This is a genomic window from Pseudomonas sp. Pseusp49 (assembly GCF_059491875.1).
This window is the reverse complement of record NZ_CP168514.1, coordinates 5,170,687-5,226,959: the sequence shown is the minus strand read 5'-3', so window position 1 is coordinate 5,226,959 and position 56,273 is coordinate 5,170,687. Positions and strand designations below refer to the sequence as shown.

Genomic DNA, 56,273 nt, shown 5'->3' with positions numbered 1-56,273 from the left:
GTGTCGGGTTTGTCCTGGTGCTGTTGTTGACTGCGCTGGTGGCGGGCATTGGCGTGTGGTCCCTGCAAACCATCAGCCAACGCTTCGATGGGCTCAAGCAGATGTCATCGCTCAACAGCGGTTTGCTCAAGGTACGGCTGCTGGAGCAGGAATATGCCTTGCACGGCAATCCCAAAACTGTCGATGCCCTGCACGAGGGCGTCGATGGCTTGATCGCTCTGGCCGGCCAGCTCAAGGCCGCGTCTGCGGCCAATGTGCCGGTGATGAATGATGTCGAACAGTCTTTGGGTGCCTATCGCAAGGCCTTCGACGAGTTTGTCTCGATCACCCAGGCCAAGGACCTGGCGCTGGAAATGGCCAGTTGGTCGGTGTCCAGCGTGGCCAATAATCTTGATGTATTGCAATCCGGCCTCGCCGATGACGGCGCTTATACGCTGAAAGATTCCGAAGGCAAGGACGGTGCGCAATTCATCGAGCAGGCCGGTCAGGTCAGCCAGGTTTCACGCTTGATGCTGCAAGCCATGAATGAAGCGCGCGTGCGCCTGGATCAAAGCCGCAAAGGCGACGACAGCGCCGGGCAGGGCAAGATCGAACAGGCCAGCCAGGCATTGACCCAGGCCGAGCAGCTCAAGACCACGGTCAAGGACGAGGGTTACCAGACCGTGCTCAATGAGGTGACGGGTCATATCGCCGGTTTCAGTGACAAGCTCGCCGAGTACACCGGCCTGCTGGAACAGGAAAAAACCGTTTATCAACAGTTGCACCAACGCGCAGCCCAAGTGGTTGAGCGGGTGGATCAGGCTTATGTCGCTGAAGATCAGGCGATGCAGGCCGAACTGAAAAAGAACTCGATGCTGATCCTTGGCTCCTCCGCTCTGGCGTTGCTGGTCGGGCTGGTTGCTGCGTGGTTCATCACCCGGTTGATCGTGGCGCCGCTGCGCAGTGTGATCCAGGTGGCGCAGCAGATTGCTTCAGGGGATTTGAGTGCGACCATCGACGTGACCCGCCGTGACGAAATTGGCCAGTTGATGCAGGCCATGCAACAAATGGCCGCGGGACTCAGCCATATCGTCAGCGGTCTACAGTCGGGTATCGAGCAGTTGGCCACTTCAGCCCAATCGCTGTCGGCAGTGACGGAACAGACCAATCTCGAAGTCAGTACGCAGAAAGAGGAAACCGAACAGGTCGCCACTGCGATGAATCAGATGACGGCCACGGTGCATGATGTCGCGCGCAACGCAGAGGAAGCAGCCCTGGCGGCGCAAACGGCTGACGGCAAGGTTGAAAGTGGTCAGCAGGTGGTGCGCCAGAGCATGGCGCGGATCGAGCAGTTGGCGGATTCGGCCAACTCGGCCAGTTCGAGCATTGAAAGCCTGAGTGCGGAAATCCAGAACATCGGCACGGTCTTGAGTGTGATCAAAAGCGTGGCCGAGCAGACCAACCTGCTGGCGCTGAACGCGGCGATCGAGGCGGCCCGGGCGGGTGAGCAGGGCAGGGGATTTGCGGTGGTGGCCGATGAAGTGCGTGCGCTGGCCAGGCGAACCCAGCAATCGACCGAGGAAATCGAACGCCTGGTCAGCGCTTTGCGCTCGGCGGCGCAGTCGTCGGTGCAGCAGATCCAGAGCAGTGGCGAGTTGGTGAAGCTGGCGGTCAGCGATGCCTTGCAGACCGAGAGCGCACTGGGAAGTATTGCGGCAGCGGTATCGCTGATTCAGCAGATGAACCAGCAGATCGCAGCGGCGGCCGAGGAACAGAGCTCGGTGGCTGAAGAGATCAACCGCAGTGTCACCAGTATTCGCGCCAGTGCCGACCAATCATCGCTGGCGATGCAGGGCAATGCCGCCTCCAGCATCGAGTTGGCGCAACTGGGGGTTGAGCTGAAGGGGATGGTGGGGCATTTCAGGCTTTGAAATGATCATGGGCAATCCCTGGAAATACGGATAGCGCAATACTTGCCGGCGATGGACTCGAGTGCACCGCGTTTATCCGGTTCACGCGCGTTATCGTTTACTACTATCGCCGGCAAGCCGGCTCCTACAGTTTCCCGGGGGCGCGTGAAGAGCCAAAAAAAAGCCACCTTGCGGTGGCTTTTCTGTTTTCGCTGATCAGTCGTAGATCACTTTCTTTTTCCAGTCCGCGTCAGCTTCGACGTCCTTGAGGCCTTCGGTCAACTGGTTGACCTCGCCTTCGACCGGCGCAATGCGATCCATGACCTGGTCATTGGCGCGGGCCAGGAGTTTTTCCAGGTATTCCAGTTGCTCGGCGTAGACCTGTGGTTCCTGTTGCTTGCGCAGGTATTGCACACCGCGCTCGAATGCCAGGCGAGCCTGCCCCGGCTGGTTCTGTTGCAGGGAGTGCTGGCCGAGGTTGTTGAAGAACTCGATGTGCAGCAGCACCAGGATGTGGCGCACTTCACGAATCCAGCGCTTGGCTTCGTTAGGTGGCAGGAAGCCGTCCTGTGTCGCGCGGGTGATTTGCCCGTGCAGGGCTTCGAGCAGGAAACGCACATCCTTGGCCTTGGCTTCGGTCTGGATCGGTGCCGGCGGATTGTTGACCGGGATCGATTCACCCTGGCCGACAAGGACCTCCAGTTCGGCGATCCGTGCCTTGAGGTTGGCACTGGATTTTTCCAGGTTGAGCAGGCGCTGGCAGACGTTCAGTTCCAGGCGGGCCAACAACAGTTTGAGTGCCGGGGTCATCAACTGGCCGGGGAAAGTCTCGGTGATTTCTCCGCAGCGACGCAGGCGATCATTGAGTTCAATCTTGGTACGGGCCTTTTCCAGCTTGTTGTTTTCCACCACATGGTTCATGTAGCCAATGGCGATCAACAGGGCGATCCCGGCTACAACTAGCAGGGTGATCATGAGTGGCGTCACCGGTAAGACCTCTTTTTAGGGTACGCATGCGAGTCTAGTGGCTTGGCATTTGAGCGCCTAGGCCCGTATGACGGGTTGGATCGGACATGCCTGCGCCTATATCGGCCGCAGCCTCGCTTCTATAAATGGTGGCACGCGATATACAGATTGCCATCACTGGAGGACTATAACGTCTTGGCGGGTGCCAGAATATAGGCGTCAAACACCGGGCAGCGGAAAAACCGCAATGGCGTCCAAAAGCTGGGCGAAGTCATTGATTTAAATAAATTTATATCAGGGGGTTGACGACCTCTCAATCCATCCATAGAATGCGCGCCACTTGCAGCGTAAAGCACACAGCGAAACGAAGCAGGGAGTGAATGTTGTAGTGTGTCCCCTTCGTCTAGTGGCCTAGGACACCGCCCTTTCACGGCGGTAACAGGGGTTCGAGTCCCCTAGGGGACGCCAATGCGGGAATAGCTCAGTTGGTAGAGCACGACCTTGCCAAGGTCGGGGTCGCGAGTTCGAGTCTCGTTTCCCGCTCCAATTTTAAACAGCGTTGCTTTCGGGCAGGGCTGAGTGAAACCAGAACCAAGTCTTCGGATGCGGATCTGGGCACCGAAACACACACCATGTGTTCCGGGCAGCGTGTCCCCTTCGTCTAGTGGCCTAGGACACCGCCCTTTCACGGCGGTAACAGGGGTTCGAGTCCCCTAGGGGACGCCATTTGCGGGAATAGCTCAGTTGGTAGAGCACGACCTTGCCAAGGTCGGGGTCGCGAGTTCGAGTCTCGTTTCCCGCTCCATATTTAACGAAAACGCCGCTCATTGAGCGGCGTTTTTGTTTGCGCGTAAAAAACCGGATCAACTGCTGAGGCGCTGTACCAGGCTTTCGAGCGCGTCAGGGGTTTCTTCATCCTGCTCTCGTTGCGGCCGAGGAGATGTCGGTCAGTCAGGTTGCCATCGGCCTATCCCTGATCAGGGTGTTGAGAGCATTCGGGTGAGGTCAAACGGCTTGAGGCTGTCGGGTGCGACGGCCTTGCCACTCGAGCTTGATCTGTATTTTCCAGCCATAGGTTTACACATCCCCTGTAGGAGCTGCCGAAGGCTGCGATCTTTTGATCTTCCTGCGATATCACTATTGTCAAAAGATCGCAGCCTTCGGCAGCTCCTACGGGGTAATCCGTCCAGGGATGGATCATGCGTAGATATCACGGCTTTACTGCACACGATATCAAGCCCGCCCTTGTAGCCAGGCCACTCTGGATTACGCCATAGACTTATCATCCATCGACATCCCTCAGTTGCCGCTAGTGATTTGTCCCCCGGTGTCCTGGTCATAAAACTCCGGAATCGGGTAGTTGAAGCTGTTCAGCCAGCGCTGCATGGCCAGTTCACGTTCGGTGGCCGAGGCGGTTTGTGGGTGAGGGGAGGCCACCACGCCGCGAATCTGCAACTGCAACCACTGCTCGGTGCTTTGTTGATACGGCGAGGAGGGCCCCGGCTCAATGGCCCAGGCAGTGGTTGACAGGCAAGCCATACACACGATCAACAACCTATTGGTATTCATCTCGACTCCTCGTACGTTCTATTTGTTCGCACTGGAAGAGGCATCGGCTACCTCAGTACCGCGATTCCCCTCGGAAGGCACTACTTTTTTGGCGGAGGCCTTGAGTTTTTCCGCGCGGGTTTGAGCCTCAGTAACTTGTTTGGGGTTCAAGTCGGCGCGGGTTACCAGTTCGGCGGCCGCCGTCCAGTTATCCTGGTAGATCAGTAACGTAACCATATTGAGTGCCGCCAGTGAGTTCGCCTGCTTGAGCTCCATGGCGGTCATTAACTCAATGCGTGCTTCGGGGATCCGTCGTTGATTGAGGTAGACGACCCCAAGGTCATTGCGCATTTTTTCGTCGGTGGGGGCCATCCTTACCGCCCGCTCAAGGTGAGTGACAGCAGTGGCGTTATCATTTTTTGCGGCAGCCAACTGGCCCAGGCCTTGTTCCCCTTCAGCCGCCAGACAGGTGCCGAGCAAGCTTTTATACAACGGCTCCGCTTCCGAGTTACGCCCCATCAGGCGCAGCACCCGAGCCTTGCGCAGGCGAACCTGGACAAGGTCATCGGGCAAACCTTCCAGATTCGCCAGGCTGGCATACAAACGGCCTTCGTTGGCCATAGTGTCGGCCAGGTTCAGGGTCAGCTCTTGATCCGAACCGGGCTTGGCACAGTTACCCGATCGCGAAGGCATGCCATTGCTGGCACAACCTGCGAGCATTAATGTCGCCGCGATTGCAATGACTGCTTTCATTGAATGTCCTCTGGCTACAACAGTTTGAACGCCTGGCCAATGGCAATTAGGCTGGCCTGGCAAGCGTCCGGAGTCACCGTTACGAGTGAGGGCGAGGTCAGTCCGGTTCAGGCTTCGGTTCATTGCGAGAGCCCGCTGAGACTGTCGAAGTCGCCGTTTTCAAGGAAGAACATGCGGTAGAAGTTCGGGTCGTAATTGCGCAGCTGTTCGCCAGGCAGTGACGGTAGTTGCGCATTGGCAGCCAGTGGCTGGACCAGATGCGGGGTGACGATCATCAGCAGTTCGCGTTCTTCACGGTTGATGGTGCTGTCGCGGAAAAACGCGCCCAGAATCGGGATATCGCCCAACCCCGGAAACTTGTTCACCTGGGAGTCGTTGTGGGTACTGATCAGGCCGCTGATGACAAAGCTTTCGCCGTCGGCCAGGGAAATGCTGGTATCGGTACGGCGCACGGTCAGGGCCGGGACTATCGTGCCGGCGATGCTCACGGCGTTGGTGAAGTCCAGTTCACTGACTTCCGGCGCTACCTTCAGCGCGATACGGTTTTTTCCGACGATGGTTGGTGTCAGGGTCAGGCGAATACCGAACTCCTTGTACTCGATGGACACGTTATCGCTGCCAGAACTGGGCACCGGAATAGGTACTTCACCACCGGCCAGGAAGCTCGCACTCTGCCCGCTGAGTGCTACCAGGCTTGGTCGCGCCAGGGTGTAGGCGAAACCGCTGCCCTCCAGCGCGTTGATCGCCACCAGGGTACTGCCGGTAGCAAACGTGAGGTTGAACATGTCGTTGTTCACCGGTATCGACGGCGTGACAATGCCGCCGATGGTGGGCAAGGTTCTCGGCGAGCCGAACAGCCAGTTGCCCCGGACGCCGAAGATCGAGGCGGAGGCTTCCTTGAGCTTGGTCCGGCTGACTTCAACGAAGCGGACATCGGTCTGCACCTGGCTCGGCAGCAACGGGTCGTCGGAAGGCACCGATGGCACGCTGGTGAGCGCCGACGTGGCCCTGCCCTTGACGAACACCATGCTTTGGCGCGGTGTTTTCGAACAGGCGGTCCAGACCATCAGGCTGGTGGTCCCCGGTGCAATGCCCGTGAGTATGAACGCGTTGCTGCCGCTGGGTTGCACGTCGGCAATTTTCGGGTCACCCACCGCCAGTTGCGTTACCGGAACGGGGCTGCGCAGTTCATTCTGCAGTCCCTGACCGACCTCGTACGTTGTCGGCCAATTGTCCAGTTGCGGACAGTTGGCCGGCGCGGCCTGAGCGGCATCCACGCTGAGGCCCATCCAGAACAGGCCATGGATAATTCGCTTGAAAGCGGGCACGGGACGAAGGCTCATCAAGTACATCCTCACTGAATAGGCCAATCTTGGACAGACTGAGCTGTCTCGGATCACTTCACGGGGATCGGGCTATTCCCCCCCAATGCGCCGAACCACTCATCCGTGGCCCAGGCGTTATTCTTTGCGTGCTACACACGAGCAGGCGCAACTCGCTGATCTGGCTGGATAGCGAGCGACCTTTGCTGAAAAGGCTTTCAATGATCCGGTGATCCGGACTGACGGCAGGAGCGATATTGTCGGTCATGGACGGCGCTGTCCGCTGTCCTGGTTTCCCCTGAAAGTAATCGGCAATACAGCAACAGAGCCGGAAAACGTCTGCCAGGATCAAAGTGAGGTAACTCCTTTTGCCAATCCACTATCTGATCACTGAAGTTAAGGTGGAGATTCGAGCCGTTATGACTTCTTATGGTTTGACGTTAGTTCAATCAAACCAAAGTGCCATGAGTGAAAGGAAAACTATTGGTGCAAAGCCTGGAGGCAGGCGGGAAGGGGGCTAACGCATTGCGGTTGCTCCGGATATTGACGAGGTGTACTGAAGCAAAAAAAGGCCCGCCAGTATGACTGGGCGGGCCTTTTTGCGTTCAGGGCAATGCTTGCATCGATAAAATCAGGTGCCCCACACGAACGTCCAGTGCTCAGTCCACGTGATAGTGGACGGACAGCGTGCCTTTTTTCTGCGAAACGGAGGCGATGGTGACCGCGCCCAAATCCTTCAAGCTGCGTACATGGGTACCGCCACAACCGTAGGCGGGCAGTTCACCGAAGCCGATTTCCCGGGCGCCTTCGCGCAGTGAGGTCAGGCGCGGCAGGTCGTGGTCGATCCACTGCCCGATGCCATGCTCGATGACCTGGGCCTCGACGTCTTGCGCTGATTTGCCCGGCTGGAATTGCACACGGCCTTCACCTGGCCAGTGATGCGCCTTGATCGGCATCCAACCCATGGCCTGGACGAAGTGGCCGATCAAATGGCCAGCCGAATGCATGCGTGTGTTGAACCGCCTGCGTTGTTCGTCGACGCGGATTGGCGTCATCCCGGTTTTTACCGGCTGATCGACAAAATGGATGATCCGCTCGGGGTCCTGGACCACACGCAGCACCTGGCTTTCGCCAATCCAGCCAGTGTCGCAAGGCTGTCCACCGCCCTGGGGGTGGAACAGGGTCGCGCGCAAGACCACGGCAAACTCGTTTTCGTGGGGGGTGCATTCCAGGACTTCCACGTTGGCCTTGAGCTCATCACTATGGAAAAAAAGGCGCAGCGTCATATTGCGGGCTCGTATTGGTAATCGGTTTCTATTATAGAAAGCCGGTAAATACGTGATAATCCGGGCAAACATCAAAGGACTGTTGCGTTGTGAGCATAAATCTTCCACTGCCGCTGCTGGGTGAAATGGCGATTTTCGTCAAGGTTGTCGAGACGGGCAGTTTCTCCGAGGCCGCTCGTCAGTTGGGTTCTTCGCCCTCGGCGGTCAGTCGCAGCATCTCGCGCCTGGAGAAGGCGCTCGCCACCCGGTTGCTGCAACGAACCACGCGCAAGTTGCGTCTGAGCGACGGTGGCGAGGAGGTGTTCAAGCGGTGCCAGGAAATGGTCAATGCCGCGCGGTCAGTGATGGAAGTCAGTGGTCAGTTCACCGATGAACCCGAGGGGCTGGTGCGTATCAGCGTGCCGAAAGCGGTGGGCCGGATCGTGATTCACCCGCACATGCCGGAGTTCTTGCGGCGTTATCCCAAGGTGGATGTGGAGCTGTTGCTTGAGGACCGCCAGGTCGATTTGATCGACGATCATGTCGACCTGGCGATTCGCATCACCGATCGGCCGCCTGCGGGGCTGGTGGGGCGGCAGTTGCTGACCATCGATCATATGCTCTGCGCCACTCCGCAGTATCTGGCCGAGCACGGGACGCCGACTCATCCCCATGACTTGCTCAATCACAGTTGCATTTACCTGGGCGAAACACCCAGCGACGCACGCTGGAAATTCAAGAAAGGCAGCAAGACGGTAACCGTGGGTGTGCGCGGGCGATATGCCGCCAATCACACCGGCGTACGTTATGGCGCGGTGTTGCAGCACATCGGCATTGGCAGCCTGCCGTATTTCACGGCGCGCCATGCCCTGGAGAAGGGGTTGATGGTGCAAGTGCTGCCGGACTGGACCTTTCTGGCGTCCTATCACGGCGGTGCCTGGTTGCTGCATTCGCCAACCCGATACCTGCCGCCCAAGCTACGGGTGTTGATCGATTACCTGGTGGAATGTCTGGCGAAGGAGCCGACGCTGGGCAAGCCGGGTCGGTCGAATGGTCCGGGCTGGTCGCCATCGGAGTATGAACTGCCGGAGAGTGACGGCTTGTTTTGAAGGTCGAAACAAAGGATCGCAGTCTTCGGCAGTTCCTTGTAGGAACTGGCGCAGCCTGCGATCTTTTGGCGATTTCGGAATCGATCAGGAAACAAGATCAAAAGATCGCAGCCTTCGGCAGCTCCTACAGGTACATCCGACACCTTGTAGGAGCGCTGCGATCTTTTGCAGATCAGTGCTTGCTGTCCTGGTTCGACAAGGCCAGCAGTTGCTTTTCCTGGTTCCAGTCGAAAGGTTCGTCGTTCTGTTCGGCTTCGAAGCGACGCTCTTCCAGGGCCTGGTACAGGTCGATTTCATCATCAGGCATGTAATGCAGGCAGTCACCGGCGAAATACCACAGCAGGTCGCGCGGCACCAGGTGCGCGATTTGCGGATAGCGAGTGATGACCTGGCACAGAATGTCCTGGCCCAGGTACTGGCTTTCGATCGGATCGACAGGCAGTAACGCCAGCAGCTCGTCGAAGCGCTCAAGGAACAAGGCATGGCTTTCGTCGGGAACCTGCTCGGCCTCACCTACGGCGACCAGGATGCTGCGCAGGTGGTCGAGTAAAACGAGATGATCGGCAACGATGTTGGACACGAGATAAGTCCTCAAGAGCAAAACGGGCGCGGGAGTATAAAGCGCCCGCGCCCGTTTTTACATGTTTGAAGGGATCAGCGGACTTTTCCCTCGGCCAGTGCCAACGCCTCTTGGTCAAAGTCATCGACATCGATCACCTTGCGCCGGGCCGCTTCGGCTTCACGCAGGGTTTGCGCTTCCACCGGCTGCAACACACCAGCCTCGAGCGCGGCATCGATCAGTGACTCGCCGGCCAGCGGTTTGACCTGGCCGCTCTTGAGTGCCACATGCAGCTTTTTCTGCAGCGGCTGAGCGGCGCTCAACAGGTTGCAGGCGTATTGCAAGGCGCCGACCGGATCGTCGCTCGCCTGTGGGCGATAGCAACCCAGGAGCAATTCCTCCAGGGCTGGGTCGCCCTTGGCGCGACCAATCAAGGCAGCGACTTCGGCAGCGAGGTTGTCCGAGGGGCCTTTGTGCCGGCGACCGAACGGGAACACGATCACCCGCAACAGGCAGCCCACGACTTTGTTCGGAAAGTTGTTCAGCAGCTCATCCATGGCCCGTTCCGCCTGCCCCAGGCTTTCTTCCATGGCCCAGCTCACCAGTGCCGTCATGTACTCCGGTGTGTCGAGATCGTGATAGCGCTTGAGTGCCGCAGAGGCCAGGTAAAGGTTGCTCAGTACGTCACCCAGCCGTGCGGACAGGCGTTCCCGGCGTTTCAGTGCGCCGCCCAGCAACATCATGCTGAGGTCGGCGAGCAGGGCGAAAGCAGCGGCCTGACGATTGAGGGCGCGGAAGTAACCCTGGCTGAGTTTGTCGCCCGGGGTGTGTTCGAGGTGCCCGAAACCGAGATTCAGCACCAGCGTACTGGCGGCGTTGCCCACGGCAAAACCGATGTGCTTGAGCAGCAGGCCATCGAACTCTCTGAGCGCCTGATCCTTGTCTTCACGGCCGGCGAGGGCCATTTCCTTGAGCACGAAGGGATGGCAGCGGATCGCGCCCTGGCCAAAGATCATCAGGTTGCGCGAGAGAATGTTCGCGCCTTCCACCGTGATAAAAATCGGCGCACCGTTCCATTTACGGCCCAGGTAATTGTTCGGCCCCATGATGATCGCCTTGCCGCCGTGCACATCCATGGCATCGCTGATGCAGTCGCGGCCGCGCTCGGTCAGGTGGTACTTGAGAATCGCCGACAGCACCGACGGTTTCTCGCCCAGGTCGACCGCATTGGCAGTCAGCATGCGGGCGGCGTCCATCATCCAGGCGTTGCCGCCAATGCGGGCCATGGCTTCCTGGATGCCCTCGAAAGCGGCAATCGGTACATTGAACTGCTCACGAATCTGCGCGTATTGGCCCGTCACCAGGCCGGTGAACTTGGCCATGCCGGTGCCCACCGCCGGCAGGGAAATCGAACGCCCCACCGACAGGCAATTCATCAGCATCATCCAGCCCTTGCCGAGCATTTCCTGGCCGCCGATGAGGAACTCAAGCGGGACGAACACGTCCTTGCCCGAGTTCGGGCCATTCATGAACGCGGCGCCCAACGGCAGATGCCGGCGGCCGATCTCGACACCTTCGGTATCGGTCGGAATCAGCGCCAGGCTGATGCCCAGGTCTTCCTTGTCGCCCAGCAGGTGATCCGGGTCATAGGCCTTGAAGGCCAGGCCGAGGAGGGTAGCCACCGGGCCGAGGGTGATGTAACGCTTTTCCCAGTTCAGGCGCAGGCCGAGAACCTCCTGGCCTTCCCATTCACCTTTGCAGATCACCCCGGAGTCCGGCATGCCGCCCGCGTCGGAGCCGGCCAGCGGACCGGTCAGGGCAAAGCACGGAATGTCGTCGCCGCGTGCCAGGCGTGGCAGGTAATGATTGCGTTGTTCGTCGGTGCCGTAGTGCAGCAACAATTCGGCCGGGCCGAGGGAATTGGGGACCATCACGGTGGAGGCGAGGTCGCCGCTGTGGCTTGCCAGCTTCATCGCCACTTGCGAGTGGGCATAGGCAGAGAAGCCTTTGCCGCCAAACTCTTTGGGGATGATCAGGGCGAAAAAACCGTTGTCCTTGATGAACGCCCAGGCTTCGGGCGGCAGGTCCATGGTTTGACCGAGCTGCCATTCATTGACCATGGTGCAGAGTGTTTCGGTCGGCCCGTCGATGAAAGCCTGTTCTTCTTCGTTCAATTGCGCTTTGGGATAGGACAGCAGTTTGTTCCAGTCCGGACGGCCACTGAACAGCTCTCCGTCCCACCACACCGTACCGGCGTCGATGGCATCGCGTTCGGTTTGCGACATCGGCGGCAGGGTTTTCTGGAACCAGTTGAACATCGGTGCGCTGAACAATTTGCGACGCAGGTCGGGCAGCAGCAAAGGCGCGGCGACGGCAGCGATCAATACCCAGAAAACCAGCAGCAACCAGCCCGGTGCGCGGCTGAAAGCGCCCATGGCCACGACATAGACGGCCACGATGACCAGGGCGGGCAGCGGGGCGATGCGGCGGTGGGCCAGATAAGCAATACCGACCAGCAGAACCAGTATCCACAACAGCAGCATATTTATTCCTCCGTGAAACCAGGGCGAACCAGCCCTCAGAGCTTAGACGGCATCCACAAAACAGGCGGGTGGTGACCCAGGATGATTTTCGTGGGCCAGATGGGCCGCACACGTGGGAAAAACCTTCATTGAACGAGCGGCAAAGCGCCCATATTTGGCCGAAACGTCGTTATCTCTGTGCTGAAGCTCTCGCTAGACTCGGGGCTTCCCCTGGAGATTATTCTCATGCACGAGTACTTGAGTCCCGGCCGCTTCATCGATAGTGACCATCCGTCTGTGGTGGAGTTCGCCGAAAAACACCGCGGTGCCAGTCGCGATCCGCTTGAACAGGCGATCAGTCTTTATTACGCCGTGCGCGAAGCGGTGCGCTACAACCCGTACACCTTCAGTCGCGATCCGCAGACCCTGCGCGGCAGTCATGCATTGGCGACCGGGGAGAGTTACTGCGTGCCCAAGGCCACGTTGCTGGCAGGTGCAGCGCGGCATTGCGGGATTCCCGCGCGGATCGGCCTGGCGGATGTGCGCAATCATTTGTCGACGCCTCGCCTGCTTGAATTGCTCAAGAGCGACATGTTCGCCATGCACGGCTACACCGAGTTTTATTTGCAGGGTCGCTGGATCAAGGCGACGCCGGCGTTCAACCGCAAACTTTGCGAGCTGTTCAATGTGGCGCCGCTGGAATTCGACGGGATCAACGACAGCGTTTTTCATCCCTTCAACCGCGATGGAGCGAAGTTGATGGAGTACCTCGTCGATCACGGCCAGTTCGCCGACGTCCCTGAAGCGTTCTTTTTCGAACACCTGGAAAAATGCTATCCGCACCTGTTCGGTGAGCAACTGCAACCGCTGTTGGGGGACATGCAGAGCGATTTGAGTCGCACCTGATCCGGCGTATGCTGCCTGCCCACTTATCGAAAAAGAGGCGGTCATGCTGAAAATCTGGGGTCGGAAAAACTCATCGAATGTGAGAAAGCCATTGTGGGCCGCCGAAGAACTGGGCCTGGCCTACGAGGCGATCGATGCCGGTGGCGCCTTTGGTGTCGTCGATACACCCGAGTACCGCGCGATGAACCCCAACGGTCGGGTGCCGGTGATCGAGGACGATGGTTTCGTGTTGTGGGAATCCAACGCCATCGTGCGTTACCTGATGGCCCGCCACGCCGTCGACACGGCCTGGTACCCCGCGGATCTGCAAGCCCGTGCCAGCGCCGACAAATGGATGGACTGGACCACCTCAAGCTTTGCCGGCCCGTTCCGTACCGTATTCTGGGGTGTGCTGCGTACCCCGGCAGACCAGCAGGACTGGCCCGCCATCAAGGCGGCGATCAAGGAATGCGACACGCTGCTGGCGATGGCCGACCAGGCGTTGGCGAACACGCCCTACCTGTCCGGAGACGAGATCGGCATGGGTGATATTCCCCTGGGCAGTTTCATTTATGCCTGGTTCGAGATGCCGATCGAGCGTGCGCGACTACCGCATCTGCAGGCCTGGTACGCGCGGTTGAAACAGCGTCCGGCGTATCAAAAGGCGGTCATGACCGCGTTGACTTAATACTCACTATCGACACGCTTGACTGTACTTGTGTGGCGGCGACAAGCACCATTGTGCCAAGTTGTTGCGGTTGTATTGTTCGCCGCCGCCCATACTTATCCCTTTCTTCCCTTCTTGGTGCGTAAATCAGATATGAGTTCCGCTCTGTCCATCCGGCAGCTAACCAAAACCTACGGCAACGGTTTCCAGGCCCTGAGTGGTATCGATCTGGAAGTCGCCGAAGGTGACTTTTTCGCCTTGCTCGGCCCCAACGGCGCCGGCAAATCCACGACCATCGGCATTCTCTCGACCCTGGTGAACAAGACCAGCGGCACGGTGAATATCTTCGGTCACGACCTGGACCGCAATCCTGCGCAGCTCAAGCGCTCCATCGGCGTGGTGCCTCAGGAATTCAACTTCAACCAGTTCGAAAAGACCTTCGACATCGTCGTGACCCAGGCCGGCTACTACGGCATCCCGGCGAAAGTCGCCAAGGAACGCGCCGAACAGTACCTGACCCAACTGGGGCTGTGGGACAAGAAGGACGTGCCGTCGCGTTCACTGTCCGGCGGCATGAAGCGTCGCCTGATGATCGCCCGCGCGCTGGTGCATGAACCGCGCCTGCTGATCCTCGACGAACCGACTGCCGGGGTGGACATCGAGCTGCGTCGCTCGATGTGGAGCTTCCTCACCGAGCTGAACCAGAAAGGCATCACCATCATCCTCACCACCCATTACCTGGAAGAGGCTGAGCAGTTGTGCCGCAACATCGGCATCATCGACCACGGCACCATTGTCGAGAACACCAGCATGCGTCAGTTGCTCAGCCAACTGCATGTCGAAACCTTTCTGCTGGACCTCAAGGGCGACCTGCCCGCCGCGCCTCAGTTGCTCGGCTACCCGTCCCGGCTGATCGACAGCCACACCCTGGAAGTCCAGGTGGAAAAGTCCATGGGCATCACCGCGCTGTTCACCCAGCTGGCGCAGCAGAACATCGAAGTGCTGAGCCTGCGTAACAAAACCAATCGCCTCGAGGAGTTGTTCGTGTCCCTGGTGGAGAAAAATCTGTCGAAGGTGGCGGTATGAGTTCCGAGTTGCGCCCCAACCTCATTGCTCTCAACACCATCGTTTACCGTGAAGTCCGGCGTTTCACCCGGATCTGGCCGCAGACCCTGCTGCCGCCGGCCATCACCATGGTCCTGTACTTCGTGATCTTCGGTAACCTGATCGGTCGGCAAATCGGTGACATGGGTGGCTTCACCTATATGGAGTACATCGTGCCGGGGCTGATCATGATGTCGGTGATCACCAACTCCTACGGCAACGTGGTGTCGAGTTTCTTCGGCAGCAAATTCCAGCGCTCCATCGAAGAGCTGATGGTCTCGCCGCTATCGCCGCACACCATCCTGATCGGCTACACCCTGGGCGGCGTGCTGCGCGGGTTGATGGTGGGGATCATCGTGACCCTGCTGTCGCTGTTCTTCACCCACTTGCAGGTGCATCACCTGGGCGTGACCATTCTGGTGGTGGTGCTGACGGCGACCATCTTCTCGCTGCTGGGCTTCATCAACGCCGTGTTTGCGCGCAACTTCGATGATATTTCGATCATTCCGACTTTCGTGCTGACGCCACTGACCTACCTGGGCGGGGTTTTCTACTCGATCACCTTGCTGCCGCCGTTCTGGCAGACCGTCTCGCTGGCCAACCCGGTGCTGCACATGGTCAACGCATTCCGTTACGGCATCCTCGGCGTATCGGATATCCGCATCAGTGTGGCCATCGCTTTCATGCTGGTGGCGACCGTAGTGCTGTATATCGGTTGTGCACGGTTGCTGGTCAGCGGACGCGGGATGCGCACCTGACCTTCCTTGTAGGAGCTGCCGAAGGCTGCGATCTTTTGGCTTTTTAACGGGCTCAAATCAAGATCAAAAGATCGCAGCCTGCGGCAGCTCCTACAGGGGGTGTATGGCAGATGTAAAAAAAACGGCGCCCTGGAGCGCCGTTTTGCATTTTCACATCCGGCTCTTCTTGCGCCGCTTCCATTGCCTGGCCACCCACCAGCGCCAATACGTCATCACCATGAAGTAGGACAGCGCGCCGAGTGCCAGCCCCGTCACCACCGAACCCAACAGGAACGGTTGCCACAAGGTCGAGATTTCGCCCCTGATCCATTCCCAGGTCAGTGAGTCCGGCAACTGCCGGGCGGGGACGTCCATCAGCCAGGCGCCGGTCTGGTAGGTGCAAAAGAACACGGCAGGCATGGTGATCGGGTTGGTCAGCCAGACCAGGCTCACGGCGATCGGCATGTTGCCGCGCACGATGATGGCGAGGGTTGCCGCCAGCAGCATCTGCAACGGGATTGGCAGGAACGCCGCGAACAGACCCACCGCCATGGCGCGGGCCACGGAGTGGCGGTTGAGGTGCCACAGGTTCGGGTCATGCAGCAGCGTGCCGAGAAAGCGTAAGGACTTGTGTTCCCTGATGCTCATCGGGTCTGGCATGTAACGTTTGAATAAGCGCCGGGGCATAAGGCTTCTCGGTCGGTCAGGGTGGCAAGTATGTCTGGATTCTATGAACTGCCCATTCAGACTTTGTGACAATTGATAACGGCGCTCGCGCGACGGACGGGCTAAGCCTTGGAGGGGACTCTCAAGGACGGGCTTATGCGCACAGGGATGATGGCGTTGGCGCTGGGTCTGCTGACTTTGCGTTTTTTACCGGCGTTGCCGCCGGTCTGGTTGTGGCTGGCGATGCCGGTGGCGGGTTTGATGTTGTTGCCATTCAGGACGTATCCGGTGGCGTTTTACCTGTTCGGTTTGAGTTGGGCCTGCGCGAATGCGCAGTGGGCGCTGGATGACCGGTTGCCGCCGGCGCTGGACGGAGAAACCCGCTGGGTCGAAGGACGGGTCACCGGCTTGCCCCGGCATGACGACGGTGTCGTGCGTTTCGAATTGACCGACATCGAGTCCCGGCGTACCCGACTGCCGCGGCAAATGCGCCTGTCCTGGTACGGCGGGCCGCCGGTGAACAGTGGTGAGCGCTGGCGTCTGGCCGTCAAATTGAAGCGTCCGGTCGGGCTCCTCAATCCGCAGGCGTTCGATTACCAGGCCTGGTTGCTGGCACAACACATCGGGGCGACCGGGACGGTCAAGCAGGGCGAACGCCTTGCGCCAGCCCAGTGGGCCTGGCGCGATGGCATCCGCCAGCGTTTGCAAGCGGTGGATGCCCAGGGGCGAGGCGGCGCGTTGACGGCGTTGGTGCTCGGCGACGGTGCCGGGCTGAGTCGCGAAGACTGGCAGGTATTGCAGGACACCGGCACGGTTCATCTGTTGGTGATTTCCGGGCAGCACATCGGCTTGCTGGCGGGCGTCGTGTATCTGCTGATTGCCGGCCTGGCCCGCCTGGGGTTATGGCCGAACCGTCTGCCATGGCTGCCTTGGGCGTGTGGCCTGGCATTCGCCGCGGCGCTCGGTTACGGGATGCTGGCCGGATTCGGGGTGCCGGTGCGACGAGCCTGCCTGATGCTGGGCCTGGTGTTGCTGTGGCGTCTGCGGTTTCGTCATCTCGGTGCGTGGTGGCCGCTTTTGCTGGCCCTCTGCGGCATTTTGCTGCTGGAGCCGCTGGCGAGTCTCCAGCCTGGTTTCTGGCTGTCTTTCGCGGCCGTGGCCGTCTTGATATTGACCTTCGGCGGCCGATTGGGCCCCTGGCGATGGTGGCAAACCTGGACCCGTGCCCAGTGGCTGATTGCAATCGGATTGTGCCCGTTACTGTTGATATTGGGATTGCCGATCAGCCTGAGCGGTCCGGCAGCCAATTTGCTGGCGGTGCCGTGGATCAGTCTGCTGGTGTTGCCGCCGGCCTTGCTCGGGACATTGCTGTTGCCGGTGCCCTACGTGGGCGAGGGCCTGTTGTGGCTGGCGGGCGGATTGATCGGTGGGTTGTTCAGGGGCCTGGCGTTGTTGGCCGAGGTGCTACCCGCGTGGGAGCCGGAGGCGATTCCTCTGGGGGTATGGAGCCTCGGCGCGCTGGGCGCTTTTCTACTGCTGTTGCCGCGTGGCGTTCCGCTGCGCCCGCTGGGTTGGCCTCTGCTGCTGTTGCTGGTGTTTCCGCCCCGGTCAATGCTGCCGGAAGGCATCGCTGAAGTCTGGCAACTGGACGTGGGGCAGGGGCTGGCTATTTTGGTGCGCACCCGGCATCACACCTTGCTGTATGACGCCGGACCGCGATTCGGTGAGCTCGACCAGGGGGAGCGGGTGGTGCTGCCGGCGTTGCGCAAACTGGGGGTGAAGGACCTCGACCTGATGTTGATCAGCCACGCCCACGCCGACCATGCCGGCGGTGCCCGGGCGATTGCCAAAGGCTTGCCTGTAAAACAGGTGGTCAGTGGTGAACCGTCAGACTTGCCTGTGGAGTTGCAGGCCGGGCGTTGTGAGAGCGGCCGGCAATGGACCTGGGATCAAGTCGATTTCCAGCTTTGGCACTGGCCATCGGCCGGCGACAGCAACCAGAACTCTTGTGTCTTGCTGATCGAGGCCAATGGCGAACGGTTGCTGTTGAGTGGAGACATCGATGCCGCCGCCGAGAGAGCCCTGCTGGACAGTCCGTTGGCCGTGCCCACCGATTGGCTGCAGGCGCCACACCACGGCAGTCGCAGTTCGTCGTCAAACGCCCTGCTGGATGCCCTGCAACCCAAAGGGGCGCTGATCTCACGCGGCCAGGGCAATTCGTTTGGTCATCCGCATCCCACGGTCATCGCGCGTTATCAAAAACGTGGAATGGCGATCTACGACAGCGTCGAGCAGGGTGCCATTCGTCTGCAACTGGGGCGCTTCGAACCACCGTGGACAATGCGCCAGGAACGGCGTTTCTGGCGCGATCCGCCGCCTTTGAACCCATGACCGAGCGTTATCAAAGCCCGACCGGTTGCGACATCACGGTCTTCGGTGCGTCCACCCCCTATGTTAGAGTGGCGCACTTTTTCGAGGGGGCTGTCACTGTGTGGGAATTGGTCAAATCCGGCGGCTGGATGATGCTGCCGATCATTTTGAGCTCCATCGCGGCCATGGCGATCGTTGCCGAGCGCCTGTGGACCCTGCGGGCCAGCCGCGTGACCCCGGAGCACTTGCTCGGGCAGGTCTGGGTCTGGATCAAGGACAAACAGCTCAACAAGGAAAAACTCAAGGAACTGCGCGCCAACTCTCCGCTGGGCGAAATCCTGGCGGCCGGCCTGGCCAACTCCAAGCATGGTCGCGAGATCATGAAGGAGTGTATCGAAGAGGCCGCACAACGGGTCATCCATGAGCTCGAGCGCTACGTCGCCGCCCTCGGCACCATCGCCGCCATGGCGCCGTTGCTGGGCCTGCTGGGTACGGTGCTGGGCATGATCGATATTTTCAGTGCGTTCACAGGCTCAGGCATGACCACCAACGCTTCGGTACTGGCCGGTGGTATTTCCAAGGCCCTGATCACCACGGCCGCGGGCCTGATGGTGGGTATCCCCGCAGTGTTTTTCCACCGTTTCCTGCAACGCCGGATCGATGAGCTGGTGGTGGGCATGGAGCAGGAAGCGATCAAGCTGGTCGAAGTGGTGCAGGGCGATCGCGACGTGGACCTGACCGGGAGCAAAGCGTGAAATTCCGCCGCAAACCACGGGAAACGGTGGACATCAACCTCGCATCGCTGATCGACGTGGTGTTCATCCTGTTGCTGTTTTTTGTCGTGACCACCACCTTCACCCGTGAAACCCAGTTGCGCGTCGATCTGCCGGAAGCCGTCAGCGGCACGCCGGCCGACGATCAGAGCAAGCCGCTGGACATAGCCATCAGCGCCGACGGCGTGTTCTCGGTGAACAACCAGATCCTGCCGAAAAGCGACCTGGCCTCGCTGATGGACGCGCTGCAAAAAGAGGCCAACGGCGACACCAACCGGCCGCTGTCCATCAGTGCTGACGGCAAGACTGCGCATCAGTCCGTGGTGACGGCCATGGATGCCGCCGGCAAACTCGGCTTCAGTCACTTGCGCATGACCACCATCGAGGCGGCGCCTCCCGCGCCCTGATGGCCATGTCCGATCGATTGCTCGCCGCGTGGTACGCAGGTCATCCGGCCCTGAAGCTGTTACAGCCACTGGAATGGCTGTACCGACGCGTGGTCATGAACAAGCGCAAGCGCTTTCTGGCGGGGGAGGGCGAGATCTACCAGCCGCCGGTGCCGCTGATCGTGGTCGGCAACATCACTGTAGGAGGCACCGGCAAGACGCCGCTGATTCTATGGATGATCGAGCACTGCCAGCGCAGCGGCCTGCGGGTCGGCGTGGTCAGCCGCGGCTATGGCGCCAAACCGCCGCAGTTGCCGTGGCGGGTCGAGGCCGAGCAGAGCGCCGACGTCGCCGGTGACGAGCCGCTGCTGATTGTCCAGCGCACGGGCGTGCCGCTGATGATCGACCCCAATCGCAGCAACGCCGTCAAAGCCTTGCTGGCCAGCGAGCCACTGGACCTGATCCTGTCCGACGATGGCATGCAGCATTACCGCATGGCTCGCGACCTGGAGCTGGTGCTGATCGACGCCGCCCGCGGCCTGGGCAACCGCCGCTGCCTGCCCGCCGGACCGTTGCGCGAACCGGTCGAGCGCCTGCAAAGCGTCGACGCGGTCCTCTACAACGGTGCCGCATCCGACCGCGACGATGGCTTTGCCTTTCAATTGCAACCTACCGCGCTGGTCAATCTGCGCAGTGGTGAGCGCCGTCCCCTCGACTGTTTCCCTGTCGGCCAGGCCCTGCACGCGGTCGCCGGTATCGGCAATCCGCAACGTTTCTTCAAGACCCTCGAAACGCTACACTGGCAGCCTGTTCCACATGCGTTTGCCGACCACGCCGAATACAGCGTGCAGGCGTTGAATTTCACGCCGTCATTGCCGTTGGTGATGACGGAAAAAGACGCGGTGAAATGCCGTGCCTTTGCCGCCGCCGACTGGTGGTACCTAGCGGTCGATGCCGTGCCGTCACCGGCCTTCGTGGCCTGGTTCGACACACAGTTGATGCGCCTGCTGCCGGATCGTTTGTTGCCTTAACTCCGTTTTTTCCAGGGAATGCTCATGGACACCAAATTGCTCGACATCCTCGCTTGCCCGGTCTGCAAAGGCCCGCTCAAGCTCAGCGCCGACAAGACCGAGCTGATCAGCAAGGGCGCCGGCCTGGCCTACCCGATTCGCGACGGCATCCCGGTGATGCTCGAGTCGGAAGCACGCACCCTGACCACCGATGAGCGTCTGGATAAATGACCACAGCCTTTACCGTCGTCATTCCATCGCGTTATGCCTCCACCCGCCTGCCAGGCAAGCCGCTGCTGCTGATCGCCGGCAAGCCGATGATCCAGCACGTCTGGGAACAGGCGAGCAAAAGCAGCGCCGGGCGGGTGGTGGTTGCCACTGACGACGCGCGTATCGTCGAGGCCTGCAAGGGCTTCGGTGCGGAAGTGGTGCTGACCCGTGAGGATCACAATTCCGGCACCGATCGCCTGGCCGAAGTCGCAATGAAGCTGGGCCTGGCGCCCGATGCCATCGTCGTCAACGTGCAGGGCGACGAGCCGCTGATCCCGCCGAGCGTGATCGATCAGGTCGCCGCCAATCTGGCGGCCCACGCTGAAGCGCGCATGGCCACCTTGGCCGAGCCGATCGAAGACGCGGACACCCTGTTCAATCCCAACGTGGTCAAGGTCGTCAGCGACCTCAATGGCCTGGCGCTGACGTTCAGTCGCTCCACCTTGCCCTGGGCGCGGGATGCATTTGCCGTGAACCCTGAGCAGTTGCCGGAAGGTGTGCCGTATCGCCGCCATATCGGCATCTATGCCTACCGCGCCGGTTTCCTGCAGGATTTCGTCAACTGGGGTCCATGCTGGCTGGAAAACACCGAGTGCCTGGAACAGCTGCGTGCCCTGTGGCACGGCGTGCGGATCCACGTGGCCGACGCATTGATCGCGCCGCCAGCCGGCGTCGATACCGTTGAAGACCTCGAGCGCGTTCGTCGCCTTCTGGAGGCGTGATGCGCGTTTTGTTCGTGTGCCTGGGCAACATCTGCCGTTCTCCCACGGCCGAAGGCGTGCTGCGGCACAAACTGCGCGAAGCGGGGCTGGCCGATCAGGTTGAGGTTGCCTCCGCCGGCACCGGTGACTGGCATGTCGGCAAGGCGCCGGATAAACGCAGCCAGGCCGCGGCGAAGCTGCGTGGTTACGACTTGTCGGCCCAGCGCGCCCGGCAAGTCAGCCGCGCCGATTTTGCCACCTACGACCTGATCCTCGCGATGGACAACAGCAACCTGCGCAACCTCAAGGCCTTGCAGCCCGCCAAGGGCAAGGCCGAGCTGGACCTGTTCCTGCGCCGTTACCAGTCGCCGATCGATGAAGTGCCGGACCCGTACTACGACGGCGAGCAAGGCTTCGAGCAGGTGTTGGACCTGATCGAGCGCGCCAGTGATTTGCTGGTGATTGAATTGAAGGGACGGTTATGAGTTTGCAAGTTCGATCGCAGGTATCGCTCAAGCCTTTCAACAGCTTTGGCGTGGATGTCCAGGCCCGGCTGTTTGCCGAGGCCCATAGCGACGCCGATGTACGCGAAGCCCTGGCCTACGGGCTGGAGCACAAGGTCCCGGTACTGGTGATCGGCGGTGGCAGCAACCTGCTGCTGACGGCCGATATCGATTCGCTGGTGCTGCGCATGGCCACTCGCGGGATTCGCGTACTGAGCGATGACGACGGCAAAGTGGTGATCGAGGCCGAGGCGGGCGAATCCTGGCATCCCTTTGTGCAACACACCCTGGCGCTTGGGTTGTCCGGCCTGGAAAACCTCAGCCTGATTCCCGGCACCGTGGGTGCGGCACCGATGCAGAACATCGGCGCCTATGGGGTCGAGATCAAGGATGTGTTCGCTGGCCTGACCGCCCTCGATCGCCAGACCGGCGAACTGCGCGACTTCAGTCTGGGAGAGTGCAACTTTGCCTACCGCGACAGCCTGTTCAAGCAGGAACCGGGGCGCTGGTTGATCCTGCGTGTGCGCTTCGCCCTCGACCGTGCCGCGCATTTGCACCTGGAGTACGGCCCGGTGCGTCAGCGCTTGACCGAACAAGGTATCGACCATCCGACCGCCAGCGATGTCAGCCGGGCCATTTGCAGCATCCGCAACGAGAAACTCCCGGACCCGGCCGTACTCGGCAATGCCGGCAGTTTCTTCAAGAACCCTTTGGTGTCGGCGGCGCTGGCTGCGCGGCTCAAGGGCGAATACCCGGACCTGGTGGCCTATGCGCAACCCGACGGGCAGATGAAGCTGGCCGCTGGCTGGTTGATCGAGCGGGCAGGCTGGAAAGGCTTTCGCGATGCCGACGCAGGTGTTCACAAGCTGCAGGCGCTGGTGCTGGTCAACTATGGCGGCGCAACGGGCCTGCAATTGCTGAACCTGGCGCAGCGCATCCAGAAAGATATTGCAAAACGCTTCCATGTCGACCTGGAAATGGAACCGAACCGGTATTGATGAGGCAGCCGCGAGCTGCAAGCCTCAAGCGGCAAGCTACAATCCTTAAATTCAGGCTCTTCGCTGTTTTGCTTTTACTTAAAGCTTGCAGCTTAAAGCTTGCAGCTAAAAAGCCCTGTCTCAGCAGGGCTTTTTTTTGTTAATGCTCGGTTAACTTAGTCAGCTAACGATGCACACTCTTGCTCCACCAAAGGCCCGGTGCAGACCGTTTGCGTCCGCACAAGAGAGCCGATTAGCCTGAGTCGATCTGCGTGCGACCCACCGAGATCCAGCGGCAGATTGCTCGACCCCATCACTCAAGATCCATGCGGGCATGCACATGATTACCCTGAAGCTCAATGGTCAAGACCATCAACTCGACGTCACCGAGGACATGCCGCTGCTCTGGGCGATCCGCGACGTGGCCGGTTACAACGGCACCAAATTTGGCTGCGGCATGGGCCTGTGCGGGGCCTGCACCATTCATATCGAAGGGGCTCCGGCACGCAGTTGCATCACGCCCATCGGTTCCGTCGTCGGTCAGAATGTCAGCACCATCGACAACCTGCACGCCGACCCGATCGGCAAAGTCGTCCAGCAAGCCTGGCTCGACACGGCGGTCGCCCAGTGCGGTTTCTGCCAGGGTGGGCAAATCATGTCGGCGACAGCGCTGCTCAAGACCCACCCGAACCCCAGCGACGAGCAGATTGAAGAAGCGATGGTCGGCAACATCTGCCGCTGCGGCACCTACAACCGCATCAAGACCGCCATCCGCCAGGCCTCCAATCACCTGAAGGAGGCCAAGGCATGAGCCGGTTACCGCATGATTTCACCCTGAGCAATCTGAGCCAGCTCAGTCGCCGTGGTTTTCTGAAAGGCGTGGGCGCCACCAGTGCGCTGGTATTGGCGGCGAGCTGGGGCTGGCAAGACGCTTTTGCCGAAGAAAAGGACAAGAAGTTCGGCGCCGACGGCATGCCCCACGGCTGGGTCGACGATCCGAAAGTCTATGTGAGCATCGCCGCCGATGGCACGGTGACTGTGATCTGCAACCGCTCGGAAATGGGGCAGGGCGTGCGCACCAGCCTGACCATGGTGGTGGCTGATGAGCTGGAAGCCGATTGGGCGCGGGTCAAGGTACAGCAGGCCCCGGGCGATGAAGCACGTTTCGGCAACCAGGACACCGACGGCTCACGCAGCATGCGCCACTGGTACGAACCGATGCGTCGTTGCGGGGCTGCTGCACGCGCCATGCTGGAACAGGCCGCGGCTGACCAGTGGAAAGTCTCGGTGGGCGAGTGCCATGCGCAACTGCATAAAGTCATCCATAAACCCTCGGGCCGCGAACTGGATTATGGTGTGCTCGCCGCCGCTGCCAGCGCTTTGGCCGTACCGGCGCGTGACAGCCTGAGGCTCAAGCAGCCTTCGGAATTCCGCTACATCGGCAAGGAAGGCACCAAGGCCATCGACGGTGAAGACATCGTCAACGGCCGTGCGGTGTACGGTGCCGACGTGCATTTCGACGGCATGCTCTACGCGACGATTGCCCGCCCGACGGTGTATGGCGGCAAAGTCAAAAGTTTCGATGCCAGCGCGGCGATGAAAGTCCCCGGCGTGGTCAAGGTGCTGCAGATCGAAAGCCGTCCGTTGCCTTCGGAGTTCCAGCCCCTGGGTGGTATCGCCGTGGTGGCGAGCAACACCTGGGCGGCGATCAAGGGCCGCGAGGCGCTGAAAATCGAGTGGGATGACGGCCCCAATGCCAGCTACGACTCGATCGCCTATCGCAAGGAGCTCGAAGCGGCCTCGCTCAAGCCTGGCAAGGTGGTGCGCAATACCGGCAACATAGACGAAGCCATGAGCAGCGCCGACAGTACGCTGGAAGCCTCCTACTACTTGCCGCATTTGTCACAATCACCGATGGAGCCGATGGTCGCCATTGCGCGGTTCAAGGACGGTGCGTGCGAGGCCTGGGGGCCAAGCCAGGCACCGCAGGTCACCCGGGAACGGATTGGTGAAAGGCTGGGCCTGCCGTTCGACAGCGTCACGTTCAACGTGACCTTGCTGGGCGGCGGGTTCGGGCGCAAGTCCAAGCCTGACTTCATCCTCGAAGCCGCGATCCTCGCCAAGGAATTCCCCGGCAAAGCGGTGCGGGTGCAATGGACCCGCGAAGACGACATTCATTGTTCCTACTTCCACACCGTATCGGCCGAATACCTCAAGGCCAGTCTGAACAAGGACGGTCTGCCGTCCGGCTGGCTGCACCGTACGGTCGCGCCAAGCATCACGGCGTTGTTTGCGCCGGGCATGAACCATGAGGCGGCGTTCGAACTGGGCATGGGTTTTACCAACATGGCCTATGCGATCCCCAACATTCGCCTGGAAAACCCCGAGGCCACGGTGCATACCCGCGTCGGCTGGTATCGCTCGGTGTCGAACATTCCCCATGGCTTCGCGATCCAGAGTTTTATCGATGAGCTGGCGCACAAGGCCGGGGAAGATCCGCTGAAGTACCAGATCAGGTTGCTCGGCCCGGACCGTCAGATCGATCCGCGCACCTTGAGCGAAGAGTGGAACTACGGCGAATCCCCCGAGCGTTATCCGATCGACACCGCGCGCCTGCGCACGGTACTGGAGACCGCCGCCAAAGCCGCCGGATGGGGGCGTGAGCTGCCCAAGGGGCGCGGCCTGGGCCTGGCGGTGCATTACAGTTTCGTGACCTACGTGGCGGCGGTGATCGAGGTGGAGGTGAAAGACGACGGCACGCTGGTGGTGCACAAGGCGGATATCGCCGTCGATTGCGGACCGCAGATCAATCCCGAGCGGATTCGCGCACAGTTCGAGGGCGCCTGCGTCATGGGCCTGGGTAATGCGGTGCTCGGGGAAATCAGCTTCAAGGACGGCAAGGTCCAGCAGGACAACTTCCACATGTACGAAGTGGCGCGCATGTCCCTGGCGCCGAAAGAAGTGGCTGTGCATCTGGTGACGCCGTCGGGCGACGTGCCATTGGGCGGGGTTGGTGAGCCGGGCGTGCCACCGATTGCGCCGGCCCTGTGCAACGCGATCTTTGCTGCCACCGGCAAGCGCATCCGCAACCTGCCGGTTCGTTATCAGTTGTCGGGCTGGCAGCAGGCCGGAACCTGATGGACAGCGCCGACCTGAACGTCCTGCGCAGCGTGTTGCAATGGCAGCGCGCCGGTCAGCGGGTAGTGTTGTACAGCGTGGTCGAAACCTGGGGCACTGCGCCCCGGGCACCCGGCGCCATGCTGGCCCTGCGCGAGGACGGTGTGGTGATTGGTTCGGTTTCCGGCGGGTGTGTCGAGGATGACTTGATCGCCCGGCTGCACGACGGCCGTCTCGCACTGGACGGGCCTCCGGTGCAACTGATCACGTACGGCGTGACCCGCGAGGAAGCTGCACGTTTCGGTTTGCCCTGCGGTGGCACCTTGCGCTTGACCGAGGAGCGCATCGACGATGGGGATTGGGTCGAGCAACTGCTGGCCCGATGCGAGGCCCATGAAATCGTTGCCCGTGAACTGAACCTGGCCTCCGGCGAAGTGCTTTTGCGTCCGGCCACTAAAGCCGACGTCTTGACGTTCGACGGTCAGACCTTGCGGGCGATCTATGGCCCGCGCTGGCGCTTGCTGCTGATCGGCGCGGGGCAACTGTCGCGCTATGTCGCGGAAATGGCTCGTTTGCTGGATTTCGAAGTGCTGATTTGCGATCCACGCAGCGAGTTCGTCTATGGCTGGGAAGAGCAGCACGGACGATTCGTCTCGGGCATGCCGGATGAGGCAGTATTGAATATCCAGACCGATGAACGCACGGCCATCGTGGCCTTGACCCATGATCCGCGCCTGGACGACATGGCGCTGCTCACGGCCCTGGATTCCAAAGCCTTTTACGTTGGAGCGCTGGGGTCGCGGGTCAACAGCCAGAAGCGCCGGGAAAACCTGGCTCAACTGGGTTTGTCGCAATCGGCGATTGACCGTTTGCACGGTCCGATTGGCTTGCATATCGGCAGTCATAATCCAGCGGAAATTGCCTTGTCGCTCATGGCGGAAATCGTGGCGGTCAAAAATGGCATCGAACTGAAACAGAAGAAGGTCTTGCGGGAGAACGTATGAGCGAGTCCATTGGCGTCGTCGTACTGGCGGCGGGGCAGGGCAGTCGGTTTCGTCAGGAAGCGGGCGCCGAAAGGGATAAGTTGGTGGCCGATTGCACCGGGCGTGACGGCGTGGTGCGGTCCGTCATCGAGCACACATTGGTCAACCTGCCGGCGACGCTGGGCAAACGCGTATTGGTCACCACTGCTGACCGCCCGCAAGTGATTCGCATGGCTCAGGCCTATGGCTGCGAGATTGTGCTGATCGAATCGACCGGTATGGGCGACAGCATTGCCGCCGGGGTCGCTGCCTGCAAGCAACTCGATGGCTGGCTGATGGTGCTGGGGGATATGCCGTTCATCCTGCCGTCCAGTATCGAGCAAGTGGTGGCGGGTATTGGCGATGACAGTATCAGTGTGCCCGTACAGGGCGGTAGGTATGGGCATCCGGTCGGATTTGGACGGGACTTCGCAGCGGGATTGATGACGCTCTCGGGGGATCGTGGCGCGAAACCACTGTTTGCCCAAGGGCGGGTGGTCGAAGTGACCGTGGATGATCCCGGTGTGCTGTGGGATGTGGATGTGCCGCCGGCATTGAACTACAAACCAGCCTAGATCCTCTGTAGGAGCTGCCGCAGGCTGCGATCTTTTGATCTTGTTTCCCGACCGATTCCGAAATCGCCAAAAGATCGCAGGCTGCGCCAGCTCCTACAAGGTGTCGGATGTACCTGTAGGAGCTGCCGCAGGCTGCGATCTTTTGATCTTGTTTCCCGACCGATTTCGAAACAGCCAAAAGATCGCAGGCTGCGCCAGCTCCTACAAGGTGTCGGATGTACCTGTAGGAGCTGCCGAAGGCTGCGATCTTTTGATCTTGTTTCCTGATCGATTCCGAAATCGCCAAAAGATCGCAGGCTGCGCCAGCTCCTACAAAGTGTCGGATGTACCTGTAGGAGCTGCCGCAGGCTGCGATCTTTTGATCTTGTTTCCTGATCGATTCCGAAACCGCCAAAAGATCGCAGGCTGCGCCAGCTCCTACAAGGATTGCGGTGAAGTCCGGATATAAAAAAAGCCCCGCCTGGGTTCACCAGGCAGGGCTTTTCAGTGGCCGATGGAATCAGGCGAGAGGTTTGGTCTCGTGCTCTTTTTCCAGGGCTTGCTCGTGTTGCTCTACCGCTTCCTGAACAGAACGCGGCGCTTCGTGGATCACCGACTCGGCCGGCTCGGCAACCACTTCGGCGGCCGGGGCAGGCGCGGCCTCAACCACTTCAGCAACAACTGCTTCAACCGGAGCCGCAGCGGCAGCCAGTTCGGCTTCCTTCTGCAGGCGCTCGGCTTCACGCTTGCGACGACGCACTTCACGCGGGTCGTTAGGCGCACGGCCACTTGGCGTCAGGGCGCTGACAGGAGCGGCTTCGACGACCGGCGCAGGCGCTTGGGCGACGACCGCAGCTTCAGCAGCAGGAGCTTCAACGACAGGAGCTTCAACCTGCGGCGCTGGAGCCGGTTCCGCGGCGGCAACCACCGGCTCGGAAACCATGGCTTCGGCCACTTGGGTCTCGGCAGCAGGCGCTGGTGTTTCAGCGACGGCTGGCTCGGCCACCCAGTTGAACGCCGTTTGCTCTTCACGCACTTCGCGAACGGTTTCAGTCACGGTCTCGACGACAGCTTCTGCAGGAGCGGCAGGTGCTTCAACCACTGGAGCCGGCTCGGCAGCTGCTTCTACGGCTGGCTGAGCTTCTGGCGCCACTTCGATTTCCGGCGAGGCGGTGACTTCGACCGGCGTGGTCGCTTCAACGACTGGCGCTTCAACCGGAGCTGCTTCCAGGGTCGCGGCAGTGGCGCGTTCGGCTTGCACATTGGCTTCAGCTTCGGCTGGAGCGCTGATCACGCTGCTGGCAACGGCTGCGGTCACAGCCAAGCCGGCGGCCAGATCGGCAGTGCTTGGCGCTTCAGCGTTTTCGCCGGACTCGGACTCTTCCGAACCTTCGATCACGTTGCCGTTGGCGTCACGCTGACGCTCGCGACGGTTGCTGCGACGACGCTGGCCACGGGAACGGCGGCGTGGACGATCGCCTTCGGCGTTTTCCTGACCTTCTTCCTGCAGTTGCTCTTCGTTGGTGGTCAGTTCTTCTTCGGCAGCGGCGGCAGCAGCTTGTTCGGCACGAGGCTGACGCTCTTCACGCGGTGGGCGTGGAGCACGCTCTTCACGTGGCTGGCGAGCTGGACGCTCTTCTGCGGTAGCAGCGGCGGCCGGAGCAGCCGGAGCGGCATCCAGAGGCTCGCGCAGTTCACGCACGCGCTCTTCACGCTCGCCACGTGGCTTGCGATCTTCACGCGGAGCGCGCGGCGCACGTTCTTCACGAGGCGCGCGTGGTGCGCGTTCTTCGCGAGCTACTGCCGGCGTTTCTTCACGGGACTCGCGAGGTTCGCGCACTTCGCGTGGCTGACGTTCTTCACGCGGCTCACGTGGCGCGCGCTCTTCACGCGGTGCACGTTCTTCGCGAGGCTTGCGCTCTTCATCGCGGCGACCGTTACGGTTGCGGCTCTGCTGGCGACCGTTGCGACGCTCTTCGTTGCGGGCCGGACGCTCGGCGGCTGGCTTTTCAACCACAACCGGCGCGACAGGCTCTTCCTTGGTGGCGAACAGGCTCACCAGCGACTTCACCAGGCCTTTGAACAGGCTTGGCTCAGGCACGACGGCCGGAGCAGGGGCCGGAGCGGCAACTTCGGTCGGAACCGGAGCGTTGGCGCGGGCCGGAGCGGTCTTGACCGCGGCTTCCTGGCGAACCAGGGTGCGGGTCGCAGCGGCTGGCTGGACTTCTTCGACTTCGGCAGCGGCAGCGGCGATTTCGTAGCTGGACTGGTTGGTCGCTGCTTCCGGGCTGTCATCACGCAGGCGTTGCACTTCGAAGTGCGGCGTCTCGAGGTGATCGTTCGGCAGAATGACGATGCGGGCGCGGGTGCGCAGTTCGATCTTGGTGATCGAGTTGCGTTTTTCGTTGAGCAGGAACGCAGCCACCGGGATCGGCACTTGTGCACGAACTTCGGCGGTGCGGTCTTTCAGGGCTTCTTCTTCGATCAGGCGCAGGATCGCCAGGGACAGCGATTCAACGTCACGGATGATGCCGGTGCCGTTGCAACGCGGGCAGACGATGCCGCTGCTTTCGCCCAGGGACGGACGCAGGCGCTGACGGGACATTTCCAGCAGGCCGAAGCGCGAGATGCGACCGACTTGCACGCGAGCGCGGTCGGCTTCCAGGCATTCGCGGACTTTCTCTTCCACGGCGCGCTGGTTCTTGGCAGGGGTCATGTCGATGAAGTCGATGACGATCAGGCCGCCGATGTCGCGCAGGCGCAACTGACGGGCGATTTCTTCGGCCGCTTCAAGGTTGGTCTGCAGCGCGGTTTCTTCGATGTCGCTGCCTTTGGTGGCGCGCGCCGAGTTGATGTCGATGGACACCAGGGCCTCGGTCGGATCGATCACGATGGAACCGCCGGAAGGCAGTTCGACGACGCGCTGGAAAGCGGTTTCGATCTGGCTTTCGATCTGGAAACGGTTGAACAGCGGAACGCTGTCTTCGTAGAGCTTGATCTTGCTGGCGTACTGCGGCATCACCTGGCGGATGAAGGTCAGGGCTTCGTCCTGGGCTTCAACGCTGTCGATCAGCACTTCGCCGATGTCCTGGCGCAGGTAGTCGCGGATCGCGCGGATGATCACGTTGCTTTCCTGGTAGATCAGGAACGGCGCGGCGCGGTCCAGCGAGGCTTCCTTGATGGCGGTCCACAGTTGCAGCAGGTAGTCGAGGTCCCACTGCATTTCTTCGCTGCTGCGGCCAAGGCCGGCAGTGCGCACGATCAGGCCCATGTCGGCCGGGGCAACCAGACCATTCAGGGCTTCACGCAGTTCGTTGCGCTCTTCGCCTTCGATGCGACGGGAGATACCGCCGGCACGCGGGTTGTTCGGCATCAGCACCAGGTAACGACCGGCCAGGCTGATGAAGGTGGTCAGGGCGGCGCCCTTGTTGCCACGTTCTTCTTTTTCGACCTGAACGATGACTTCCTGGCCTTCGCTCAGGACGTCCTTGATGTTGACGCGACCTTCCGGGGCTTTCTTGAAGTATTCGCGGGAGATTTCTTTGAGGGGCAGGAAGCCGTGGCGCTCAGAGCCGAAATCGACAAAGGCAGCCTCGAGGCTTGGTTCGATGCGAGTAATCCGGCCTTTATAGATGTTGGCCTTCTTCTGCTCGCGTGCACCGGATTCGATGTCCAGGTCGTAGAGGCGCTGGCCATCTACCAGTGCAACACGCAACTCTTCGGGTTGAGTTGCGTTAATCAGCATTCTTTTCATGTAGTACCGTCGGTTTCCGGGCTGCCGGAAACGGCGTTCGGCACACACGACTTCTCACGGTCGGTGTCAGGTGCGTCGGGAGTGGTTGGCCATTTCCCGTGTCCAGCGAAGTCCGGCCAATGTGGGCCTTCATCGCGACGTACGCGTCCTGCTTGCTGTGGCTACTTAAGCACTCAGTCAGGAGGAGGAATCAACCAGCGGCTGTGGACGAGATGAAGCGTCTGGAGAAAGCCTGTTGCTACACAGTCCGGCGGTTGTGCATCTCCACCCTACACGTATCCCTGATAATTCGGGTGCTGCCGCGCGCAGAATCCGCAGCGGGTTGGCATTTACCGTGAGCTCCGAAAGGGGAGGTCACGCATCATGGCTAATTTAGGCGTTGTTTCCGATGCCTTCGCTCGAGGTCATTCGCAGCTGACTGCACTTTGTGAACTGGCCGTGAATATGGCTCGCAAAACGAGTGGAAAACTCTGCTTTGTGGCGTGATTCAGGCCTCATGTCACCTGCGCTCGTTACACCTGCAAACTCCACCGTTACGTAGCGAAAGCCCCGTAGGACGGCCTCGCGTCCTGGTGAATTGCGTTGGTCAGGGCCGGTTTTTGACCGTTGGTCCGCTGTCCAGGCCGCTTTTGGCGGCGTTCGCGACTATAGCAGCAATGATTAAGTGCTTCAATTCCATAAAAAATTGTTATCATCCGCGGCATGACGACGACTACCCCCCCGACTCCAGGCGTACAACTGCTTGAGGTCTCGCCGGAATATGCCGGCCAACGTATTGATAATTTCCTTCTCGCCCGGCTCAAAGGCGTGCCCAAGACCTTGATTTACCGCATTTTGCGCAAGGGCGAAGTGCGCGTGAACAAAGGTCGGATCAAGCCCGAGTACAAGCTGCAGGCGGGCGATATCGTGCGCGTGCCGCCGGTTCGCGTGCCTGAGCGCGACGAGCCGGTGCCACTGGCACAAGGCCTGCTGCAGCGGCTCGAAGCCTCGATTGTCTTCGAAGACAAGGCCCTGATCGTGATCAACAAGCCCGCCGGCATTGCAGTTCACGGCGGTAGCGGCCTGACGTTCGGGGTGATCGAAGCCTTTCGTCAGTTGCGCCCCGATTGCAAGGAGCTCGAGCTGGTTCACCGTCTCGACCGTGACACGTCCGGCCTGTTGATGATCGCCAAGAAGCGCAGCATGTTGCGCCACTTGCACACTGCGTTGCGCGGTGATGGCGTCGACAAGCGCTACATGGCGCTGGTTCGCGGTAACTGGGCGAGCTCGATCAAGCAGGTTCGCGCGTCGCTGGGCAAGAGCAATCTGCGCTCCGGCGAGCGTATGGTCGAGGTCGACGAGGAGGAGGGCAAGGAGTCGGTGACCGTGTTCAAGGTCCTGCGCCGCTTCGGCGACTTTGCCACCCTGATCGAAGCCAAGCCGATTACCGGCCGGACTCATCAGATCCGCGTCCATACCTTGCACGCCGGGCATTGCATCGCTGGCGACACCAAGTACGGCGACGAAGGTTTCAGCAAGGAAATCCGCGATCTGGGCGGCAAGCGCCTGTTCCTGCATGCCTACATGTTGACCGTGCCGTTGCCTGATGGCGGCGAGCTGAAGTTGCAGGCGCCGGTCGACGAGATGTGGGCCAAGACTGTGGAGCGACTGAGTGCGCCCATCTGATTACAAGCTGCTGATCTTCGATTGGGACGGCACGCTGGCCGATTCCATTGGCCGGATTGTCGAGGCGATGCATGTTGCCTCCCGGCGCTCCGGTTTTGAACAGCGCGACGATCTTGCCGTCAAGGGCATCATCGGCCTGGGCTTGCCGGAAGCGATCCGCACCCTGTACCCCGAAATCGATGACGCCGAGTTGATAGCGTTTCGCGAGCACTACGCCGAACATTACATTGCGTCGGAGGCCGTGCCTTCGCCGTTGTTCGAAGGAGTCGTCGAGTCGCTCGAGGCATTTCGTGCCGAGGGCTATCATCTGGCTGTGGCGACCGGCAAGGCCCGTCGCGGGCTGGATCGGGTGCTGAAGTCTCATGGCTGGGAGGATTACTTCGATATCACCCGTGCCGCCGACGAGACCGCCAGCAAGCCCCATCCGCTGATGCTCGAGCAAATTCTCGCGCATTGCGAGGTTCGCCCGGATCAGGCATTGATGGTTGGTGATTCGTCCTTTGATTTGCAGATGGCACGCAACGCAGGCATGGGGTCGGTGGCCGTAAGCTATGGCGCTCAATCGATCGATGCGTTGAAGCTTTATGAGCCGCGACTGGCCATCGACCGTTTTTCAGAATTGCATGCCTGGCTGAGTCAGCAGGCTTAACCGGTTGTTTTTGGGGTGGACGGCATGACCGACGAATGGAAGGCGCCCGCCAAGGCGAGCGCAGAGAGCGGTGACGACAAGAGCTGGAAGCTGCTGGAGAAGACGCTGCTGGCCAGCGTGCAGGAGCAACGCCGGTCCCGTCGCTGGGGAATTTTCTTCAAGTTGCTGACGTTTGTGTATCTTTTCGGCGCGATTGCTCTGTTTTCGCCGCTGATGGATATGGAAAAGGCCGCTACCCTCAGCGCCAATTACACGGCGTTGATCGATGTAACAGGCATGATTGCCGACAAGGAGCCGGCCAGCGCAGACAATATCGTTGGCAGCCTACGCGCGGCTTTCGAGGACAAGAAGGTCAAGGGCGTCATCCTGCGCATCAACAGTCCGGGCGGCAGTCCGGTGCAGTCGGGTTATGTCTATGACGAGATCCGTCGTCTGCGCGCCCTGCATCCGGACACCAAACTGTATGCGGTCATTTCCGACCTGGGGGCTTCCGGTGCTTACTACATCGCCAGCGCGGCGGATCAGATCTACGCCGACAAGGCGAGCCTGGTCGGCTCCATCGGTGTGACGGCGGCCGGTTACGGCTTTGTCGGCACCATGGAGAAGCTGGGCGTCGAGCGTCGCACTTACACCTCGGGCGAACACAAGTCGTTCCTCGATCCGTTCCAGCCGCAGAAGCCGGAAGAAACCGCTTTCTGGCAGGGTGTGCTCGATACGACCCACAAGCAGTTCATCAACAGCGTCAAGCAAGGGCGGGGTGATCGCCTGAAGGACAAGGAGCATCCGGAGTTGTTCTCCGGCCTGGTCTGGTCCGGCGAGCAGGCGCTGCCGCTGGGGTTGATCGATGGACTGGGCAATGCCAGTTCGGTCGCGCGGGATGTGATCGGTGAGAAGGAGCTGGTGGACTTTACCGTTCAGGAGTCGCCATTCGATCGCTTCTCGAAGAAGCTCGGCGCCAGCGTGGCTGAGCATTTGGCGATGTGGATGGGGTTTAACGGTCCGTCGTTGCGCTAGACCGCTTCAAAGATCAAAAGATCGCAGCCTGCGGCAGCTCCTACACAGATCACCTGTAGGAGCTGCCGCAGGCTGCGATCTTTTGCTTTCAGGGTATTTGCACGCCTTCGACCAGCAACATGTCGATCAAGCGAATCAGCGGCAGACCAATCAGGCTGGTCGCATCAGGCCCCTCGGTACTGCGAAACAGGCTGACACCCAGGCCTTCGGCCTTGAAGCTGCCTGCGCAGTCGTAGGGCTGCTCGGCGTGCAGGTAGCGCTCGATGCGGGTCGCGTCGAGTGTGCGCATGTGTACGGTGAACGGCACGCAATCGACCTGGCAGTGCCCTGTCCGGCTGTTGAGCAAGGCCAGACCGGTCAGGAATGTCACGCTGGTGCCGCTGGCGGCCAGCAGTTGTTCGCGGGCTTTTTCGAAGGTGTGGGGCTTGCCGATTATCCGCTCTCCCAGCACGGCGACCTGGTCGGAGCCGATTATCAGATGAGCGGTATGGCTGGCGGCCAGGGCGCGCGCTTTCTCTTCGGCAAGGCGCTTGACCAGTGCGATGGCGGATTCACCGGGGCGATGGCTTTCGTCGATATCCGGCGAACTGCAGGTGAATGGCAGTTGCAGGCGGGCCAGCAATTCCCGGCGATAGACCGAGCCGGAAGCGAGTAATAAAGGCAGCATGCGCATCTCCATAAGGCAGGTGCGAATTCTAGCGAGGCTTCCAAGTGACGGACAGGGCTGAATTTCCTTTGACATGGGCGGGTGCATCCCTATAATGCTGCGCCTATGTTGAATGACCCGATTCCACCTCACGTTGACCCGCGCAAATTGGCTGATCGTGGCACCACCCTTCAAGGTGAAATGCTGCTGGCCGATTTGGAGAGACTCTGCGACCCGCTTTCCGACAATGTCGGTACGGTGCAGGCTAAATTCGTTTTTGAACGAGATGAACGTAAATCTGTGGTCATCCACAGCTTTATCGACACTGAAGTCAAAATGGTTTGCCAGCGTTGTCTTGAGCTGGTCACCCTGCCGATCCATAGCGAATGTAGTTACGCTGTGGTGAAGGAGGGTGCGAATACCCAGTCGTTGCCGAAAGGTTATGACGTGCTGGAACTGGGCGAAGATCCATTGGATCTGCAGTCACTGATCGAGGAGGAGCTTCTGCTCGCCTTGCCCATTGTGCCTGCTCATCATCCGGAAGAATGCCAGCAGCCGGCGGGAGCAGATGAGCCCGAACCGAGCGAGGACGAGGTAACGCGGTCCAACCCGTTCAGTGTATTGGCGCAGTTAAAGCGTGACCCAAACGTTTAGGAGTTAATCAATTATGGCTGTTCAGCAGAACAAAAAATCCCGCTCTGCCCGTGACATGCGCCGTTCGCACGACGCTCTCGAGGCTAGCACCCTGTCTGTAGAAAAAACCACCGGTGAAGTTCACCTGCGTCACCACGTATCGCCAGAAGGCGTATACCGTGGCCGTAAAGTGATCGACAAGGGCGCTGACGAGTAATCACTTGTCCGCTCAAGTCATCGCGATTGACGCAATGGGCGGGGACTTCGGTCCCCGCAGCATTGTCCAGGCCAGTCTTGCTTGCCTGTCCGCTACACCCTCGCTGCACCTGACCCTCGTCGGTCAACCCTCCCTTCTTGAAGAATTGATCGCTGGCCATTCGGCTGTGGATCGCGCGCGCCTGTCGATTGCTCCGGCGAGCGAAGTCATCGGCATGGACGAAAAACCCGCACAGGCCTTGCGAGGCAAGCCCGACTCATCGATGCGCGTGGCCCTTGAGTTGCTGCGCGACGGTAAAGTCCAGGCCTGTGTCAGTGCCGGCAATACCGGGGCGCTGATGGCGTTGTCGCGCTTCGTGCTCAAGACCCTGCCGGGCATTGACCGTCCGGCCATGGTGGCGGCGATCCCGACACAAAAGGGTTACTGCCAATTGCTCGACCTGGGTGCCAACGTCGATTGCAGTGCCGAGCATCTGTTGCAGTTTGCGGTGATGGGCTCGGTGGCGGCGGAGACGCTGGGCATCAGCCGCCCACGGGTGGCGTTGCTGAACATCGGCACCGAAGACATCAAGGGCAATCAGCAGGTCAAGCTGGCGGCGACTTTGTTGCAAGGCGCCCGGGGCATCAATTACATCGGCTTTATCGAGGGCGACGGTTTGTACCGTGGTGAAGCGGATGTGGTGGTGTGTGACGGTTTTGTCGGCAACATCCTGCTCAAATCCAGCGAAGGCCTGGCGACCATGATTGCCGGGCGCATCGAGGCGTTGTTCAAGAAGAGCCTGGCCTCACGTGCGGTCGGTGCACTGGCGCTGCCGTTGATGAAGCGTCTGCAGGCCGACCTGGCGCCTGCCCGGCATAACGGTGCGAGCTTTCTCGGCTTGCAGGGGATTGTGGTGAAGAGCCACGGTTCTGCCGGGGTCCAGGGTTTCCAGAGCGCTATTTCGCGCGCCATGATCGAGATTCAGGAGAATCTTCCCGAGCGCCTGCACGGTCGTCTGGAGGATTTGTTGCTTTAGGCGTTTTCGTCGGACAATGCTTAAATGTGACCGCTTGGTTCGATGGGCCATCCAACTGTCAGTTTCTTGCGTCCCCAAAGCGGGGCGCCATTTCTCCGACGACAAGATCATTAGGGGCTTGTTACATGTCTGCTTCCCTCGCATTCGTCTTCCCGGGACAGGGTTCGCAGTCCCTCGGCATGCTGGCCGAGCTGGGCGCACAACACCTGGTTGTCCTTGAAACATTCAAAGAAGCTTCCGATGCACTGGGTTACGACCTGTGGGCACTGACCCAGCAAGGGCCGGAAGAGCAACTCAATCAAACCGATAAAACCCAACCGGCCATTCTGACCGCCTCGATCGCCCTGTGGCGTCTGTGGCTGGCCGAAGGTGGTGCGCGTCCGGCCTACGTCGCCGGGCACAGCCTGGGTGAATACAGCGCGCTGGTGGCAGCGGGCAGCCTGAGCCTGGGCGACGCGGTGAAACTCGTCGAACGTCGTGGCCAGCTGATGCAGGAAGCCGTTCCGGCCGGGCAGGGCGGCATGGCCGCCATCCTCGGCCTGGACGATGCCGACGTACTGGCCGCCTGTGCCGAAGCGGCGCAAGGCGAAGTGGTCAGCGCGGTGAACTTCAACTCCCCGGGCCAGGTGGTCATCGCCGGTGCCAAGGCTGCGGTCGAGCGCGCCATCGAAGGCTGCAAGGCGCGTGGTGCCAAGCGCGCCATGCCGCTGCCGGTCAGCGTGCCGTCCCACTGCGAGCTGATGCGTCCGGCTGCCGAGCGTTTCGCCGAATCGATCGCCGCGATCAACTGGCAGGCGCCACAGATTCCGGTGGTCCAGAACGTCAGCGCCGAAGTGCCGGCCGATCTGGAAACCCTCAAGCGTGATCTGCTCGAACAGCTGTACAAGCCCGTACGCTGGGTCGAATCCGTACAGGCGCTGGCTGCCAGGGGCGCGACCAATCTGGTCGAGTGCGGCCCCGGTAAAGTGCTGGCCGGCCTGAACAAGCGTTGCGCCGAAGGCGTATCGACATCCAACCTCAATACCCCAGACGCTTTCGCTGCCGCCCGTGCAGCGTTGGCCTGAATCAGGAGAAGCTTGCATGAGTCTGCAAGGTAAAGTTGCACTGGTCACCGGTGCAAGCCGTGGCATCGGCCAGGCTATCGCACTGGAACTGGGTCGTCAGGGTGCCATCGTTGTCGGTACCGCGACTTCCGCGTCGGGTGCCGAGCGTATTGCCGCGACCCTGAAGGAAAACGGTATTCAAGGCACCGGCCTGGAACTCAATGTCACCAGTGACGAGTCCGTGGCGGCGGTCCTGGCGAGCATCCAGGAGCAGTTCGGTGCGCCGGCGATCCTGGTCAACAATGCCGGCATCACCCGCGATAACCTGATGATGCGCATGAAAGACGACGAGTGGCACGACGTTGTCGATACCAACCTGAACAGTCTGTTCCGCCTGTCCAAGGGCGTTTTGCGTGGCATGACCAAAGCCCGTTGGGGCCGAATTATCAGTATTGGTTCGGTTGTGGGTGCCATGGGCAACGCAGGCCAAGTAAACTACGCTGCCGCCAAGGCCGGTCTGGAAGGTTTCAGCCGTGCATTGGCGCGTGAAGTCGGTTCGCGTGCGATTACGGTAAACTCGGTGGCCCCAGGGTTCATTGATACCGATATGACCCGTGAACTGCCCGAGGCGCAGCGTGAAGCCTTGCAGACGCAGATTCCGCTGGGTCGTCTGGGGCAAGCTCAAGAGATCGCGTCCGTGGTCGCTTTTCTTGCGTCGGACGGTGCGGCTTACGTTACCGGAGCTACAATCCCGGTGAACGGCGGGATGTACATGTAATTCAAATGTGACGGATTGCTTCAAAAAAATGTCATACGAGCTGTCTAAAATCCGTTATAAAGCTGCAATCTATTTATAGGCAGAGGGTCACCGGGTTCGAGGAGTGAAGCTTTCAGTTGAAAAGCTGAAAAGCCTTTCTATACACTTACCCACTGGCCAGCTGCCTGAATTTGTCCATTAGGAGTGAAAACAAGGTATGAGCACCATCGAAGAGCGCGTCAAGAAAATCGTTGCTGAGCAACTGGGCGTTAAAGAAGAAGAAGTGGTCAACACTGCTTCCTTCGTTGAAGACCTGGGTGCCGACTCCCTTGACACCGTTGAGCTGGTGATGGCTCTGGAAGAGGAATTCGAGACCGAAATCCCTGACGAAGAAGCCGAGAAGATCACTACTGTACAAGCTGCAATCGACTACGTTACTAGCCACCAGGCGTAATAGTTTGTAATCGTTGCTCGCTGTCATGGAAAAACCGCACTGCCATCATGGCGTGCGGTTTTTTCTTTAGGCCTGATGCAAAGTCGTCATTTGAAAAAAGGAGAGTGCTGTGTCGCGTAGACGCGTCGTAGTCACCGGTATGGGTATGTTGTCGCCACTGGGCACGGATGTGCCGAGCAGCTGGCAGGGCATTCTGGCTGGCCGCAGTGGCATTGGTCTGATCGAACACACCGACCTTTCTGCCTATTCCACCCGTTTTGGCGGCTCGGTAAAGGACTTCAATGTCGAGGAATACCTGTCGGTCAAGGAAGCCCGCAAACTCGACCTGTTCATTCAGTACGGTCTGGCAGCAGGTTTTCAGGCGGTACGCAATTCCGGTCTGGAAGTCACTGACGCCAACCGTGAGCGTATCGGCGTGGCCATGGGCTCGGGTATTGGCGGTCTGACCAATATCGAAGAAACCGCCCGCACGCTGCACGAGACCGGCCCACGACGGATTTCCCCGTTCTTCGTGCCAGGCTCGATCATCAATATGATTTCCGGTTTCCTGTCGATCCATCTGGGGGCACAGGGACCTAACTACGCCATCGCCACGGCCTGTACCACCGGTACCCACTGCATTGGCATGGCAGCCCGCAACATCATGTACGACGAAGCCGACGTGATGATTGCCGGCGGTGCCGAGATGGCGGCCTGCGGCCTGGGCATGGGCGGCTTCGGTGCCTCGCGCGCGCTGTCGACCCGCAACGACGAGCCGACCCGCGCCAGCCGTCCATGGGACAAGGGCCGTGACGGCTTCGTGCTGTCCAATGGCGCCGGTGCACTGGTTCTGGAAGAGCTGGAACACGCCAAGGCCCGTGGTGCGACCATCTACGCCGAACTCATTGGCTTCGGCACCAGCGGCGATGCCTACCATATGACTTCGCCACCCGCCGATGGCGCGGGTGCTGCCCGCTGCATCACCAATGCGCTGCGCGATGCGAAGATCAATGGCGATCAAGTGCAGTACATCAACGCCCACGGCACGTCGACTCCCGCCGGCGATCTCGCTGAGGTCAACGCGATCAAGTCGGTGTTCGGCGAGCATGCCTACAAGCTGGCCGTCAGCTCCACCAAGTCCATGACCGGCCACCTGCTGGGTGCGGCGGGCGCGGTCGAGGCGATCTTCAGCGTGCTGGCGATCAACAGCCAGGTAGCGCCGCCGACCATCAACCTTGATGAGCCGGACGAAGGCTGCGACCTCGATTTCGTGCCGCACACCGCGCGCAACATGGATATCGATGTGGTCGTGTCCAACTCCTTCGGTTTTGGCGGCACCAACGGCTCGCTGGTGTTCCGCCGGTTCGCAGGCTGATGGACTGCTGGGTCGACGGTCAGCCGGCTGACGCTCTGTCGCTGAAGGATCGCGGCCTGGCTTATGGCGATGGTCTGTTCGAAACCATCGCCGTGCGCAACGGGCAGCCCGTTTTGCTGGAGCGGCATCTGTCGCGTCTGGCGGATGGCTGTTCGCGTCTGGCGCTTGCTGCCGATCAGGAATTGATCCGCAGCGAACTGCTGGCCTACGCCGCGGCATTGGGTGACGGGGTGCTCAAGATCATGCTCACTCGTGGCGACGGCCTGCGCGGTTACGCGCCCGATCCTTCGGCCCAGGCTCGACGCATTCTGCAAGGCAGTCCACCTGCAGCCTACGCTGCCGCGCATGGCGAGCAGGGTGTTCGTCTGTTTCCCTGCACCACGCGATTGTCCAGGCAGCCATTACTGGCCGGCCTCAAGCACCTCAATCGACTTGAACAAGTCCTCGCCCGTGCCGAATGGCAGGACACCGAGCATGCCGAAGGCTTGATGCTCGATCAGGCCGGGCGCGTGATCGAGGGTGTGTTCAGCAATCTGTTCCTGGTGCGTGACGGTGTGCTCATCACGGCTGATCTCAAGCGTTGCGGCGTGGCCGGGGTGATGCGTGCCGAACTATTGTTCCAGGCCGGGTTGCTGGGAATCCCCACGCAAATCACCGACATCCCCCTCGAACAGCTGCAATGGGCTGACGAAGTCTTTGTCTGCAACAGCGTGTATGGTATCTGGCCTGTGCGTGCCTATGCTGCTCTTCACTGGCCGGTTGGGCCGCTCACCCGTAAACTCCAAACCATTGCCCGTGCGCTACTGGATGCTTGATACGTGAGACGTAAACTCTTGCTGCTGCTGGAAACCGGAGTGGTTCTGGCAGGGCTGCTGATGGGTGCTTCAGCCTGGAAAATTCATTCGGCGCTGGTACAACCGCTGAACATTGCCCAGGAACAATTGCTGGATGTGCCCAAGGGCACCACGCCGACCCGCACCTTCTACCGACTTGAAGCCAATGGCGTCATCAAGGACGCCTTCTGGCTGCGCGTGTATTGGCGTTTCAATCTCGCCAAGCAACCCCTGCACAGCGGTGAATACCGCATGAAGCCGGGCATGACCGTCGAAGGCCTGATCGACCTGTGGAAACGCGGGGAAATGGTTCAGTACAGCCTGACCCTGGTCGAAGGCTGGAATTTCCGCCAGGTGCGCGCAGCGCTGGCCAAGGAAGAGAAACTCGATCATAGCCTCGACGGCTTGAGCGATAGCCAGGTCATGGACAAGCTTGGCCACACCGGGATTTTTCCGGAAGGGCGCTTCTTCCCTGACACCTATCGTTACGTGCGCGGCATGTCCGATATCGAGCTGCTGAAAACCGCCTACGACCGCCTCGACGAAGTACTCGCCAGGGAATGGGAGCAGCGCGCCGCGGATGCGCCGTACACCGAGCCCTATCAAGCGCTGATCATGGCCTCGCTGGTCGAAAAGGAAACCGGCGTACCGCAGGAGCGCGGGCAGATTGCCGGCGTGTTTGTACGGCGGATGGCGATGGGCATGCTGCTGCAGACCGACCCGACGGTGATCTACGGCCTCGGCGACCGCTACAGCGGCAAGCTGACCCGGGCCCACCTCAAGGAGGCGACGCCCTACAACACCTACATGAATGCGGGCCTGCCGCCGACGCCTATTTCCATGGTCGGTCGCGAAGCCATTCATGCGGCACTCAATCCGGTGGAGGGCAACAGCCTCTACTTCGTGGCGCGTGGTGATGGCACTCACGTGTTCTCCGACGATCTGGATGCCCACAACAATGCCGTGAAGGAGTTCCAGCTCAAGCGTCGCGCCGATTACCGCTCCAGCCCGGCGCCTACTGCCACGCCAGAGACTGCGCCGACCCAGACTGAGCAAAACGGTACGCAGGAGGCCAAGGCTTCGCAGGAGCTGGCACCGATCCCGGCCGCTTCACCGAACACGGCACCCGAGGCGCTGCCGCCAGTGCCGGCGCAAGATCCTGCGCCAGCTCCTGAAACACCGGAGCCCGATGCAAGCGCACCGAAAAGCCCGCAATGACTCTGATTAAGGACTGCCTGTGACTGGCTTGTTTATTACTCTGGAAGGCCCGGAAGGCGCCGGCAAGAGCACCAATCGCGAATACCTGGCCGAGCGCTTGCGCGCCGCCGGCATCGAGGTGGTGCTGACCCGCGAGCCGGGGGGCACGCCGTTGGCCGAGCGCATCCGTGAAGTGCTGTTGGCCCCGGTCGACGAAGTCATGAACCCGGATACCGAGTTGCTGTTGGTGTTCGCGGCGCGTGCCCAGCACCTGGCTGAAGTGATTCGCCCGGCACTGGCCCGCGGTGCAGTGGTCTTGTGTGATCGTTTTACCGATTCGACTTACGCCTACCAGGGCGGCGGCCGTGGCTTGTCGCTTGAGCGCATCGCGGCTCTGGAAACCTTCGTTCAAGGCGATCTGCGCCCGGACCTGACACTGATTTTCGATCTACCTGTCGAGGTGGGTCTGGCCCGAGCCAGCGCACGCGGCCGCCTGGATCGCTTCGAACTCGAAGGCCGGACCTTTTTCGATGCCGTACGCCATGCGTTCCTCAAGCGGGCCAAGGCGGATCCGACGCGTTATGTGCTGGTCGATGCGGCCCAACCGTTGGCACAGGTTCAGCAATCGCTGGATGCCTTGCTGCCACGTCTGCTGGAGTTGAACCGTGGCTGAGGCCTATCCGTGGCAGGAAAACCTCTGGCAGCACCTGGCGGGTCGCGCACAGCATGCGCACGCCTACCTGCTGCATGGCCCGGCCGGGATCGGCAAGCGGGCACTCGCCGAACGCCTGATGGCCAGCTTGCTGTGCCAGCGCCCGAAGGCGCTGGAGGCCTGCGGCGAATGCAAATCCTGCCTGCTGCTCAAGGCTGGCAGTCACCCGGATAACTACATCCTGGAACCGGAAGAAGCCGACAAGGCGATCAAGGTCGATCAGGTTCGCGATCTGGTCGGTTTCGTGGTGCAGACTGCGCAGTTGGGCGGGCGCAAAGTGGTGCTGATCGAGCCGGTCGAGTCGATGAACATCAACGCCGCCAACGCCTTGCTCAAGAGCCTCGAAGAGCCGTCCGGCGATACGGTTTTGTTGCTGGTGAGCCATCAGCCGAGCCGCTTGCTGCCCACCATCAAGAGTCGCTGCGTGCAGCAGGCGTGTCCGCTGCCGGGCGAAGCCATGAGCTTGAAGTGGCTGGCCCAGGCATTGCCGGAATGTTCCGAAGAGGAGCGCGTCGAGTTGCTGACGCTGGCCGCCGGTTCGCCATTGGCGGCGGTCAACCTCCAGGCCCTGGGCGTGCGTGAGCAGCGCATGCAAGTCGTGGAGGGGGTGAAGAAACTCCTCAAGCAACAGCAGTCGCCGACGCAACTGGCCGAAGAATGGAAAAACATTCCGATGTTGCGCCTGTTCGATTGGTTCTGCGACTGGTCGAGCCTGATCCTGCGCTATCAGTTGACCCAGGACGAAGCCGGCCTCGGCCTGGCCGACATGCGCAAGGTCGTGCAATACCTGGCGCAGAAAACCGCCCAGGGCAAAGTCCTCGATATTCAGGACTGGATTCTCGCCCAGCGGCAGAAAGTCTTGAGCAAGGCCAACCTCAATCCGGCCTTGCTGCTCGAGGCCTTGCTGGTGCAATGGGCGTCGTTGCCTGCTCAAAGATGACTGCCTGCGCCTAGAATCTATCAGTACACCCGACCGTCCCACCCATTCGATGTAAGTTGCAGCCCTTTATGCTCGTAGATTCCCATTGTCACCTCGATCGCCTCGACCTGGCCGCCCACGACGGCTCCCTGGATGCTGCCCTGGATGCCGCCCGACAGCGCGGGGTCGGGCACTTTCTGTGTATCGGTGTCAGCGCGGACAACGCGGCCGACGTCAAGGCCCTGGCCGAACGTTATGACGACGTCGACTGCTCGGTGGGCGTGCACCCCCTGGATGTACAGCCCGGTGCCGCGCCGGCGCTGGACTGGCTGTTGCAGGAGCTCAATCACCCGCGGGTGGTCGCCATCGGCGAAACCGGTCTCGATTACCACTACGAGCCGGAAGCGGCGCAGTTGCAACAGGAGTCCTTTCGCCTGCACCTGCAAGCGGCGCAGCAGACCGGCAAACCGGTGATCATCCACACCCGTGGGGCCCGCACCGATACCCTGGACTTGCTGCGCGAAGCGGCACTGCCCCAGGCGGGCGTATTGCACTGCTTTACCGAAGACTGGGAAATGGCGAAGGCTGCGCTGGACATGGGCTATTACATTTCCTTGTCCGGGATTGTCACTTTTCGCAATGCCGATGCGTTGCGCGATGTGGCCAGCAAGGTGCCGGCCGACCGGTTGCTGGTGGAAACCGACTCGCCCTACCTGGCGCCGATTCCCCACCGCGGCAAGCCAAACCTGCCGCAGTACGTGCGTGAAGTAGCGGAATTTCTGGCAATGTTGCGCGGTGAACCCTACGAGCGTTTTGCCGAGCAGACCACCGCCAATTTCAAGCGGCTGTTCCCGCTGGCGCATGTAAAAGGTTAAATCGTAGGCAAAAAAAACCCGGGTTCTGGGGGGTGAATCCGGGTTAAGACCATTAGGAGTAAAACAATGGCACGCGGTCCGTTGGTACCAATATCGGCGTGACACTTGGGGGAGATGCCCCGCCGACAGTTCAAGTATTGATCAGGATTGCGCCTCGTCCAGTTTGCTGGTCAGGGTTTTTAAACAAATTTGGAATACGTGCGCTTCGGAAGAGTTCTCATCAACCGGTAATCGTGCGCGGAATGACCGGAAAGCGCAGATATGGTCGGATGATCCGTGCATTTTTGCGTAAGTTAGGCATAATACGCGGCTTCGAATTTTGACCCCGACAGACCTTTTCTTATGCATAAAGAACCTCGTAAGGTCCGTGAGTTTCGTCGCCGCGAGCAGGAAATTCTCGATACCGCGCTAAAGCTGTTCCTCGAACAAGGTGAAGACAGTGTCACCGTCGAGATGATTGCTGATGCCGTCGGTATCGGCAAAGGCACGATCTACAAGCACTTCAAATCCAAGGCGGAAATCTATCTGCGCCTGATGCTCGACTACGAGCGCGATTTGAACGCACTGCTGCATTCGGCCGATGTCGACAAGGACAAGGAAGCCCTGTCCCGGGCCTACTTCGAATTCCGCATGCGCGATCCACAACGCTATCGCCTGTTCGACCGCCTCGAAGAGAAAGTGGTCAAGGGCAACCAGGTACCGGAGATGATCGAGGAGTTGCACAAGATCCGTGCCTCGAACTTCGAACGCCTGACCTTGCTGATCAAGGGCCGGATCAGCGAAGGCAAGCTGGAAGACGTGCCACCTTACTTCCACTACTGCGCGTCCTGGGCGCTGGTGCACGGCGCCGTCGCGCTGTATCACTCGCCGTTCTGGAGCAATGTGCTGGAAGATCAGGAAGGTTTCTTCCAGTTCCTGATGGACATCGGCGTGCGCATGGGCAACAAACGCAAGCGCGACACCGACACTTCCGGTAGCTGAGCCATTCAGTTGCCTTATTGCGCCATGATTTCGCTACTTGGCGCAGTACCGCAGGAATATACTCAGGTAGAGGACTTGCTAAAACTTGATTTCTGAGTCAAGTTTTAGCGGCCCGATATTCTTCCGCCGGAGTGACCATGATCGTTGACCGTCAAGGCAGGCGTTTTCGCAACTTGCGAATCAGTCTGACCTCTGCCTGCAATTACGCCTGTACCTACTGCGTGCCCAACGGCAAGCGGCTGGTGGCTGCGCAGGATGAATTGTCGGCCGAAGCGATGGCGCGCGGCGTGGCTTATCTGATTGAAGCGGCAGGGATCGAACGTCTGCGCATTACTGGCGGCGAGCCGCTGGTCAGCCCGAAACTCGAAGCGTTCATGACGGCGGTCGGGCAGATGGGCCTGGAAGACATCAGCCTGACCACCAATGGCCAGTTACTGGCCAAGAAACTGCCGCTGCTGGTGAACGCCGGCATTCGGCGTCTCAACGTTTCCCTCGATACACTCGACGCCAGTGCGTTCCGCGGCATTGCCCGGGGCGGCGACCTGGCCACCGTGCTCGACGGCATGAGCGAGGCCAGAGCGGCCGGCATGAAGATCAAGGTCAACATGGTGCCGCTGCGTGGACAGAACCTGGATCAAGTGATGCCGCTGCTCGACTACTGCCTGGAACGCGGTTATGAACTGCGCTTCATCGAGCTGATGCGCATGGGCCACTTGGCCAACGATTCCAATGCCTTTTTGCAGCAGTTCGTCAGCCTCCAGCAATTGCTCAGCCTGATCGGTGAGCGCTATGAATATCTGCAGGCCGATGCCCCCGTCGATGCAACGGCGGTTCGTTATGAAATTCCCGGCCAGGGTTACTTCGGCGTGATCGCCAACGAAAGTGTGCCGTTCTGCCGGACCTGCTCGCGACTGCGCTTGTCTTCCACCGGGTGGCTGCATGGCTGCCTGTCGTCGAGCAATCGCCATTACGTCGGCGACCTGCTGGACAAACCGCGCCACCAGGCGCTGCCAGCCTTGCAGAGACTCCTGGTGAAAGCCTTGGGGGACAAGCAGGAAGTGGCCTTCTCCGGCGGCGCGACTGTCATGAAGATCATCGGCGGCTGATCCGGCCTCATCGCGGGCAAGCCACGCTCCCACAAGGTTTTGCATAAACCCTTGTGGGAGCGTGGCTTGCCCGCGATGGCTATGGATAAGCCAACAATGCCCATGAGCTGGCGCAAAAGCTGCATCCTACGGCCATTCGCCGGTTTTCCGACACCGGCCTCTGGAGGATAGGATGCGTAGCCTGGTTTTGCTGCTGGCCGTTTTGGCACTTGGTGGCTGCATGAACGTCAGCGATATGGCCGAAGGGACTCGTTACCATATGAGCGATGCGGGGTTGCTTGATCATAGTGACAGCCGCCGCGTAAACAACCTGCGCATTCAACCTGACTCGTTTGTCTACATCGCCCAGGGCGCCTTCATGCCGCCGGGCAGCGCCATTTACCCACGGCCCAACGTGATTGCCGAAGTCGCGTTCGATGGCTTCGTCGAATACTTCCCGATGGTCCGCCGTGCCCGTACGCCGGAAGGCCTCGACCAGGCCATGGTCGAAGCCCGTGCCGCCGGTGCGCACTACCTGCTCTACACCCGATTTGCCAAGTCAGACGACCGTATCGGCAACTCGGACGAATGGCTGGATCAGGAAGCCCTGGATCGCCTCGGCATCGACAGCGGTATGATTCAGATCATGTTGATCGAGACCAGCACCCAGTATTTGATTGATACTGCGACCATCAAGAGTCGTGGCGGTTTACTGACGTTCCACGATAAAAAACCCGAAGACCTGATGGGCCCGCCGCTGGAGCAATATGCGCGCGGCCTGCTGGGGCTCAGCGACCAGTAACTTCAAGGAGAACGCCATGAGTGGCCCGCAAAAAGCCAACGACTTGCTGGGGCAGATCCCCAAGACCAAAGGCTTGCCGCCGGTGCACCTGTGGAACCCCGATTTCTGCGGCGACATCGACATGCGCATCGCCCGGGACGGTACCTGGTATTACCTGGGCACGCCGATCGGGCGCAAGCCGATGGTCAAGCTGTTCTCCACCATCATGCGCCGCGACGGCGATGATTATTTCCTGATTACCCCGGTGGAAAAGGTCGGCATCAAAGTCGACGATGCGCCGTTCGTGGCGATTGCGGTGGACGTGGAAGGCGAGGGCGAGGCGCAGGTGTTGCGCTTTACCACCAATGTCGATGAGACCACCGAGGCCGGTGCGGAGCATCCGCTGCGTGTAGTGATCGATCCCGACACGCAGGAGCCAGCCCCTTACGTCCATGTGCGCAGCAATCTGGAGGCGTTGATCCATCGCAATGTGTTCTATCAGCTGGTAGAGCTGGCAGTGAGCCGAGAGATCGACGGCCAGCGCTGGCTCGGTGTCTGGAGTGGCGGCGAGTTCTTCCCCATCGGTCTCGAACCCTGACGCAAAACCCTGTGGGAGCGGGCTTGCTCGCGAAAGCGCTGGGTCAGCCGACATCTTTGTCGGATGTGACTCCGTCTTCGCGAGCAAGCCCGCTCCCACATTAGATTTCTGATTTCTTCAAAAAATCAAATTGACACCCAATCGTATGATGATTAGCGTGGTCCTCCATCGCATACGGCTTCGAGGTGCCCATGTCCAACAGCTTTCATGCTACGACGGTCGACTGGCTGGGATGCTGGCTGGCCACGGGGCAGGTCAGGCCGGGTGAGTCACTCAAGGTCGAAGCCGACCTCGGCGAGCAACTTGGCGTGAGCCGTACGGTCATCCGCGAAGCGATCAAAACCCTGGTTGCCAAAGGCATGCTCGAAGTCGGCCCGAAAGTCGGCACACGGGTGCTGCCGGTGCGGCGCTGGAACCTCTTCGATCCACAAGTCGTCGGCTGGCTGTCGCGCAGCGGCTTGCCGGAAAACTTCGTCGACGATCTGCTCGATCTGCGTCGCACCATCGAACCGATGGCCGTGCGCTGGGCTTGCGAGCGCGCGACCGGCGAACAGGTGGACGCGATCCTGTTGGCCTGCAACGCACTGGAACGGGCTGTGGACAGCGGCATCGATTACAACCGTGCCGACCAGCTCTTCCACGAGTGCATCCTCGCCGCCAGCCACAATCAATTCATCGAACAAATGGTTCCCGCCCTCGGCGCGTTGCTGGCGGTGGCCTTTGAAGTGTCCGCTGCCGATCCGGATGAACTGCGTCGCACCTTGCCGATTCACCGGGACCTGGCCGAGGCTATCGCGGCCCGTGATACCGCTCGGGGTGTCTGGGCCTGCATGACCCTGATCGATAACGCCGCCCTGGCGATCAAGCGTTATTACCCGCAAGTCATGGCCGACAAAAAGGCCAGCTGAGAACTCGAACCCCTGTAGGAGCGAGCTTGCTCGCGATGCTTTATCAGCTACCACGAGACCGACTGACGCACCATCGCCAGCAAACTGGCTCCATCATAAAAACAAGAACCCTGCAGGAGGTTTCATGACGTTGACAGCGGTTACCGGGCATCGGGCGAAACTGGGCGAAGGTCCGTTCTGGGATGCGCCGACCCAGGCCCTGTATTGGGTGGATATCGCGGGTAAACAGGCGTTGCGGTTGATCGGCGCCAACGTGCAGATCTGGCAGATGCCGGAACATGTGTCCGCCTTTATCCCCTGTGAAAGCGGCGACGCGCTGGTGACATTGAGCAGTGGCGTGTATCGGCTCGACCTCGATTCACCGGGCCTGGCGCCGCGCCTGACCTTGTTCTGCGTGGCCGATCCGCAACCGGGCAACCGCCCCAACGAAGCCCGCTGCGACGCCCAGGGCCGGCTCTGGCTCGGAACCATGCAAAACAATATCGGAGAACAGGGTGAAGACCTGCCCATCGTGCGCCGTTCGGGTGGACTGTTTCGCATCGATCGTACCGGGCGGGTTGTGCCGTTACTGCGCAACCTGGGCATCCCCAACACGCTGTTGTGGAGCGATGACGGCACCCGCGTTTATTTCGGCGACAGCCTCGATGGCACCTTGTATCGACACTTCATCCGCAGCGACGGCGTCCTCGATGCACCGCAGGCCTGGTTTGGCCCGCATGGGCGCGGCGGCCCGGATGGTTCGGCGATGGATGCCGAAGGTTTTATCTGGAATGCCCGTTGGGATGGACACTGTCTGCTCAGGTTGAGCCCTGACGGCAAGATCGACCGGACCATCGAACTGCCGATCAGTCGTCCCACCAGTTGCGTGTTCGGCGGTGAGGACCTGAAGACCCTGCACATCACCAGCGCGGCGAGTCCACTGGGCCATCCCCTGGATGGGGCGGTGCTGTCGATTCCAGTGGATGTGCCCGGGAAGCGTTGCACGCGTTTTGCGGGTTAGATCTCATAATATGGGATGCAAATATATATATTGAGATTTATCGCGGGCCAGGTTTATAGTCGGCCTCACCAGTTACATGCACTCACACTCAAAAAAACAAAACAGGTGAAGTGATGCAGCGAAACTCCCCCGTGCTCCCTTGCGGAGACAGCGCCGCAAAGCGTTTTCAAGCTGAAACGTTTTCGCGCTTACCTGTTTTCTTCCACAACGCCTTTTGACCGGCCATCGACTGATGTCCGGTTTTCGTCGTGTTTTCGAACAGGAGTCTTGAACCATGGCTGAACCGCTGTCATTGCCCCCGGTGCCCGAACCGCCCAAGGGGGAGCGCCTCAAAGACAAAGTCGTGTTGCTGACCGGTGCCGCCCAGGGTATTGGCGAGGCCATTGTGGCGACCTTTGCGTCCCAGCAGGCCAGGCTGATCATCAGCGACATTCAGGCCGAAAAGGTCGAGAAGGTCGCGGCGCACTGGCGCGGACAGGGCGCCGACGTGGTGGCGATCAAGGCTGACGTTTCACAGCCGCAGGATCTGCAGGCGATGGCCAGGCTGGCGGTCGAGCGACACGGCCGGATCGATGTGCTGGTCAACTGCGCCGGGGTCAACGTATTCCGTGATCCGCTGGAAATGACCGAGGAAGACTGGCGTCGCTGCTTTGCCATTGACCTCGATGGCGCGTGGTATGGCTGCAAGGCGGTGCTGCCGCAGATGATCGAGCAGGGCATCGGCAGCATCATCAATATTGCCTCGACCCATTCCTCCCACATCATTCCGGGCTGCTTTCCCTACCCGGTGGCCAAGCACGGCTTGCTCGGGCTGACCCGCGCGCTGGGTATCGAATATGCGTCCAGGGGCATCCGCGTCAACGCCATCGCACCGGGCTATATCGAAACCCAGATCAATATCGATTACTGGAACGGTTTCGCCGACCCCCACGCTGAGCGCCAGCGTGCGTTTGACCTGCATCCACCCAAACGCATCGGCCAGCCGATTGAAGTGGCGATGACCGCAGTGTTCCTGGCCAGTGATGAAGCACCGTTCATCAATGCCTCGTGCATCACCATCGATGGTGGGCGGTCGGTGATGTACCACGACTGAGTGACCGGGCTTTCAGGCCCCTTGGTACATCTGAAATACAATCATCATACGATATGACTATTTGCGGGACGGTTTACCGCCTCGGCTTTACAGAACGCTTTCAAAGAACGCTCAAGAAAAATAACAAGGAGTCAGCTTATGAATCGTCGTCATGCTATCCGTTCCCTGTGCTGTGCCGCGTTGGCGGTCTCGGCGGTCAGCCTGAGCAGCACGCTGCTGGCGGCCGAGGAAGTGAAAATCGGTTTCCTGGTCAAGCAGGCGGAAGAACCCTGGTTCCAGACTGAGTGGGCGTTTGCCGAAAAGGCCGGGAAAGAGAAGGGCTTCACCCTGATCAAGATCGCCGTGCCGGACGGTGAGAAAACCCTGTCGGCCATTGACAGCCTCGCGGCCAATGGCGCCAAAGGCTTCGTGATCTGCCCGCCGGACGTGTCCCTCGGCCCGGCAATCATGGCCAAGGCCAAGCTCAACGGGTTGAAGGTGATCGCCGTCGATGACCGTTTCGTCGATGCCGGCGGCAAATTCATGGAAGACGTGCCGTACCTCGGCATGGCCGCGTTCGAAGTCGGCCAGAAGCAAGGCCATGCCATGGCCACCGAGGCGAAGAAACGCGGCTGGGACTGGAAAGACACGTACGCGGTGATCAACACCTACAACGAACTCGACACCGGCAAGAAGCGCACTGACGGTTCGGTCAAAGCCCTGGAAGACGCCGGCATGCCGAAGGACCACATCCTGTTCTCGGCCCTCAAGACCCTCGACGTGCCGGGCAGCATGGACGCGACCAACTCGGCGTTGGTGAAACTGCCGAGTGCAGCGAAGAACCTGATCATCGGCGGCATGAACGACAACACCGTGCTCGGCGGTGTGCGCGCCACCGAGAGCGCCGGGTTCGCTGCGGCCAACGTGATCGGCATCGGCATCAATGGTACCGACGCCATCGGCGAGCTGAAGAAGCCCGACAGCGGCTTCTATGGTTCGATGCTGCCGAGCCCGCACATCGAGGGCTACAACACAGCGAGCATGATGTACGAGTGGGTCACCACCGGAACTGAGCCGGCGAAATATACTGCCATGGACGACGTGACGCTGATCACCCGCGACAACTTCAAGCAGGAACTGGAAAAGATCGGCCTGTGGAACTGACGGCCATTGATTTCAGCGGCGGCCTCGGTGACGAGGTTGCCTGTCCGGTTTGAAGAGGTGGGTTATGCACGCGCAAACACATACACAACAACACAGCGGCAGCTTGCGCTTCAACGGGATCGGCAAGACCTTTCCCGGAGTGAAGGCGCTGGACAACATCAGCTTCGTCGCCCATCCGGGGCAGGTTCATGCCTTGATGGGCGAGAACGGCGCCGGCAAATCGACGCTGCTGAAAATCCTCGGCGGGGCCTACATACCCAGCAGCGGAGCCTTGCAGATCGGCGAGCGGACGATGGACTTCAAGTCCACCGCCGACAGCATCGGCAGTGGCGTCGCGGTGATCCACCAGGAGCTGCATCTGGTGCCGGAAATGACCGTGGCGGAGAACCTGTTTCTCGGGCATCTGCCGGCCAGTTTTGGCCTGATCAATCGCGGCACCCTGCGCCAGCAGGCGTTGGCCTGTCTCAAAGGGCTGGCCGATGAGATTGACCCGCAGGAGAAGGTCGGGCGCCTGTCTCTCGGTCAGCGGCAACTGGTGGAGATCGCCAAGGCGCTGTCCCGTGGTGCCCATGTGATTGCTTTCGACGAACCCACCAGCAGTCTTTCGGCGCGGGAGATCGACCGCCTGATGGCGATCATCGGCCGGCTGCGGGACGAGGGCAAAGTGGTGCTCTACGTCTCCCACCGCATGGAAGAAGTATTCCGCATCTGCAACGCAGTGACGGTGTTCAAGGACGGGCGATACGTGTGCACGTTCGATGACATGAGCGAGTTGACCCACGATCAACTGGTCACCTGCATGGTCGGACGCGACATCCAGGACATCTACGATTATCGCCCGCGCCAGCGCGGCGCGGTGGCACTCAAGGTCGACGGCCTGCTCGGGCCTGGCTTGCGCGAACCCGTGAGTTTCGAGGTGCACAAAGGCGAGATCCTCGGGTTGTTCGGGCTGGTGGGCGCCGGTCGCACCGAACTGTTGCGCCTGCTCAGCGGCCTGGCACGCAACAGTGCCGGACAGCTGAAACTGCGTGGCCATGAACTGAAGCTGCGTTCACCCCGGGACGCGATTGCCGCCGGGATCCTGTTGTGCCCCGAGGACCGCAAGAAGGAAGGCATCCTGCCGCTGGCCAGTGTCGCCGAGAACATCAACATCAGCGCCCGCGACGCCCATTCCACCTTCGGCTGCCTGTTGCGTGGCTTGTGGGAGAAAGGCAACGCCGACCAGCAGATCAAGGCACTCAAGGTGAAAACACCACACGCCGGGCAGCCGATCAAGTTTCTATCCGGCGGCAATCAACAGAAGGCCATTCTCGGCCGCTGGCTGTCGATGCCGATGAAAGTGCTGCTGCTCGACGAACCGACCCGCGGCATCGACATCGGCGCCAAGGCCGAGATCTACCAGATCATCCATAACCTGGCGGCCGAAGGGATCGCGGTGATCGTGGTGTCCAGCGACTTGATGGAAGTCATGGGCATTTCCGACCGCATCCTGGTGCTGTGCGAAGGCGCGCTGCGTGGCGAACTGAGCCGCGACCAGGCCAACGAATCCAACCTGCTGCAACTGGCTTTGCCGCGCCAACGCGCCGACGGCGTGGCGAACTGAGAGGTGACTATGATGACAACCCAAAACAACACCCTGCCGACTACACGCAAACCGCTGGATATGCGGCGTTTTCTAGATGACTGGGTAATGCTGCTGGCGGCCGTCGGAATCTTCGTGCTCTGTACCCTGATGATCGACAACTTCCTGTCGCCGCTGAACATGCGTGGCCTGGGCCTGGCGATTTCCACCACCGGCATTGCGGCGTGCACCATGTTGTATTGCCTGGCGTCCGGGCATTTCGACTTGTCGGTGGGCTCGGTGATTGCCTGTGCCGGGGTGGTTGCGGCGGTGGTGATGCGCGACACCAACAGCGTGTTTCTCGGTGTCTGTGCGGCGCTGGTGATGGGGCTGATCGTCGGGCTGATCAACGGCATCGTCATCGCCAAGCTGCGGGTCAACGCGCTGATCACCACGCTGGCGACCATGCAGATAGTGCGCGGCCTGGCCTACATCTTCGCCAACGGCAAAGCGGTGGGGGTGTCCCAGGAGTCATTCTTCGTGTTCGGTAACGGCCAGATGTTCGGCGTGCCGGTACCGATCCTGATCACCATCGTCTGCTTCCTGTTCTTCGGCTGGCTGCTGAACTACACGACCTATGGACGCAACACCATGGCCATCGGCGGCAATCAGGAGGCGGCGTTGCTGGCCGGGGTCAATGTCGACCGGACCAAAATCATCATCTTTGCCGTGCATGGCGTGATTGGCGCGTTGGCCGGGGTGATCCTGGCGTCGCGCATGACCTCCGGCCAGCCGATGATCGGCCAGGGTTTCGAGCTGACCGTGATCTCGGCCTGCGTACTGGGCGGGGTGTCGTTGAGTGGCGGTATCGGCATGATCCGGCACGTGATTGCCGGGGTGTTGATTCTGGCGATCATCGAGAATGCGATGAACCTGAAGAACATCGATACGTTTTATCAGTATGTGATTCGCGGTTCGATTCTGCTGCTGGCGGTGGTTATTGACCGTCTCAAGCAACGCTGACACTCATTTTTTCTGTAGGAGTGGGCTTGCCTGCGAAGGTCTGTCTGAAATGTAAATGTTGGATATGACGACGCCTTCGCGGGCAAGCCCGCTCCCACAGGGTTCTGCCTTCACACATTGAGTGCTGGTCTGGCATAGATCCTGTGGGAGCGGGCTTGCCCGCGAAGGGGTCATCAGCTTCAGTACATTTATCCTGGCTTCACTATTGGCTGATGTTGCTGTCCTCGTCCTCGGTGGTGCTGGAGCCGAGGCCACCGCTGCCGGGCGTTTTTTTGTCCGGCAAGTCCGCCCCGCCCTGACGCCCCATGTCATTGCCCTGGATGCGCGGGTCGGTGCCGGTGGACGGAGGCAGGTTGTGGTCGATGGTGGTGCCGTCGGTGTTCATGCCGGGGGCACTCTGGATGGCCGGCGCCCTGGGCTTTTCCACCGGATTGGTCGGGCCGGTGCTCGAGCCGAGGGTCCCGGCGAACGAGGCGCAAGACAGCAGGGCGCAGAGGGCGAGGGCGGTCAACCTGGACAGGATCATGGTGTTGTCTCCAACGGGTAGAGTCCCTACCTGATTAGTCCGTCCTCGACCGGGATAGGTGCGTTGTCAGCGACGGACGGCTCAGGGCTGTGTCAATGCCCTGGCCACTGCAGTCCTTCGCCAGATCAATCGGCCTGCGGTGATCAACCAGTTGAGCGCAGC

The 56,273-nt window shown here is 60.5% G+C and carries 55 protein-coding genes, 4 tRNA genes and 1 pseudogene (2 of these 60 only partly in view); 48 read left to right on the top strand and 12 right to left on the bottom strand.

The genetic code is table 11. From position 1 onward, the window contains the following. A pseudogene (locus tag ACEN83_RS23195) lies at positions 1–1,052 on the top strand (HAMP domain-containing protein) (its annotated part extends 55 nt beyond the left edge of the window); the annotation flags it as partial. Next, on the top strand, positions 1,029–1,910 hold the full coding sequence (locus ACEN83_RS23190; protein ID WP_420832670.1) for a methyl-accepting chemotaxis protein: 882 nt from the start codon (positions 1,029–1,031) through the stop codon (positions 1,908–1,910). The pseudogene ACEN83_RS23195 and the gene ACEN83_RS23190, both read left to right, overlap by 24 nt. Positions 1,911–2,105: 195 nt before the next feature. On the opposite strand, the gene ACEN83_RS23185 is transcribed toward ACEN83_RS23190, so the two are convergent. Further along, entirely contained in the window at positions 2,106–2,864 is a 759-nt protein-coding gene (locus ACEN83_RS23185; RefSeq protein ID WP_495578547.1) for a hypothetical protein, read from the bottom strand. Positions 2,865–3,247: 383 nt separating this feature from the next. Between ACEN83_RS23185 and ACEN83_RS23180 the strand changes: the two genes are divergently transcribed. From ACEN83_RS23180 to ACEN83_RS23165, 4 genes are all read left to right on the top strand, one after another. Next, positions 3,248–3,323: transfer RNA gene (locus ACEN83_RS23180), tRNA-Glu, on the top strand. A gap of 2 nt (positions 3,324–3,325) precedes the next feature. Beyond that, positions 3,326–3,401, top strand: a tRNA-Gly gene (locus ACEN83_RS23175). 104 nt (positions 3,402–3,505) lie between these two features. Then, positions 3,506–3,581 (top strand) — tRNA-Glu (locus tag ACEN83_RS23170). 3 nt (positions 3,582–3,584) lie between these two features. Beyond that, a tRNA-Gly gene (locus tag ACEN83_RS23165) sits at positions 3,585–3,660 on the top strand. Positions 3,661–4,154: 494 nt separating this feature from the next. On the opposite strand, the gene ACEN83_RS23160 is transcribed toward ACEN83_RS23165, so the two are convergent. The 4 genes from ACEN83_RS23160 to ACEN83_RS23145 form a co-directional block, all read right to left on the bottom strand. Continuing rightward, complete coding sequence (locus tag ACEN83_RS23160) at positions 4,155–4,424, bottom strand: DUF3613 domain-containing protein (protein ID WP_495578546.1); 270 nt, start codon at positions 4,422–4,424, stop codon at positions 4,155–4,157. Between the two features lie 18 nt (positions 4,425–4,442). Beyond that, complete coding sequence (locus tag ACEN83_RS23155) at positions 4,443–5,156, bottom strand: tetratricopeptide repeat protein (protein WP_495578545.1); 714 nt, start codon at positions 5,154–5,156, stop codon at positions 4,443–4,445. Positions 5,157–5,275: 119 nt separating this feature from the next. Next, positions 5,276–6,499, bottom strand: a complete 1,224-nt coding sequence (locus tag ACEN83_RS23150) for a type II and III secretion system protein family protein (RefSeq protein ID WP_495578544.1) — start codon at positions 6,497–6,499, stop codon at positions 5,276–5,278. 638 nt (positions 6,500–7,137) lie between these two features. Further along, positions 7,138–7,764, bottom strand: a complete 627-nt coding sequence (locus ACEN83_RS23145; RefSeq protein ID WP_495578543.1) for an alanyl-tRNA editing protein — start codon at positions 7,762–7,764, stop codon at positions 7,138–7,140. A gap of 89 nt (positions 7,765–7,853) precedes the next feature. Between ACEN83_RS23145 and ACEN83_RS23140 the strand changes: the two genes are divergently transcribed. Next, on the top strand, positions 7,854–8,852 hold the full coding sequence (locus ACEN83_RS23140; protein WP_007972362.1) for a LysR family transcriptional regulator: 999 nt from the start codon (positions 7,854–7,856) through the stop codon (positions 8,850–8,852). 172 nt (positions 8,853–9,024) lie between these two features. On the opposite strand, the gene ACEN83_RS23135 is transcribed toward ACEN83_RS23140, so the two are convergent. Next, positions 9,025–9,432: a PA2817 family protein gene (locus tag ACEN83_RS23135; protein ID WP_007972361.1), complete on the bottom strand. Its 408-nt coding sequence runs from the start codon at positions 9,430–9,432 to the stop codon at positions 9,025–9,027. Positions 9,433–9,506: 74 nt separating this feature from the next. After that, positions 9,507–11,954: an acyl-CoA dehydrogenase gene (locus ACEN83_RS23130; RefSeq protein ID WP_495578542.1), complete on the bottom strand. Its 2,448-nt coding sequence runs from the start codon at positions 11,952–11,954 to the stop codon at positions 9,507–9,509. Between the two features lie 225 nt (positions 11,955–12,179). Here ACEN83_RS23130 and ACEN83_RS23125 point away from each other — a divergent pair, with 225 nt between their 5' ends. From ACEN83_RS23125 to ACEN83_RS23110, 4 genes are all read left to right on the top strand, one after another. Continuing rightward, complete coding sequence (locus tag ACEN83_RS23125) at positions 12,180–12,839, top strand: transglutaminase-like domain-containing protein (protein WP_102700915.1); 660 nt, start codon at positions 12,180–12,182, stop codon at positions 12,837–12,839. 43 nt (positions 12,840–12,882) lie between these two features. Next, the gene (locus ACEN83_RS23120; protein ID WP_495578541.1) at positions 12,883–13,506 is read left to right on the top strand and encodes a glutathione S-transferase family protein; all 624 of its coding nucleotides are present in this window, start codon (positions 12,883–12,885) and stop codon (positions 13,504–13,506) included. A 132-nt stretch (positions 13,507–13,638) separates the two neighbouring features. Further along, entirely contained in the window at positions 13,639–14,571 is a 933-nt protein-coding gene (locus ACEN83_RS23115; protein WP_495578540.1) for an ABC transporter ATP-binding protein, read from the top strand. Continuing rightward, positions 14,568–15,347: an ABC transporter permease gene (locus ACEN83_RS23110; protein ID WP_007972352.1), complete on the top strand. Its 780-nt coding sequence runs from the start codon at positions 14,568–14,570 to the stop codon at positions 15,345–15,347. Before ACEN83_RS23115 ends, ACEN83_RS23110 begins: the two co-directional genes overlap by 4 nt. Positions 15,348–15,497: 150 nt before the next feature. Here ACEN83_RS23110 and ACEN83_RS23105 read toward each other — a convergent pair whose 3' ends face one another. Next, positions 15,498–16,013: a DUF2062 domain-containing protein gene (locus tag ACEN83_RS23105; RefSeq protein WP_007972350.1), complete on the bottom strand. Its 516-nt coding sequence runs from the start codon at positions 16,011–16,013 to the stop codon at positions 15,498–15,500. A 135-nt stretch (positions 16,014–16,148) separates the two neighbouring features. Between ACEN83_RS23105 and ACEN83_RS23100 the strand changes: the two genes are divergently transcribed. The 12 genes from ACEN83_RS23100 to ACEN83_RS23045 all read left to right on the top strand — a co-directional run bounded on the left by ACEN83_RS23100 (position 16,149) and on the right by ACEN83_RS23045 (position 27,696). After that, the gene (locus ACEN83_RS23100; protein WP_495578539.1) at positions 16,149–18,383 is read left to right on the top strand and encodes a DNA internalization-related competence protein ComEC/Rec2; all 2,235 of its coding nucleotides are present in this window, start codon (positions 16,149–16,151) and stop codon (positions 18,381–18,383) included. 98 nt (positions 18,384–18,481) lie between these two features. Next, positions 18,482–19,117 (top strand): MotA/TolQ/ExbB proton channel family protein, encoded by a 636-nt coding sequence (locus tag ACEN83_RS23095; protein WP_015096396.1) that lies wholly within the window; start codon positions 18,482–18,484, stop codon positions 19,115–19,117. After that, positions 19,114–19,542 (top strand): ExbD/TolR family protein, encoded by a 429-nt coding sequence (locus ACEN83_RS23090; protein WP_007972252.1) that lies wholly within the window; start codon positions 19,114–19,116, stop codon positions 19,540–19,542. Before ACEN83_RS23095 ends, ACEN83_RS23090 begins: the two co-directional genes overlap by 4 nt. Then, complete coding sequence (lpxK, locus tag ACEN83_RS23085) at positions 19,542–20,552, top strand: tetraacyldisaccharide 4'-kinase (protein ID WP_116579974.1); 1,011 nt, start codon at positions 19,542–19,544, stop codon at positions 20,550–20,552. The genes ACEN83_RS23090 and lpxK overlap by 1 nt, the downstream gene beginning before the upstream one ends. Before the next feature lie 24 nt (positions 20,553–20,576). Further along, positions 20,577–20,762 carry a Trm112 family protein gene (locus ACEN83_RS23080; protein ID WP_003179363.1) on the top strand — a complete coding sequence of 62 codons (186 nt, stop codon included), beginning with the start codon at positions 20,577–20,579 and terminating at the stop codon, positions 20,760–20,762. Then, on the top strand, positions 20,759–21,523 hold the full coding sequence (gene kdsB, locus ACEN83_RS23075; RefSeq protein ID WP_414914909.1) for a 3-deoxy-manno-octulosonate cytidylyltransferase: 765 nt from the start codon (positions 20,759–20,761) through the stop codon (positions 21,521–21,523). The genes ACEN83_RS23080 and kdsB overlap by 4 nt, the downstream gene beginning before the upstream one ends. Next, complete coding sequence (locus ACEN83_RS23070) at positions 21,523–21,987, top strand: low molecular weight protein-tyrosine-phosphatase (protein WP_102673880.1); 465 nt, start codon at positions 21,523–21,525, stop codon at positions 21,985–21,987. Before kdsB ends, ACEN83_RS23070 begins: the two co-directional genes overlap by 1 nt. Beyond that, complete coding sequence (gene murB / locus ACEN83_RS23065; protein WP_495578538.1) at positions 21,984–23,003, top strand: UDP-N-acetylmuramate dehydrogenase; 1,020 nt, start codon at positions 21,984–21,986, stop codon at positions 23,001–23,003. Before ACEN83_RS23070 ends, murB begins: the two co-directional genes overlap by 4 nt. Before the next feature lie 319 nt (positions 23,004–23,322). Next, positions 23,323–23,793 (top strand): (2Fe-2S)-binding protein, encoded by a 471-nt coding sequence (locus ACEN83_RS23060; RefSeq protein WP_495580906.1) that lies wholly within the window; start codon positions 23,323–23,325, stop codon positions 23,791–23,793. After that, positions 23,790–26,120 (top strand): xanthine dehydrogenase family protein molybdopterin-binding subunit, encoded by a 2,331-nt coding sequence (locus tag ACEN83_RS23055; RefSeq protein WP_495578537.1) that lies wholly within the window; start codon positions 23,790–23,792, stop codon positions 26,118–26,120. The genes ACEN83_RS23060 and ACEN83_RS23055 overlap by 4 nt, the downstream gene beginning before the upstream one ends. Next, positions 26,120–27,103 (top strand): XdhC family protein, encoded by a 984-nt coding sequence (locus ACEN83_RS23050; protein WP_495578536.1) that lies wholly within the window; start codon positions 26,120–26,122, stop codon positions 27,101–27,103. The genes ACEN83_RS23055 and ACEN83_RS23050 overlap by 1 nt, the downstream gene beginning before the upstream one ends. Beyond that, positions 27,100–27,696 carry a nucleotidyltransferase family protein gene (locus tag ACEN83_RS23045; RefSeq protein WP_495578535.1) on the top strand — a complete coding sequence of 199 codons (597 nt, stop codon included), beginning with the start codon at positions 27,100–27,102 and terminating at the stop codon, positions 27,694–27,696. Before ACEN83_RS23050 ends, ACEN83_RS23045 begins: the two co-directional genes overlap by 4 nt. A gap of 499 nt (positions 27,697–28,195) precedes the next feature. Here the strand turns inward: ACEN83_RS23045 and rne are convergent, their stop codons facing one another. Continuing rightward, entirely contained in the window at positions 28,196–31,429 is a 3,234-nt protein-coding gene (rne, locus tag ACEN83_RS23040; protein WP_495578534.1) for a ribonuclease E, read from the bottom strand. A gap of 702 nt (positions 31,430–32,131) precedes the next feature. Here rne and rluC point away from each other — a divergent pair. From rluC to ACEN83_RS23025, 3 genes are read left to right on the top strand one after another with little or no spacing between them, the layout of a single operon-like run. Beyond that, positions 32,132–33,094 (top strand): 23S rRNA pseudouridine(955/2504/2580) synthase RluC, encoded by a 963-nt coding sequence (gene rluC, locus ACEN83_RS23035; protein ID WP_007977058.1) that lies wholly within the window; start codon positions 32,132–32,134, stop codon positions 33,092–33,094. Then, positions 33,081–33,743, top strand: a complete 663-nt coding sequence (locus ACEN83_RS23030; protein ID WP_495578533.1) for an HAD-IA family hydrolase — start codon at positions 33,081–33,083, stop codon at positions 33,741–33,743. Before rluC ends, ACEN83_RS23030 begins: the two co-directional genes overlap by 14 nt. Positions 33,744–33,767: 24 nt before the next feature. After that, positions 33,768–34,757 (top strand): S49 family peptidase, encoded by a 990-nt coding sequence (locus ACEN83_RS23025; RefSeq protein WP_495578532.1) that lies wholly within the window; start codon positions 33,768–33,770, stop codon positions 34,755–34,757. Between the two features lie 88 nt (positions 34,758–34,845). Here the strand turns inward: ACEN83_RS23025 and ACEN83_RS23020 are convergent, their stop codons facing one another. Continuing rightward, positions 34,846–35,424 carry a Maf family protein gene (locus ACEN83_RS23020; protein ID WP_495578531.1) on the bottom strand — a complete coding sequence of 193 codons (579 nt, stop codon included), beginning with the start codon at positions 35,422–35,424 and terminating at the stop codon, positions 34,846–34,848. A gap of 105 nt (positions 35,425–35,529) precedes the next feature. On the opposite strand from ACEN83_RS23020, the gene ACEN83_RS23015 reads away from it, so the two are divergent. From ACEN83_RS23015 to araH, 22 genes are all read left to right on the top strand, one after another. Next, positions 35,530–36,057, top strand: coding sequence for a YceD family protein (locus ACEN83_RS23015; RefSeq protein ID WP_007942001.1), 528 nt, complete (start codon positions 35,530–35,532; stop codon positions 36,055–36,057). Positions 36,058–36,070: 13 nt separating this feature from the next. Next, on the top strand, positions 36,071–36,253 hold the full coding sequence (gene rpmF / locus ACEN83_RS23010; RefSeq protein ID WP_003179396.1) for a 50S ribosomal protein L32: 183 nt from the start codon (positions 36,071–36,073) through the stop codon (positions 36,251–36,253). Positions 36,254–36,257: 4 nt separating this feature from the next. Further along, a complete protein-coding gene (plsX, locus tag ACEN83_RS23005; protein ID WP_102700898.1) occupies positions 36,258–37,268 on the top strand; it encodes a phosphate acyltransferase PlsX in 1,011 nt (336 codons plus the stop codon). Positions 37,269–37,393: 125 nt separating this feature from the next. After that, on the top strand, positions 37,394–38,332 hold the full coding sequence (gene fabD / locus ACEN83_RS23000; RefSeq protein WP_495578530.1) for an ACP S-malonyltransferase: 939 nt from the start codon (positions 37,394–37,396) through the stop codon (positions 38,330–38,332). A 16-nt stretch (positions 38,333–38,348) separates the two neighbouring features. Then, positions 38,349–39,089, top strand: a complete 741-nt coding sequence (gene fabG, locus ACEN83_RS22995) for a 3-oxoacyl-ACP reductase FabG (protein WP_007977052.1) — start codon at positions 38,349–38,351, stop codon at positions 39,087–39,089. Positions 39,090–39,285: 196 nt separating this feature from the next. Continuing rightward, a complete protein-coding gene (gene acpP, locus ACEN83_RS22990; protein ID WP_003175607.1) occupies positions 39,286–39,522 on the top strand; it encodes an acyl carrier protein in 237 nt (78 codons plus the stop codon). 109 nt (positions 39,523–39,631) lie between these two features. Further along, a complete protein-coding gene (gene fabF / locus ACEN83_RS22985) occupies positions 39,632–40,876 on the top strand; it encodes a beta-ketoacyl-ACP synthase II (RefSeq protein WP_007977050.1) in 1,245 nt (414 codons plus the stop codon). After that, on the top strand, positions 40,876–41,691 hold the full coding sequence (gene pabC / locus ACEN83_RS22980; RefSeq protein WP_495578529.1) for an aminodeoxychorismate lyase: 816 nt from the start codon (positions 40,876–40,878) through the stop codon (positions 41,689–41,691). The genes fabF and pabC overlap by 1 nt, the downstream gene beginning before the upstream one ends. Before the next feature lie 3 nt (positions 41,692–41,694). Further along, positions 41,695–42,927, top strand: a complete 1,233-nt coding sequence (gene mltG, locus ACEN83_RS22975) for an endolytic transglycosylase MltG (RefSeq protein WP_495578528.1) — start codon at positions 41,695–41,697, stop codon at positions 42,925–42,927. A gap of 19 nt (positions 42,928–42,946) precedes the next feature. Next, positions 42,947–43,579, top strand: a complete 633-nt coding sequence (gene tmk, locus ACEN83_RS22970; protein WP_495578527.1) for a dTMP kinase — start codon at positions 42,947–42,949, stop codon at positions 43,577–43,579. Further along, a complete protein-coding gene (locus tag ACEN83_RS22965) occupies positions 43,572–44,558 on the top strand; it encodes a DNA polymerase III subunit delta' (protein WP_495578526.1) in 987 nt (328 codons plus the stop codon). Before tmk ends, ACEN83_RS22965 begins: the two co-directional genes overlap by 8 nt. 68 nt (positions 44,559–44,626) lie before the next feature. Then, entirely contained in the window at positions 44,627–45,412 is a 786-nt protein-coding gene (locus ACEN83_RS22960) for a TatD family hydrolase (RefSeq protein ID WP_007977042.1), read from the top strand. A 342-nt stretch (positions 45,413–45,754) separates the two neighbouring features. Next, positions 45,755–46,393, top strand: coding sequence for a TetR/AcrR family transcriptional regulator (locus ACEN83_RS22955; RefSeq protein ID WP_007977040.1), 639 nt, complete (start codon positions 45,755–45,757; stop codon positions 46,391–46,393). 137 nt (positions 46,394–46,530) lie between these two features. Beyond that, positions 46,531–47,499 carry a GTP 3',8-cyclase MoaA gene (locus ACEN83_RS22950; protein WP_007977038.1) on the top strand — a complete coding sequence of 323 codons (969 nt, stop codon included), beginning with the start codon at positions 46,531–46,533 and terminating at the stop codon, positions 47,497–47,499. 172 nt (positions 47,500–47,671) lie between these two features. Next, positions 47,672–48,280 (top strand): DUF4823 domain-containing protein, encoded by a 609-nt coding sequence (locus tag ACEN83_RS22945; protein WP_116579987.1) that lies wholly within the window; start codon positions 47,672–47,674, stop codon positions 48,278–48,280. 16 nt (positions 48,281–48,296) lie between these two features. Continuing rightward, positions 48,297–48,857 carry a DUF1285 domain-containing protein gene (locus ACEN83_RS22940; RefSeq protein ID WP_495578525.1) on the top strand — a complete coding sequence of 187 codons (561 nt, stop codon included), beginning with the start codon at positions 48,297–48,299 and terminating at the stop codon, positions 48,855–48,857. A 191-nt stretch (positions 48,858–49,048) separates the two neighbouring features. Further along, positions 49,049–49,765 carry a FadR/GntR family transcriptional regulator gene (locus ACEN83_RS22935; RefSeq protein WP_095966307.1) on the top strand — a complete coding sequence of 239 codons (717 nt, stop codon included), beginning with the start codon at positions 49,049–49,051 and terminating at the stop codon, positions 49,763–49,765. Positions 49,766–49,889: 124 nt separating this feature from the next. Next, the gene (locus tag ACEN83_RS22930) at positions 49,890–50,765 is read left to right on the top strand and encodes an SMP-30/gluconolactonase/LRE family protein (RefSeq protein WP_495578524.1); all 876 of its coding nucleotides are present in this window, start codon (positions 49,890–49,892) and stop codon (positions 50,763–50,765) included. A 274-nt stretch (positions 50,766–51,039) separates the two neighbouring features. Further along, entirely contained in the window at positions 51,040–51,858 is an 819-nt protein-coding gene (locus ACEN83_RS22925) for an SDR family oxidoreductase (RefSeq protein WP_007977027.1), read from the top strand. 138 nt (positions 51,859–51,996) lie between these two features. Next, positions 51,997–53,001, top strand: coding sequence for a substrate-binding domain-containing protein (locus ACEN83_RS22920; RefSeq protein WP_495578523.1), 1,005 nt, complete (start codon positions 51,997–51,999; stop codon positions 52,999–53,001). A 64-nt stretch (positions 53,002–53,065) separates the two neighbouring features. Beyond that, on the top strand, positions 53,066–54,604 hold the full coding sequence (gene araG / locus ACEN83_RS22915) for an L-arabinose ABC transporter ATP-binding protein AraG (protein ID WP_495578522.1): 1,539 nt from the start codon (positions 53,066–53,068) through the stop codon (positions 54,602–54,604). 12 nt (positions 54,605–54,616) lie between these two features. Next, a complete protein-coding gene (gene araH / locus ACEN83_RS22910; protein ID WP_033048066.1) occupies positions 54,617–55,585 on the top strand; it encodes an L-arabinose ABC transporter permease AraH in 969 nt (322 codons plus the stop codon). 202 nt (positions 55,586–55,787) lie between these two features. Here araH and ACEN83_RS22905 read toward each other — a convergent pair whose 3' ends face one another. Both ACEN83_RS22905 and ACEN83_RS22900 read right to left on the bottom strand, forming a co-directional pair. Continuing rightward, on the bottom strand, positions 55,788–56,111 hold the full coding sequence (locus tag ACEN83_RS22905) for a hypothetical protein (protein WP_007977020.1): 324 nt from the start codon (positions 56,109–56,111) through the stop codon (positions 55,788–55,790). 81 nt (positions 56,112–56,192) lie between these two features. Next, positions 56,193–56,273: the end of an MFS transporter gene (locus tag ACEN83_RS22900; RefSeq protein ID WP_495578521.1), read on the bottom strand. It continues 1,125 nt past the right edge of the window; 81 of the gene's 1,206 nt are visible here — the last part of the coding sequence; the start codon falls outside the window, past its right edge — the gene reads right to left on this strand; the stop codon is at positions 56,193–56,195.

What these genes read in the sequence shown, in the direction of transcription:
- ACEN83_RS23190 (WP_420832670.1), top strand. Translation starts at nt 1,029, where the DNA reads ATGCAGGCCATGCAACAAATGGCCGCGGGACTCAGCCATATCGTCAGC.
- ACEN83_RS23185 (WP_495578547.1), bottom strand. Translation starts at nt 2,864, where the DNA reads ATGATCACCCTGCTAGTTGTAGCCGGGATCGCCCTGTTGATCGCCATT.
- ACEN83_RS23160 (WP_495578546.1), bottom strand. Translation starts at nt 4,424, where the DNA reads ATGAATACCAATAGGTTGTTGATCGTGTGTATGGCTTGCCTGTCAACC.
- ACEN83_RS23155 (WP_495578545.1), bottom strand. Translation starts at nt 5,156, where the DNA reads ATGAAAGCAGTCATTGCAATCGCGGCGACATTAATGCTCGCAGGTTGT.
- ACEN83_RS23150 (WP_495578544.1), bottom strand. Translation starts at nt 6,499, where the DNA reads ATGAGCCTTCGTCCCGTGCCCGCTTTCAAGCGAATTATCCATGGCCTG.
- ACEN83_RS23145 (WP_495578543.1), bottom strand. Translation starts at nt 7,764, where the DNA reads ATGACGCTGCGCCTTTTTTTCCATAGTGATGAGCTCAAGGCCAACGTG.
- ACEN83_RS23130 (WP_495578542.1), bottom strand. Translation starts at nt 11,954, where the DNA reads ATGCTGCTGTTGTGGATACTGGTTCTGCTGGTCGGTATTGCTTATCTG.
- ACEN83_RS23125 (WP_102700915.1), top strand. Translation starts at nt 12,180, where the DNA reads ATGCACGAGTACTTGAGTCCCGGCCGCTTCATCGATAGTGACCATCCG.
- ACEN83_RS23120 (WP_495578541.1), top strand. Translation starts at nt 12,883, where the DNA reads ATGCTGAAAATCTGGGGTCGGAAAAACTCATCGAATGTGAGAAAGCCA.
- ACEN83_RS23115 (WP_495578540.1), top strand. Translation starts at nt 13,639, where the DNA reads ATGAGTTCCGCTCTGTCCATCCGGCAGCTAACCAAAACCTACGGCAAC.
- ACEN83_RS23110 (WP_007972352.1), top strand. Translation starts at nt 14,568, where the DNA reads ATGAGTTCCGAGTTGCGCCCCAACCTCATTGCTCTCAACACCATCGTT.
- ACEN83_RS23105 (WP_007972350.1), bottom strand. Translation starts at nt 16,013, where the DNA reads ATGCCCCGGCGCTTATTCAAACGTTACATGCCAGACCCGATGAGCATC.
- ACEN83_RS23100 (WP_495578539.1), top strand. Translation starts at nt 16,149, where the DNA reads ATGCGCACAGGGATGATGGCGTTGGCGCTGGGTCTGCTGACTTTGCGT.
- lpxK (WP_116579974.1), top strand. Translation starts at nt 19,542, where the DNA reads ATGGCCATGTCCGATCGATTGCTCGCCGCGTGGTACGCAGGTCATCCG.
- ACEN83_RS23080 (WP_003179363.1), top strand. Translation starts at nt 20,577, where the DNA reads ATGGACACCAAATTGCTCGACATCCTCGCTTGCCCGGTCTGCAAAGGC.
- kdsB (WP_414914909.1), top strand. Translation starts at nt 20,759, where the DNA reads ATGACCACAGCCTTTACCGTCGTCATTCCATCGCGTTATGCCTCCACC.
- ACEN83_RS23070 (WP_102673880.1), top strand. Translation starts at nt 21,523, where the DNA reads ATGCGCGTTTTGTTCGTGTGCCTGGGCAACATCTGCCGTTCTCCCACG.
- murB (WP_495578538.1), top strand. Translation starts at nt 21,984, where the DNA reads ATGAGTTTGCAAGTTCGATCGCAGGTATCGCTCAAGCCTTTCAACAGC.
- ACEN83_RS23060 (WP_495580906.1), top strand. Translation starts at nt 23,323, where the DNA reads ATGATTACCCTGAAGCTCAATGGTCAAGACCATCAACTCGACGTCACC.
- ACEN83_RS23055 (WP_495578537.1), top strand. Translation starts at nt 23,790, where the DNA reads ATGAGCCGGTTACCGCATGATTTCACCCTGAGCAATCTGAGCCAGCTC.
- ACEN83_RS23050 (WP_495578536.1), top strand. Translation starts at nt 26,120, where the DNA reads ATGGACAGCGCCGACCTGAACGTCCTGCGCAGCGTGTTGCAATGGCAG.
- ACEN83_RS23045 (WP_495578535.1), top strand. Translation starts at nt 27,100, where the DNA reads ATGAGCGAGTCCATTGGCGTCGTCGTACTGGCGGCGGGGCAGGGCAGT.
- rne (WP_495578534.1), bottom strand. Translation starts at nt 31,429, where the DNA reads ATGAAAAGAATGCTGATTAACGCAACTCAACCCGAAGAGTTGCGTGTT.
- rluC (WP_007977058.1), top strand. Translation starts at nt 32,132, where the DNA reads ATGACGACGACTACCCCCCCGACTCCAGGCGTACAACTGCTTGAGGTC.
- ACEN83_RS23025 (WP_495578532.1), top strand. Translation starts at nt 33,768, where the DNA reads ATGACCGACGAATGGAAGGCGCCCGCCAAGGCGAGCGCAGAGAGCGGT.
- ACEN83_RS23020 (WP_495578531.1), bottom strand. Translation starts at nt 35,424, where the DNA reads ATGCTGCCTTTATTACTCGCTTCCGGCTCGGTCTATCGCCGGGAATTG.
- ACEN83_RS23015 (WP_007942001.1), top strand. Translation starts at nt 35,530, where the DNA reads ATGTTGAATGACCCGATTCCACCTCACGTTGACCCGCGCAAATTGGCT.
- rpmF (WP_003179396.1), top strand. Translation starts at nt 36,071, where the DNA reads ATGGCTGTTCAGCAGAACAAAAAATCCCGCTCTGCCCGTGACATGCGC.
- fabD (WP_495578530.1), top strand. Translation starts at nt 37,394, where the DNA reads ATGTCTGCTTCCCTCGCATTCGTCTTCCCGGGACAGGGTTCGCAGTCC.
- fabG (WP_007977052.1), top strand. Translation starts at nt 38,349, where the DNA reads ATGAGTCTGCAAGGTAAAGTTGCACTGGTCACCGGTGCAAGCCGTGGC.
- acpP (WP_003175607.1), top strand. Translation starts at nt 39,286, where the DNA reads ATGAGCACCATCGAAGAGCGCGTCAAGAAAATCGTTGCTGAGCAACTG.
- pabC (WP_495578529.1), top strand. Translation starts at nt 40,876, where the DNA reads ATGGACTGCTGGGTCGACGGTCAGCCGGCTGACGCTCTGTCGCTGAAG.
- ACEN83_RS22960 (WP_007977042.1), top strand. Translation starts at nt 44,627, where the DNA reads ATGCTCGTAGATTCCCATTGTCACCTCGATCGCCTCGACCTGGCCGCC.
- ACEN83_RS22955 (WP_007977040.1), top strand. Translation starts at nt 45,755, where the DNA reads ATGCATAAAGAACCTCGTAAGGTCCGTGAGTTTCGTCGCCGCGAGCAG.
- ACEN83_RS22950 (WP_007977038.1), top strand. Translation starts at nt 46,531, where the DNA reads ATGATCGTTGACCGTCAAGGCAGGCGTTTTCGCAACTTGCGAATCAGT.
- ACEN83_RS22945 (WP_116579987.1), top strand. Translation starts at nt 47,672, where the DNA reads ATGCGTAGCCTGGTTTTGCTGCTGGCCGTTTTGGCACTTGGTGGCTGC.
- ACEN83_RS22940 (WP_495578525.1), top strand. Translation starts at nt 48,297, where the DNA reads ATGAGTGGCCCGCAAAAAGCCAACGACTTGCTGGGGCAGATCCCCAAG.
- ACEN83_RS22935 (WP_095966307.1), top strand. Translation starts at nt 49,049, where the DNA reads ATGTCCAACAGCTTTCATGCTACGACGGTCGACTGGCTGGGATGCTGG.
- ACEN83_RS22930 (WP_495578524.1), top strand. Translation starts at nt 49,890, where the DNA reads ATGACGTTGACAGCGGTTACCGGGCATCGGGCGAAACTGGGCGAAGGT.
- ACEN83_RS22925 (WP_007977027.1), top strand. Translation starts at nt 51,040, where the DNA reads ATGGCTGAACCGCTGTCATTGCCCCCGGTGCCCGAACCGCCCAAGGGG.
- ACEN83_RS22920 (WP_495578523.1), top strand. Translation starts at nt 51,997, where the DNA reads ATGAATCGTCGTCATGCTATCCGTTCCCTGTGCTGTGCCGCGTTGGCG.
- araG (WP_495578522.1), top strand. Translation starts at nt 53,066, where the DNA reads ATGCACGCGCAAACACATACACAACAACACAGCGGCAGCTTGCGCTTC.
- araH (WP_033048066.1), top strand. Translation starts at nt 54,617, where the DNA reads ATGACAACCCAAAACAACACCCTGCCGACTACACGCAAACCGCTGGAT.
- ACEN83_RS22905 (WP_007977020.1), bottom strand. Translation starts at nt 56,111, where the DNA reads ATGATCCTGTCCAGGTTGACCGCCCTCGCCCTCTGCGCCCTGCTGTCT.